The sequence below is a fragment of the Zunongwangia pacifica genome (assembly GCF_023499215.1).
Classification (GTDB): Bacteria; Bacteroidota; Bacteroidia; order Flavobacteriales; family Flavobacteriaceae; genus Zunongwangia; species Zunongwangia pacifica.
Genome location: NZ_JAKHSK010000001.1, coordinates 230,685 through 288,355 on the forward strand (window position 1 = coordinate 230,685; position 57,671 = coordinate 288,355).

The 57,671-nt window shown below is 39.6% G+C and carries 60 protein-coding genes and 2 pseudogenes (2 of these 62 cut by a window edge); 31 read left to right on the forward strand and 31 right to left on the reverse strand.

What is annotated here, in order from left to right; all coding sequences use genetic code 11:
• The 5 genes in view from mrdA to purH are tightly spaced (at most 38 nt apart) and all read right to left on the reverse strand, a layout consistent with a single transcriptional unit that may run on beyond the window.
• Nucleotides 1-1,147, reverse strand: partial view of a penicillin-binding protein 2 gene (gene mrdA, locus L1967_RS01010; RefSeq protein ID WP_249599850.1) — the 5' portion only. The gene continues 749 nt to the left of window position 1, outside the view; only the first 1,147 of its 1,896 coding nucleotides appear in the window; it begins with the start codon at nt 1,145-1,147; the stop codon falls past the left edge of the window.
• Nucleotides 1,144-1,650, reverse strand: coding sequence for a rod shape-determining protein MreD (locus L1967_RS01015; RefSeq protein ID WP_249599851.1), 507 nt, complete (start codon nt 1,648-1,650; stop codon nt 1,144-1,146). The genes mrdA and L1967_RS01015 overlap by 4 nt, the downstream gene beginning before the upstream one ends.
• Nucleotides 1,643-2,464 (reverse strand): rod shape-determining protein MreC, encoded by an 822-nt coding sequence (gene mreC, locus L1967_RS01020; RefSeq protein ID WP_249599852.1) that lies wholly within the window; start codon nt 2,462-2,464, stop codon nt 1,643-1,645. The genes L1967_RS01015 and mreC overlap by 8 nt, the downstream gene beginning before the upstream one ends.
• A gap of 15 nt (nt 2,465-2,479) precedes the next feature.
• The gene (locus tag L1967_RS01025; protein WP_013070169.1) at nt 2,480-3,508 is read right to left on the reverse strand and encodes a rod shape-determining protein; all 1,029 of its coding nucleotides are present in this window, start codon (nt 3,506-3,508) and stop codon (nt 2,480-2,482) included.
• A gap of 38 nt (nt 3,509-3,546) precedes the next feature.
• Nucleotides 3,547-5,079, reverse strand: coding sequence for a bifunctional phosphoribosylaminoimidazolecarboxamide formyltransferase/IMP cyclohydrolase (purH, locus tag L1967_RS01030; protein ID WP_249599853.1), 1,533 nt, complete (start codon nt 5,077-5,079; stop codon nt 3,547-3,549).
• Between the two features lie 147 nt (nt 5,080-5,226).
• Between purH and L1967_RS01035 the strand changes: the two genes are divergently transcribed.
• Nucleotides 5,227-6,480: an ABC transporter permease gene (locus L1967_RS01035; RefSeq protein ID WP_249599854.1), complete on the forward strand. Its 1,254-nt coding sequence runs from the start codon at nt 5,227-5,229 to the stop codon at nt 6,478-6,480.
• 265 nt (nt 6,481-6,745) lie between these two features.
• On the opposite strand, the gene L1967_RS01040 is transcribed toward L1967_RS01035, so the two are convergent.
• Nucleotides 6,746-7,204 (reverse strand): GAF domain-containing protein, encoded by a 459-nt coding sequence (locus L1967_RS01040; protein WP_249599855.1) that lies wholly within the window; start codon nt 7,202-7,204, stop codon nt 6,746-6,748.
• An 82-nt stretch (nt 7,205-7,286) separates the two neighbouring features.
• Between L1967_RS01040 and xrtF the strand changes: the two genes are divergently transcribed.
• From xrtF to L1967_RS01090, 10 genes are all read left to right on the forward strand, one after another.
• Nucleotides 7,287-7,847, forward strand: a complete 561-nt coding sequence (gene xrtF / locus L1967_RS01045; RefSeq protein WP_249599856.1) for an exosortase family protein XrtF — start codon at nt 7,287-7,289, stop codon at nt 7,845-7,847.
• Entirely contained in the window at nt 7,831-8,283 is a 453-nt protein-coding gene (locus L1967_RS01050; protein WP_249599857.1) for an exosortase F system-associated membrane protein, read from the forward strand. The genes xrtF and L1967_RS01050 overlap by 17 nt, the downstream gene beginning before the upstream one ends.
• Before the next feature lie 332 nt (nt 8,284-8,615).
• A complete protein-coding gene (locus L1967_RS01055) occupies nt 8,616-9,029 on the forward strand; it encodes an HYC_CC_PP family protein (RefSeq protein WP_249599858.1) in 414 nt (137 codons plus the stop codon).
• Nucleotides 9,030-9,143: 114 nt separating this feature from the next.
• On the forward strand, nt 9,144-12,878 hold the full coding sequence (locus L1967_RS01060; RefSeq protein WP_249599859.1) for an efflux RND transporter permease subunit: 3,735 nt from the start codon (nt 9,144-9,146) through the stop codon (nt 12,876-12,878).
• 251 nt (nt 12,879-13,129) lie between these two features.
• The gene (locus L1967_RS01065) at nt 13,130-14,395 is read left to right on the forward strand and encodes a TolC family protein (RefSeq protein WP_338063499.1); all 1,266 of its coding nucleotides are present in this window, start codon (nt 13,130-13,132) and stop codon (nt 14,393-14,395) included.
• 519 nt (nt 14,396-14,914) lie between these two features.
• The gene (locus L1967_RS01070) at nt 14,915-16,618 is read left to right on the forward strand and encodes an efflux RND transporter periplasmic adaptor subunit (RefSeq protein ID WP_249599860.1); all 1,704 of its coding nucleotides are present in this window, start codon (nt 14,915-14,917) and stop codon (nt 16,616-16,618) included.
• Between the two features lie 107 nt (nt 16,619-16,725).
• The gene (locus L1967_RS01075) at nt 16,726-17,292 is read left to right on the forward strand and encodes a DUF3347 domain-containing protein (protein WP_249599861.1); all 567 of its coding nucleotides are present in this window, start codon (nt 16,726-16,728) and stop codon (nt 17,290-17,292) included.
• Nucleotides 17,293-17,417: 125 nt separating this feature from the next.
• Nucleotides 17,418-18,032 (forward strand): AraC family transcriptional regulator, encoded by a 615-nt coding sequence (locus L1967_RS01080; RefSeq protein WP_249599862.1) that lies wholly within the window; start codon nt 17,418-17,420, stop codon nt 18,030-18,032.
• A 159-nt stretch (nt 18,033-18,191) separates the two neighbouring features.
• Nucleotides 18,192-20,933, forward strand: coding sequence for a heavy metal translocating P-type ATPase (locus L1967_RS01085; RefSeq protein ID WP_249599943.1), 2,742 nt, complete (start codon nt 18,192-18,194; stop codon nt 20,931-20,933).
• 37 nt (nt 20,934-20,970) lie between these two features.
• Entirely contained in the window at nt 20,971-22,194 is a 1,224-nt protein-coding gene (locus tag L1967_RS01090; protein WP_249599863.1) for a permease, read from the forward strand.
• A 58-nt stretch (nt 22,195-22,252) separates the two neighbouring features.
• Here L1967_RS01090 and L1967_RS01095 read toward each other — a convergent pair whose 3' ends face one another.
• From L1967_RS01095 to lysS, 3 genes are all read right to left on the reverse strand, one after another.
• Complete coding sequence (locus L1967_RS01095; protein ID WP_249599864.1) at nt 22,253-22,717, reverse strand: hypothetical protein; 465 nt, start codon at nt 22,715-22,717, stop codon at nt 22,253-22,255.
• A 163-nt stretch (nt 22,718-22,880) separates the two neighbouring features.
• Complete coding sequence (locus L1967_RS01100; RefSeq protein ID WP_420856390.1) at nt 22,881-25,319, reverse strand: zinc-dependent metalloprotease; 2,439 nt, start codon at nt 25,317-25,319, stop codon at nt 22,881-22,883.
• 372 nt (nt 25,320-25,691) lie between these two features.
• On the reverse strand, nt 25,692-27,383 hold the full coding sequence (gene lysS, locus L1967_RS01105) for a lysine--tRNA ligase (protein ID WP_249599866.1): 1,692 nt from the start codon (nt 27,381-27,383) through the stop codon (nt 25,692-25,694).
• Between the two features lie 154 nt (nt 27,384-27,537).
• On the opposite strand from lysS, the gene L1967_RS01110 reads away from it, so the two are divergent.
• Entirely contained in the window at nt 27,538-27,696 is a 159-nt protein-coding gene (locus tag L1967_RS01110) for a YqaE/Pmp3 family membrane protein (RefSeq protein ID WP_249599944.1), read from the forward strand.
• The gene (gene lipB, locus L1967_RS01115) at nt 27,693-28,412 is read left to right on the forward strand and encodes a lipoyl(octanoyl) transferase LipB (protein WP_249599867.1); all 720 of its coding nucleotides are present in this window, start codon (nt 27,693-27,695) and stop codon (nt 28,410-28,412) included. The genes L1967_RS01110 and lipB overlap by 4 nt, the downstream gene beginning before the upstream one ends.
• On the opposite strand, the pseudogene L1967_RS01120 reads toward lipB, so the two are convergent.
• Nucleotides 28,402-28,676, reverse strand: a pseudogene (locus L1967_RS01120) (ribonuclease HII); the annotation flags it as partial. The gene lipB and the pseudogene L1967_RS01120 sit on opposite strands and share 11 nt — an antisense overlap.
• Nucleotides 28,677-29,001: 325 nt before the next feature.
• Between L1967_RS01120 and L1967_RS01125 the strand changes: the two are divergent.
• The 9 genes from L1967_RS01125 (at nt 29,002) to L1967_RS01165 (ending at nt 36,225) form a co-directional block, all read left to right on the forward strand.
• Nucleotides 29,002-30,267: a site-specific integrase gene (locus tag L1967_RS01125; RefSeq protein WP_249599868.1), complete on the forward strand. Its 1,266-nt coding sequence runs from the start codon at nt 29,002-29,004 to the stop codon at nt 30,265-30,267.
• Between the two features lie 667 nt (nt 30,268-30,934).
• Nucleotides 30,935-31,324 carry a single-stranded DNA-binding protein gene (locus L1967_RS01130; RefSeq protein ID WP_249599869.1) on the forward strand — a complete coding sequence of 130 codons (390 nt, stop codon included), beginning with the start codon at nt 30,935-30,937 and terminating at the stop codon, nt 31,322-31,324.
• 45 nt (nt 31,325-31,369) lie between these two features.
• Nucleotides 31,370-32,443 (forward strand): DUF932 domain-containing protein, encoded by a 1,074-nt coding sequence (locus L1967_RS01135; RefSeq protein ID WP_249599870.1) that lies wholly within the window; start codon nt 31,370-31,372, stop codon nt 32,441-32,443.
• A gap of 52 nt (nt 32,444-32,495) precedes the next feature.
• On the forward strand, nt 32,496-32,702 hold the full coding sequence (locus L1967_RS01140) for a DNA-binding protein (protein WP_249599871.1): 207 nt from the start codon (nt 32,496-32,498) through the stop codon (nt 32,700-32,702).
• A 39-nt stretch (nt 32,703-32,741) separates the two neighbouring features.
• Nucleotides 32,742-33,278 (forward strand): PRTRC system protein E, encoded by a 537-nt coding sequence (locus L1967_RS01145; RefSeq protein WP_249599872.1) that lies wholly within the window; start codon nt 32,742-32,744, stop codon nt 33,276-33,278.
• Between the two features lie 17 nt (nt 33,279-33,295).
• Nucleotides 33,296-33,514: a PRTRC system protein C gene (locus tag L1967_RS01150; RefSeq protein WP_249599873.1), complete on the forward strand. Its 219-nt coding sequence runs from the start codon at nt 33,296-33,298 to the stop codon at nt 33,512-33,514.
• Nucleotides 33,515-33,530: 16 nt separating this feature from the next.
• Nucleotides 33,531-34,697 (forward strand): hypothetical protein, encoded by a 1,167-nt coding sequence (locus L1967_RS01155; protein ID WP_249599874.1) that lies wholly within the window; start codon nt 33,531-33,533, stop codon nt 34,695-34,697.
• Nucleotides 34,697-35,419 (forward strand): PRTRC system protein B, encoded by a 723-nt coding sequence (locus L1967_RS01160; protein WP_249599875.1) that lies wholly within the window; start codon nt 34,697-34,699, stop codon nt 35,417-35,419. The genes L1967_RS01155 and L1967_RS01160 overlap by 1 nt, the downstream gene beginning before the upstream one ends.
• Nucleotides 35,419-36,225 (forward strand): PRTRC system ThiF family protein, encoded by an 807-nt coding sequence (locus L1967_RS01165; RefSeq protein WP_249599876.1) that lies wholly within the window; start codon nt 35,419-35,421, stop codon nt 36,223-36,225. Before L1967_RS01160 ends, L1967_RS01165 begins: the two co-directional genes overlap by 1 nt.
• 325 nt (nt 36,226-36,550) lie before the next feature.
• Here the strand turns inward: L1967_RS01165 and L1967_RS01170 are convergent.
• Nucleotides 36,551-36,715 (reverse strand): annotated as a pseudogene (locus tag L1967_RS01170) (IS1595 family transposase); the annotation flags it as partial.
• Nucleotides 36,648-36,932, reverse strand: coding sequence for a hypothetical protein (locus tag L1967_RS01175; protein ID WP_249599877.1), 285 nt, complete (start codon nt 36,930-36,932; stop codon nt 36,648-36,650). The gene L1967_RS01175 and the pseudogene L1967_RS01170, both read right to left, overlap by 68 nt.
• Nucleotides 36,933-37,204: 272 nt before the next feature.
• Between L1967_RS01175 and L1967_RS01180 the strand changes: the two genes are divergently transcribed.
• Both L1967_RS01180 and L1967_RS01185 read left to right on the forward strand, forming a co-directional pair.
• Nucleotides 37,205-38,113: an NAD(P)H-binding protein gene (locus L1967_RS01180; protein ID WP_249599878.1), complete on the forward strand. Its 909-nt coding sequence runs from the start codon at nt 37,205-37,207 to the stop codon at nt 38,111-38,113.
• Nucleotides 38,114-38,127: 14 nt separating this feature from the next.
• Complete coding sequence (locus L1967_RS01185) at nt 38,128-39,033, forward strand: helix-turn-helix domain-containing protein (RefSeq protein WP_249599879.1); 906 nt, start codon at nt 38,128-38,130, stop codon at nt 39,031-39,033.
• Between the two features lie 235 nt (nt 39,034-39,268).
• On the opposite strand, the gene L1967_RS01190 is transcribed toward L1967_RS01185, so the two are convergent.
• From L1967_RS01190 to L1967_RS01280, 18 genes are all read right to left on the reverse strand, one after another.
• Nucleotides 39,269-39,697, reverse strand: coding sequence for a response regulator (locus tag L1967_RS01190; RefSeq protein ID WP_249599880.1), 429 nt, complete (start codon nt 39,695-39,697; stop codon nt 39,269-39,271).
• 257 nt (nt 39,698-39,954) lie between these two features.
• Nucleotides 39,955-40,263 (reverse strand): helix-turn-helix domain-containing protein, encoded by a 309-nt coding sequence (locus L1967_RS01195; protein ID WP_249599881.1) that lies wholly within the window; start codon nt 40,261-40,263, stop codon nt 39,955-39,957.
• A gap of 2 nt (nt 40,264-40,265) precedes the next feature.
• A complete protein-coding gene (locus L1967_RS01200) occupies nt 40,266-40,556 on the reverse strand; it encodes a helix-turn-helix domain-containing protein (protein ID WP_249599882.1) in 291 nt (96 codons plus the stop codon).
• Nucleotides 40,557-40,719: 163 nt separating this feature from the next.
• On the reverse strand, nt 40,720-41,694 hold the full coding sequence (locus tag L1967_RS01205) for a quinone oxidoreductase family protein (RefSeq protein ID WP_249599883.1): 975 nt from the start codon (nt 41,692-41,694) through the stop codon (nt 40,720-40,722).
• Nucleotides 41,691-42,062, reverse strand: a complete 372-nt coding sequence (locus L1967_RS01210) for a DoxX family protein (protein ID WP_249599884.1) — start codon at nt 42,060-42,062, stop codon at nt 41,691-41,693. The genes L1967_RS01205 and L1967_RS01210 overlap by 4 nt, the downstream gene beginning before the upstream one ends.
• A 79-nt stretch (nt 42,063-42,141) precedes the next feature.
• Entirely contained in the window at nt 42,142-42,720 is a 579-nt protein-coding gene (locus L1967_RS01215) for a Crp/Fnr family transcriptional regulator (protein ID WP_249599885.1), read from the reverse strand.
• 515 nt (nt 42,721-43,235) lie between these two features.
• Nucleotides 43,236-43,670 (reverse strand): DUF3872 domain-containing protein, encoded by a 435-nt coding sequence (locus L1967_RS01225; protein WP_249599887.1) that lies wholly within the window; start codon nt 43,668-43,670, stop codon nt 43,236-43,238.
• 11 nt (nt 43,671-43,681) lie between these two features.
• Nucleotides 43,682-44,239, reverse strand: coding sequence for a conjugal transfer protein TraO (locus tag L1967_RS01230; protein ID WP_249599888.1), 558 nt, complete (start codon nt 44,237-44,239; stop codon nt 43,682-43,684).
• Nucleotides 44,240-44,256: 17 nt separating this feature from the next.
• A complete protein-coding gene (traN, locus tag L1967_RS01235) occupies nt 44,257-45,159 on the reverse strand; it encodes a conjugative transposon protein TraN (protein ID WP_262917399.1) in 903 nt (300 codons plus the stop codon).
• A gap of 28 nt (nt 45,160-45,187) precedes the next feature.
• Nucleotides 45,188-46,504 carry a conjugative transposon protein TraM gene (traM, locus tag L1967_RS01240; RefSeq protein WP_249599889.1) on the reverse strand — a complete coding sequence of 439 codons (1,317 nt, stop codon included), beginning with the start codon at nt 46,502-46,504 and terminating at the stop codon, nt 45,188-45,190.
• Entirely contained in the window at nt 46,494-46,778 is a 285-nt protein-coding gene (locus tag L1967_RS01245; RefSeq protein WP_249599890.1) for a nitrogen regulatory IIA protein, read from the reverse strand. Before L1967_RS01245 ends, traM begins: the two co-directional genes overlap by 11 nt.
• 21 nt (nt 46,779-46,799) lie before the next feature.
• On the reverse strand, nt 46,800-47,228 hold the full coding sequence (locus L1967_RS01250) for a hypothetical protein (RefSeq protein WP_249599891.1): 429 nt from the start codon (nt 47,226-47,228) through the stop codon (nt 46,800-46,802).
• Between the two features lie 9 nt (nt 47,229-47,237).
• Entirely contained in the window at nt 47,238-47,861 is a 624-nt protein-coding gene (gene traK, locus L1967_RS01255; protein WP_249599892.1) for a conjugative transposon protein TraK, read from the reverse strand.
• Between the two features lie 12 nt (nt 47,862-47,873).
• The gene (gene traJ / locus L1967_RS01260; RefSeq protein ID WP_249599893.1) at nt 47,874-48,869 is read right to left on the reverse strand and encodes a conjugative transposon protein TraJ; all 996 of its coding nucleotides are present in this window, start codon (nt 48,867-48,869) and stop codon (nt 47,874-47,876) included.
• A gap of 5 nt (nt 48,870-48,874) precedes the next feature.
• On the reverse strand, nt 48,875-49,507 hold the full coding sequence (locus tag L1967_RS01265) for a DUF4141 domain-containing protein (RefSeq protein WP_249599894.1): 633 nt from the start codon (nt 49,505-49,507) through the stop codon (nt 48,875-48,877).
• 19 nt (nt 49,508-49,526) lie between these two features.
• Nucleotides 49,527-52,034, reverse strand: a complete 2,508-nt coding sequence (locus L1967_RS01270) for a TraG family conjugative transposon ATPase (RefSeq protein ID WP_249599895.1) — start codon at nt 52,032-52,034, stop codon at nt 49,527-49,529.
• Nucleotides 52,031-52,363 (reverse strand): DUF4133 domain-containing protein, encoded by a 333-nt coding sequence (locus tag L1967_RS01275; protein ID WP_249599896.1) that lies wholly within the window; start codon nt 52,361-52,363, stop codon nt 52,031-52,033. The genes L1967_RS01270 and L1967_RS01275 overlap by 4 nt, the downstream gene beginning before the upstream one ends.
• Before the next feature lie 11 nt (nt 52,364-52,374).
• The gene (locus L1967_RS01280; protein WP_249599897.1) at nt 52,375-52,677 is read right to left on the reverse strand and encodes a DUF4134 domain-containing protein; all 303 of its coding nucleotides are present in this window, start codon (nt 52,675-52,677) and stop codon (nt 52,375-52,377) included.
• A 201-nt stretch (nt 52,678-52,878) separates the two neighbouring features.
• Here L1967_RS01280 and L1967_RS01285 point away from each other — a divergent pair, with 201 nt between their 5' ends.
• The 7 genes from L1967_RS01285 to acpS are packed head-to-tail and all read left to right on the forward strand — an operon-like array spanning nt 52,879 to nt 57,069.
• Entirely contained in the window at nt 52,879-53,145 is a 267-nt protein-coding gene (locus L1967_RS01285; protein ID WP_249599898.1) for a hypothetical protein, read from the forward strand.
• Between the two features lie 12 nt (nt 53,146-53,157).
• On the forward strand, nt 53,158-53,478 hold the full coding sequence (locus L1967_RS01290) for a helix-turn-helix domain-containing protein (protein ID WP_249599899.1): 321 nt from the start codon (nt 53,158-53,160) through the stop codon (nt 53,476-53,478).
• Nucleotides 53,479-54,330, forward strand: coding sequence for an ImmA/IrrE family metallo-endopeptidase (locus tag L1967_RS01295; RefSeq protein ID WP_249599900.1), 852 nt, complete (start codon nt 53,479-53,481; stop codon nt 54,328-54,330).
• A gap of 4 nt (nt 54,331-54,334) precedes the next feature.
• On the forward strand, nt 54,335-55,078 hold the full coding sequence (locus tag L1967_RS01300; RefSeq protein ID WP_249599901.1) for a thymidylate synthase family protein: 744 nt from the start codon (nt 54,335-54,337) through the stop codon (nt 55,076-55,078).
• Nucleotides 55,078-56,121, forward strand: coding sequence for a nucleotide kinase domain-containing protein (locus L1967_RS01305; RefSeq protein ID WP_249599902.1), 1,044 nt, complete (start codon nt 55,078-55,080; stop codon nt 56,119-56,121). The genes L1967_RS01300 and L1967_RS01305 overlap by 1 nt, the downstream gene beginning before the upstream one ends.
• On the forward strand, nt 56,105-56,689 hold the full coding sequence (locus tag L1967_RS01310; RefSeq protein WP_249599903.1) for a nucleotide pyrophosphohydrolase: 585 nt from the start codon (nt 56,105-56,107) through the stop codon (nt 56,687-56,689). Before L1967_RS01305 ends, L1967_RS01310 begins: the two co-directional genes overlap by 17 nt.
• A gap of 2 nt (nt 56,690-56,691) precedes the next feature.
• On the forward strand, nt 56,692-57,069 hold the full coding sequence (gene acpS / locus L1967_RS01315) for a holo-ACP synthase (protein ID WP_249599904.1): 378 nt from the start codon (nt 56,692-56,694) through the stop codon (nt 57,067-57,069).
• Nucleotides 57,070-57,078: 9 nt separating this feature from the next.
• On the opposite strand, the gene L1967_RS01320 is transcribed toward acpS, so the two are convergent.
• A protein-coding gene (locus tag L1967_RS01320; protein WP_249599905.1) for a conjugal transfer protein TraD crosses the window boundary here: on the reverse strand, nt 57,079-57,671 show its 3' portion. Its footprint extends 40 nt past the window's final position; 593 of the gene's 633 nt are visible here — the last part of the coding sequence; its start codon lies beyond the right edge, outside the window — the gene reads right to left on this strand; the stop codon is at nt 57,079-57,081.

The window sequence follows — 57,671 nt, forward strand, 5'->3', positions numbered from 1 at the left end:
CCTCCTGTGGGGTTGGGTATTTCTCAATGATCTTACGATATACCTGGGCAAAATAGGAATTGCAGGATTGGGCAATTCCCTGTGTCATGGCAAGCGGACTTGCATGAGCGTGGCAACCCATTTTACGTCCACGACCATAGCTATATCCATGATGACAGGAAAAAGTATCGTCGGTATCCACAACGCCTTCTTGTAAGGCAATTAAAGCATTCATGGTTTTAAATGGCGATCCTGGCGGATATTGTGCAAGGATACTACGATCATAAAGTGGTCTTGCTGTAGAATCTAACCACATTTTGCTGAAATTTGGCGACCTTTTTCTTCCAACTAAATCGGCAGGATCATAGGTTGGTGCCGTAACCATAGATAAAATTTCCCCAGAGGAAGGTTCTATAGCGATAATACCGCCACGTTTATTGGTCATCAAATATTCGCCATAGGCCTGTAAATCTGAATCCACCGAAATGGTGATGTCTTTACCACGTTCTGGTAAAGTGTCATAAATTCCATCCTTATAAGGACCAATATCGCGATTCAGTTTATCTTTTTGGATGTATTTCACTCCTTTTATTCCGCGTAGGGTATCTTCATAAACGCTTTCTACCCCTTTTCGGCCAATAAGGTCACCACTGGTATAGTAGGGATTATTCTTAATAGTAGCTGGACTAACTTCAGCAATAAAACCTAAAACATTAGCACTGTGATCTACGTGGTAATCTCTTAAAGACCGTTTCTGAATATAAAAGCCTTCATAATTACGCATTTTCTCTTGTAAAAAGGCATATTCACTTTTGGTAAGTTGCGGAACAATTACGGAAGGTAAAAATGGAGAGTAAATTTTTGCCTTATCTAATCTGCGCTCTAATTCTTTACGCTCTAAACTTACAATTTCGCATAATTCTGTGGTGTCGAATGGCTTAAGGTTACGTGGGATAACCATAACGTCATAAGATGGTTGGTTAGAAACCATAAGTTCGCCATCGCGATCGTAAATATATCCGCGTTGCGGGTAATCATAAACTACTTTTACCGCATTATCATTAGATCTAACGGCAAAACTATCGTCTACAACCTGTAGATAAAAAAGCCTGCCCAGAAAAATGAATCCGGTAGTAAGGATAATAATGTATAACAGAATTCTTCTCATCTATATTTTTTGCTGAAAAGTGCGATACTTAATAAAATAACAATTACCGTAAATATACCTGAAAATAACGTCTTCTTAAGGACTAGTATTATATGACTAAAGCTAAACATTTCCAAAGAAAATAACACTAAATGATGAATGGCCACCATCAGCACCACATAACTGATCCTGGCGCCAAGTGGTGTAGCCGATAAGCGTAAGGTCTGATGATCGTAACTTATTCCAAATGAGAATCGCAGTAAGTTGGGGCGCACAAAAGCAGCAACTAAACAGGCTGCAGCATGAATCCCGCCACTATCTTCAAAAATATCTACCGATAAGCCTAATAAAAAAGCCAAAAATAAAAACAAGCTTTGATTGGTATTAAAGGGATAAAGCAGTAAAAATAGAATATAAAGATAAGGGTTTACATATCCTATAAAGTTGATGTTGTTGAGTACAAGCACCTGAATTAATATCAGGCCTATAAAACGTAGTATATTAGATATTAGATTGCTATTCATCTTCCTCTTTTTCTAAAGAAAGAATTTCTTTCTTATGCTTATTTTCAATAACATACACATAACCAATATTAGTCATGTCGTTGAATAGCTTTACGTTAATCGTAAAATAACTTTCTGTATGATCTAATTTAAAATCCTGGATGGTGCCAATTAATAAACCTTTTGGAAAAATTAAACTTTTACCACCAGTAATAATCGTGTCACCTTTAGCAACGGGTGCCTGTTTAGGAACATCGGTAAGTTGCATAAGATTGGGATCTTTACCATTCCAGGTTAAACTACCAAAATGATTTGACTTTTTAAGCTGCGCGTTAATTTTGGATTGGGAGTTTAAAATAGATATTGCTCGGGAGTAATTTGCATTTGTCCTGTCGATAATCCCAATAATACCTTTACTGGTAACTACGCCATTTTCAGCAGCGATACCGTCTTTCTCCCCTTTATCTAAGGTGATATAGTTATCTCTTTTGGAGAAATTATTATTAATAACATCAGCACTTCTAAATGTATAATCTGAAGTGAATGTTGTATCAGTATAATTCGGGATCGTATCCTTTCCGCTTAATTGCCTTATGATATTGCGAAGATTTTTATTCTCTTCTACCAAACGCTGGTTGTATTCATCTAAATAAAAGTAATCCTGAATATTATTATTCCAGGAATAAATCCCCCCGGTAAGCCAATTGGCCGAGCTTATAAATTTACTTTTATGAAATGAATGGGTTTGTATCGTAAGGAAAATAGAAAACGCAAGCAATGTCAAGAACAAAATATTATTCTTGTTCCGAATCAGAAAATTGAATATTTGCTGCATAAGCTAGTGCGTCTCCTACTTTATCAATATTCCTTTGTATCTGTTTAGTGTTTTTAAAGTAATCCCCGTGCCCCTTACTACCGCTCTTAAAGGATCTTCAGCAATATAAACAGGAAGGTCGGTTTTTGTAGATAATCGTTTATCTAAGCCTCTTAACATCGAGCCCCCACCGGCTAGATAAATACCGGTATTATAAATATCGGCAGCTAGTTCTGGAGGGGTTTGGGATAAGGTTTCCATTACCGCATCTTCAATTCGAAGAATAGATTTATCTAAAGCTTTTGCGATCTCGCGATACGAAATGTTTACCTGCTTTGGCTTTCCTGTTAAAAGGTCACGCCCTTGTACACTCATTTCGTCTGGCGGAACTTCTAAATCTTCAGTTGCTGCACCAATCTGGATTTTAATTTTTTCCGCAGTACGTTCTCCAACATACAGGTTGTGTTGTGTACGCATATAATACACGATGTCGTTGGTGAACACATCTCCTGCGATTTTAATCGATTTGTCACAAACAATTCCGCCAAGGGCGATTACCGCAATCTCTGTAGTACCACCACCTATATCTACGATCATGTTCCCTTTAGGCTGCATGATGTCTACACCAATACCAATAGCAGCAGCCATAGGTTCATGAATAAGGTAAACTTCTTTACCATTTACACGCTCGGCACTTTCTTTTACCGCTCGCATTTCTACTTCTGTAATTCCAGAAGGGATACAAATGACCATTCTTAAAGCCGGCGTAAACATTTTACGTTTAAGTGCCGGAATTTCTTTAATAAACATGGTAAGCATCTTCTCACTGGCATCAAAATCGGCAATTACACCGTCTTTTAACGGCCTAATGGTTTTGATATTCTCATGTGTTTTTCCCTGCATCATCGCCGCTTCTTTTCCCACCGCCGTAATCTTTCCAGATGTACGATCCCGGGCTACAATCGAAGGGCTATCTACCACCACCTTATCATTATGGATAATAAGCGTGTTAGCAGTTCCTAAATCTATCGCTATTTCTTCAATGAGAAAATCAAAAAATCCCATAGGTTATTTATGTATTGGTATATTGGTAAAGTATTCTATTAATGTTTAAAATGGCGGGTTCCTGTCATTACCATTGCAATATCATTGTCATTACAATAATCGATACTTAATTGATCTTTTATAGAACCGCCTGGCTGGATTACTGCCGTAATTCCTGCATTTCCTGCAATTTCTACGCAATCTGGAAATGGGAAAAAGGCATCACTTGCCATTACTGCTCCTTTAAGATCGAATTTAAAAGAACCTGCTTTTTCAATACTTTGTCTTAAAGCGTCTACACGAGAGGTTTGTCCCGTTCCGCTAGAACAAAGTTGTTTATTTTTTGCCAGAACAATGGTATTGGATTTTGTATGCTTACAAATTTTTGAAGCAAATAAAAGATCTTCAATTTCCTGTTCTGTAGGTTTATTAGTTGTTGCGTAAGATAAATCGTCTAAAACATCTGTTTTATTGTCTTTATCCTGAACTAAAACTCCGTTTAAGCAAGTACGAACCTGATTTTCGGGAAGTTCAGTTTCTTTTTGTATTAAAATGATTCGGTTTTTCTTTCCTTTTAATATTTCTAAAGCGTCTTCAGAAAAAGAAGGAGCGATCACTACTTCACAAAATAAAGAATGAATTTCCTCAGCAGTAGCTTTATCAATTTCGGTATTCGCAATTAAAATTCCGCCAAAAGCTGAAACAGGATCCCCGGCCAAAGCATCTACATAGGCTTGCTTTATGGTGTCGCGTTGTGCAAGACCACAGGCATTATTATGTTTTAAAATTGCAAAAGTAGGAGCTTCTCCTTTAAATTCATTCATCAGGTTTATCGCAGCATCAACATCTAAAAGGTTGTTGTAAGATAACTCTTTTCCGTGGAGCTTATCAAACATCGCGTCAAAATCTCCAAAAAATGTTCCTTTTTGATGTGGATTTTCACCATATCGTAAAGTTTTGCCTTCCTGAATACTTTGTTTGAATGCTGGAATTTCTTCTGAAGTATTAAAATAGTTGAAAATAGCAGTATCGTAATGCGAAGAGATATTAAATGATTTTGCGGCGAAATTTTTACGTTGCGCTAAGCTGGTTTCACCATTTCCTTCGTTTAAGATCGTTAAGAAATCTGCATAATCGTTTACAGAAGATACACAAAGTACATCTTTAAAGTTTTTAGCAGCAGCACGAATAAGTGAAATACCACCAATATCGATCTTTTCGATAATATCCTGTTCTGAAGCACCAGAAGCAACTGTTTTTTCAAAAGGATAAAGATCTACAATAACGATATCTATTTGTGGGATTTCGTATTGAGCAATTTCCTGAACGTCACTATCGTTATCCTGGCGATTTAAAATTCCGCCAAAAACCTTAGGGTGTAATGTTTTAACACGACCACCTAAAATAGAAGGGTAAGAAGTTACGTCCTCTACAGGAACAACATCGATTCCTAGATCTTTAATAAATTTTTCTGTTCCTCCGGTAGAATAAATTGTAATTCCCAGATCGTTAAGCTTTTTAACGATGGGCGCCAAACCATCTTTACTGAATACTGAAATTAATGCAGATTTGGCTTGTTTTAAATTGCTCATTATGTTGTGTTTGTTAAAGAAGCAAAAGTAAGTATTTAAGCGAAAAACTTAAAAGTGTTTTTGCTTATTTATAAATAAAATTTGTAACGAAATTTTAAGCTGTGCGTCATATAAATAATTCTGTGTAAAAAAGCAGCTGTTTTTATTATGCTTATATTTCTAAGAGTCCTGGGTGAGAGCTTTAATTTTGCGATTAATGCCCTAAAAAATAACCTTTTGCGTACTTTTTTATCCCTGCTTGGGGTAACCATAGGTATTTTCTCCATTATCGGAGTGCTTGCTGCCGTAGATTCTTTAAAAAATGAAATTTCGGGGTCGTTAAGTAGTTTAGATAATAGCACAACCATTGTGATGCGTTTTAATTTTGGGCCTACAGAAATTCCACGGTGGAAATGGCAACAATTTCCAGATGTTACTTACGACGAGTATCAGTTTTTAAAACGCAATCTGCCAGATGCCAAAGCAGTCACTTTTACTCAGAATGTTCCTGCTGAAACAATAAAATATCAGGATGCCAGTAGTTTGGGGGTGAATGTACAGGCTGTTGGAAGCGAATATTATGATATTGAAGCGATTAATATTGAAGAAGGACGCTTTTTTAACGAATCTGAAGCCTCAAGCGGATCCCTGGTTGTTGTAATAGGAAGCGAAATTGCTGAAAATCTTTTTGGGAGTATAAATCCTATCGGGAAACAGGTGCGTTTATACGGAAGAAAATTTACGGTAATTGGCTTACTGAAGAAAGAAGGTTCATCGATGTTTGGACCCAGTAAAGACAGTCAGGTTTTTATTCCGGTGAATGTTACCAGGCGTATTTACGGTGAAAATAATAGAAACATTTTTCCTCAAATTTTACTAAAGCCTAAAGCTGATGTCGATAATGCCGAATTTCTAGCGGTGTTAGAACAGCGGCTAAGAAGTTTCCGAGGAATAAAACCGGGCGAAGTAAGCACCTTTTTTGTCAACCAGCTTAAAGGATTCACCGATATGATTGATAATATTACAGGAACCCTGAATGTAATCGGACTGGTAATTAGTGGTTTTTCTTTGCTTGTGGGCGGATTCGGGATCGCCAATATTATGTTTGTGAGTGTAAAGGAACGTACAAATCTTATAGGAATTCAGAAATCATTGGGCGCAAAGAATAAGTTTATTCTTTTTCAGTTTCTGTTCGAAGCGATTATTCTCGCTATAATTGGGGGAGCCGCAGGCTTATTTTTTGTCTGGATAGCTACCATTATTGCCTCAAACTTTACCGGTGATTTTGATTTTGTTCTGTCCTTCGGAAATATCATTTTAGGAACAACAGTTTCAGCATTAATCGGATTAATTTCCGGGATTATTCCGGCGATTTCAGCATCAAGACTGGATCCTGTTGAAGCGATTAGAACCGGGATGTAAAATGGGTGGAAAGTTAAAAGTTTTTAAAGTATAGAAAGTGAAGTTTCGGTAGGGTGCTTTATTTTTAGAGACAAGAGACAAGAGACAAGAGACAAGAGAAATAAGACTGTTCTTGTTTGTTATTTCATTTTGTTGCAAATCATAAAAAACCTCATAATCCAGATAATGATATCGGATTATGAGGTTTACTTTTTATTCATTCATTTATTTTACTGCCTACTGCCTACTGCCTACTGCCTACCGACAACTGCAACTGCTTACTGGACTACTCCAGTATTTCAGCAACTTTTTCATTTACAAATTCAAGGAAACGCTCGTCTTCTTTAGAGAATGGATCTGCAGTGTGAGAATCGATGTCAATCTGACCAATATTTTCGCCATTTACAAATAGCGGTACCACTATTTCAGCTTTTACATGAATGCTACAGGCGATGTAATTATTCTGTGCTTTTACGTCGGGTACCACAAAGTTCGCGTTAGAAACCGCCACCTGTCCGCAAATCCCTTTTCCGAAGGGAATAATGTCATGATCGGTAGGTTCTCCGGCAAAAGATCGAAGTTTCAATTCCTCTTTATCACCATTTTTAAAATAAAATCCAACCCAATCGTAATAGGGAATTGTCTCCATCAATAATTCGCAAACCTGTGTTAATCGATGATCTACAGATAATTCTTTGGTATTTAGAATGTCTTCAACCTGTGGTCTTAATTTATCAAATGGCATAACCTATAATTTTTGGGCAAAAGTATTTAAAATCTAAGTGCTGTTACAGCCTTTTGTCTAAATTTGTTGAAACTTATTACAATTGCTTCAGCTTTTTAAAAAATATAGCGTTGTTATTCGGTTTATCGCCGTATTTCTGGGAAGTTATTTTCTGCTTTCTGTGCTCTATAATGCCTATTTGATTTATTCTGAAAATCAAACTGAATTTTATCCCGATTTTTTTACCAATATCGTGAGTAGGCAAAGTGCAGCCATAATGGAGTTTCTGGGATATTCCATAAAATTAGAACCTCACGAAACCGAGAGTGCCGTAAAAGTTTTTGTAGAAGGTACTTTTTTAGTTCGCGTGGTAGAAGGTTGTAATAGCATTAGTGTGATTATTCTTTTTGTTTCTTTTATCCTGTCTTTTTTTGCAAAAAAACGAGCCACCTTTTTTTATATTTTGGCAGGAATCGTATTCATTTACACGATAAACCTAATTCGCATCGCATTGCTAACTATCGGGATTTATGAATATCCGCAATACAGCGCTGTTATGCACGATATTGTTTTTCCGCTTATCATTTATGGGACGGTAATTATTTTATGGATCTTTTGGGTTAGGGTGTATTCAAATTTAGAAAAGAATGAAAGCCAGGTATAGAATTGTGTTCATTGGGATGCTCGTGAGCGTGTTGGCAGCCATTCGGTTTTATGAAAGCACTCTTTTTTACGATCCGCTCATCAATTTTTTTAAATCTTCAGATTATCTACGTGATCAGATTCCAGATTTTAAAGCCGGATTATTAATCCTTAATACCATTTTTAGATATACCTTAAATAGTCTAACTTCTATAGGGATCATCGCGATAGCATTTGTAGATCGAAATATTGTAAAGTTTTCAGCAGTATTATTTTTGTTGCTTTTAGGTATTGCCGGGAGTGTGTTTACCTATTTAATTTTTACTATAGAAAATGAACATTTTCTCGCCCTGTTTTATGTTCGGCGGTTTTTGATTCATCCGATATTTATTTTGGTGCTTTTGCCTGCATTTTATTATTACCGAATGAACAACCGAAGAAAAAAGAACTTAAATTGAAAGAATTTCCCTGAATTTTGAAATTCTATGATCCTGTTCTTCTTTATTTTTGCTCTATAAGTGGCTATTTCGCTTATTCTAAGCTAGTTTACTTATTGTTTTTTTAAGTTTGAAATAAATTAATAATTACGATCGTTACCCTGAACCTGCCCGTCCGGCAGGCGGGCTTGATTCAGGGTCTCATCACAATAGTTTGTTTTTCATAATATATGAGATTCCGGATCAATTCCGATAGCTATCGGAACGGAATGACGAAAAAACGAACTATGACAAAATACGGATAATCAATCATATTGTTGTTAATTATAGATTATCGACTATTTTTGTAATAAATGAAAAAGGTTTTTGGTAAAATATTCGCTTCCATTTTAGCCGTTTTAGTGCTTTTTTCTACCTTATCCTTTACGGTAGATCAGCATTTCTGCGGAAGTTTTCTTGTGGATAGTGCCGTTTTTACAAAAGCAAAGACCTGCGGAATGGAAATGAGCTCAGCAACTTCCGCTGAAGCTTCTATTACAAAAGAACCTTGCTGTACCAATAAGAAATTAGAAGTAAAAGGTCAGGATGAACTGAAACAGAACTTCAATAATCTTGATTTTCAGCAGCAAATATTTATCACTGGTTTTATCTATTCTTACCTACAGGTTTTCGAGGTTTCAGAGCCAGATTTTATTCCTTTTAAAGATTATTCCCCACCAAAGCTGGTCTGCGATATTCAGTTGCAGGATCAGGTGTTCCTTATTTGATCTAAACACATTTTCAATTTCGAAACATGCTTATGTTTCGAAGGTTTTGCGATGCCTTTTTAGGCGAAGCTTAAAACTTAAATGATGTGTTTTTAAGGTCAAATATTTCTTTTTATGCTGAACAAAAGCATTAAATTTTTAATAGAAAATAAACTGGTTGCCGTTATCTTACTTGTTGTTTTGGTAGGATGGGGATTGGTAAATGCGCCATTTAACTGGGGAAATGGCCCGATAAATATCGGCCTGCCACGCGATCCGGTTGCGGTAGATGCTATTCCCGATATTGGTGAAAATCAGCAAATTGTTTTTACAAAGTGGGAAGGTCGTTCGCCACAGGATATTGAGGATCAAATCACCTATCCTTTAACGACGTCTCTGTTGGGAATTCCCGGAGTAAAAACCATTAGAAGTTCTTCAATGTTCGGTTTTTCCAGTATCTATATCATTTTTGAAGAAGATGTAGAGTTCTATTGGAGCCGAAGCCGGATCCTGGAAAAATTAAATTCATTACCAGGCGGATTGTTGCCCGACGGAGTAAGTCCGGCTTTAGGCCCGGATGCTACTGCTTTAGGGCAAATTTACTGGTATACTTTAGAAGGTCGCGATAAAGATGGGAATGTTACCGGTGGTTGGGATCTTCAGGAATTACGAAGCATTCAGGATTTTTATGTGAAATATGCACTTTCTGGTGCTGGCGGTGTGTCTGAAGTTGCTTCGATTGGCGGTTATGTTCAGGAATATCAAATCGATATAAATCCTGAAAAAATGCGTCAATACAAGGTGAGCTTACAAGATGTCGTGAAAGCGGTAAAAGCAAGTAATCGTGAGATTGGCGCGCAGACTTTAGAAATCAATCAGGCCGAATATTTAGTGCGTGGCCTGGGCTATGTAAAATCTATAGAAGATATTGAAAATGCAGTAGTTTCCTCTAAAGATTTTACATCTTTAAAAGTCAGTGATGTGGCCTATGTTTCGCTAGGCCCGGCAGCGCGACGCGGAATTTTAGATAAAGAAGGCGCTGAGGTTGTGGGCGGAGTAGTTGTTGCTCGTAATGGTGCCAATCCAATGGAAGTGATCAATAATGTAAAAGATAAAATCGCTTCTATTAGTGGTGGGTTGCCTTCCAAAGAATTAGCCGACGGTACCACTTCGCAACTTACCATAGTTCCTTTTTATGATCGATCTGAATTGATTCACGAAACCTTAGGCACTTTAAATGAAGCGCTGAGTTTAGAGATTTTGATTACCGTTTTTGTGATCGTGATCATGGTATTTAACCTTCGGGCTTCGATTCTTATTTCAGGATTACTTCCGGTAGCGGTATTAATGGTATTCATCGCGATGAAATTTTTTAATGTTGATGCCAATATCGTGGCGCTTTCAGGAATTGCGATTGCCATTGGGACGATGGTCGATGTTGGGGTGATCCTTTCAGAAAATATTATTCGGCATTTAGAGGAAAACGAAGCAAATCTGCCAACAAACACGGTGGTTTATAATGCAACGGCTGAAGTTTCCGGAGCGATCATTACCGCGGTTTTAACCACGATTATCAGTTTTATTCCGGTATTTACGATGGTGGGGGCTGAAGGAAAATTATTCCGCCCGCTGGCTTTTACCAAAACCATGGCGCTTACCGCTTCGATTATCGTAGCACTATTCTTAATTCCACCTTTTGCAGCCAGTATTTTCAGGAAAAGAACCATCCGGAAAAACTTCAATTTAGCCATTCAGGCACTATTGATTTTAGCCGGAATTGCAATGATTTTTTATGGATTTTGGATAGGCCTAATTTTAATAGGTTTAGGAGCAGCCGGAATTCTAAAATCGAAAAACATCACTTCAGAAAAGCAGCATAACTGGTTGGTTGTAGGTGTTGTCGGCACCGCCATTGTGTTTATGCTGGCTGTTTTTTGGCGACCACTTGGCTTAGATACTTCGATCTTTTGGAATGTGATCATGGTTGCGATTATTTGCTTTGGTTTATTGTTTGTCTTCAATCTTTTTAAAAGCAATTACACCCGCATCTTACATTGGGCATTAGCCAATAAAATAGTATTCCTTGTTTTTCCATTGGCGATCATTATTGCAGGCTTCGCGATTATGCGAAATACGGGCGAAGAATTTATGCCTTCGCTTAATGAAGGTTCTTTTTTGTTGATGCCCACATCGATGCCGCATGCCGGAGTTGCTGAAAACAAACGGATCTTACAACAATTGGATATGGCGGTAGCTCGTATTCCTGAAGTTGAAACGGTGGTAGGAAAAGCAGGTAGAACCGAGTCGGCATTAGATCCCGCACCACTGAACATGTACGAAAATATTATTCAGTATAAACCTGAATACGCATTAAATGCGAATGGAGAGAAGCAGCGTTTTAAGGTTAACGAAGATGGATACTTTGTATTGAAGGACGGGAGTGTATGTGCAAATTCAAACCTAAAAACCGAGCACACCTCAAAGGTTTCCAAAACCTGTGAGGTCTCCCAGCTAATCCCAGATGAAAATGGGGAATATTATCGAAATTGGCGCCCGCATATTAAATCTCCAGATGATATTTGGAATGAAATTTCAGCAGCCACAAAACTACCAGGAATTACCTCAGCACCTAAATTGCAACCTATCGAGACGCGATTGGTGATGTTACAAACCGGGATGCGCGCACCTATGGGAATTAAAGTGCAGGGTCAGGATTTAAAGCAAATTGAAGCTTTTGGGATGAAGCTCGAAGAAATCCTAAAAGAAGCTGAAGGTGTTAAAGAAGAAGCTGTTTTTGCCGATCGTATCGTAGGGAAACCTTATTTGCTGATGGATATTAAACGAGATCGATTAGCGAGATATGGGATTTCAGTGAGTGATGTTCAGGAGGTATTGGAAGTGGCTGTAGGCGGAAAAATGTTAAGCCAGACGGTGGAAGGGCGCGAGCGTTATTCAGTGAGAGTTCGTTATCCAAGAGAACTTCGGGATTCGCCAGAAGATTTGAAAGATATTTATGTTCCGGTAGAGAACGGGCAGCCGGTTCCATTAAATGAACTCGTAGAAATTCGCTATGAAAAAGGGCCGCAGGTGATAAAAAGTGAAGACACGTTTTTAATTGGCTATGTGCTTTTTGATAAAATGGATGGTTTTGCTGAGGTTGATGTGGTTGAAAATGCGCAAAAAACCATTCAGCAGAAAATAGAATCCGGAGAATTAAAAGTTCCGCAGAGCATCAATTACGAATTTACCGGAAATTATGAAAATCAGCTTCGCGCCGCAAAGACATTATCCATTGTAGTTCCACTGGCGCTGCTAATCATTTTTATGATCCTGTATTTTCAGTTTAAATCGGTGACCACATCCTTTATTGTATTTACCGGGATTGCGGTAGCTTTTGGTGGAGGCTTTATCATGATCTGGTTGTATGGACAGGACTGGTTTTTAAATTTCAGCCTTTTTGGTGAAAATCTTAGGGATCTATTCCAAATGCATCCCATTAATTTGAGTGTTGCAGTTTGGGTTGGTTTTATTGCGCTTTTCGGGATTGCGACAGATGATGGTGTGGTAATGGCGACGTATCTAACGCAGACTTTCGGTAAAAATGAACCCGATACTGTAAAAGCCATTCGAGCGTCCGTGGTTGAGGCCGGCGAGAAAAGAATCCGGCCTTGTTTAATGACTACAGCGACGACCATTTTGGCATTACTGCCGGTGTTAACCAGTACAGGACGTGGAAGTGATATTATGATCCCGATGGCGATACCAAGTTTCGGCGGAATGGTATTCGCGTTAATCACGCTTTTTGTTGTACCAGTATTGTTTTGCTGGAAAAAGGAGTTGAAGTTGAAAAATAAAGTAGTGAGTAGTTAGAATTTAGAAAATAGAGCAGAGAAACAAGAGCCAAGAACCAGGAATTATTCTGAATGCAAAATGTTGAATTTTGAATGAAATTTTCTAGTCATTTCGACCCTGCCAGCCGGCAGGCGGGTGAAGCGGAGCGTAATGGAGAAATCTTTAGTTTCAGTTCTTATTGAAAATAGATTTCTCGACTCGTGCCTCGCTCGAAATGACGACAGGTTTTAGATAAGTGATTTTGCTTGGAACATGAAACAAAACTTTAAATGAAAAAGGAAAATAAACTGATGGCTGAAAGCTGGCAGCTAAAAGCTGAAAAAGCATATAAAACTTTCCTGATCTTGGGAATGCTGCTACTTTCTTTGGCACCCCAGGCGCAACAGCTGGAATCTTATGTTTTGGAAGCGCAGGATAATAGCCCGGCGATCGATGCCTTGCGAGCGAAATATGATATTTCCAAAGAGCAGATCAATGCGGTAAACACGTTGCCTAATACCGAATTTGCTGCAGGCTATTTTGTTAGCGAACCTGAAACCAGAACCGGCCCCCAGCAGGCTAAATTTTCGGTGAAGCAGATGTTTCCGTGGTTTGGGACAATTTCTGCGAGGCAGAATTATGCCAGTGCATTAGCCGAAGAAGACAATATTGAAGTCGATATCGCTTTACGCAAGCTAAGATTATCGGTTTCTAAGACCTATTTTCAATTATATGAACTTCAGCAGAAAATTAAAGTGATTCAGGAGAATATTGAGTTATTGAAGGTCTATGAAGAATTGGCGCTAAACGGGGTGGAAGTTGGTAAAGCCAGCGCTGTGGATGTGCTTCAGTTGCAAATGCGTCAAAATAAGCTGAAAGATCAGCAGGTAAATCTTGAAAGTCAATTAAATGCCGGAAAAGTGGCTTTTAATCGATTATTGAATAAAGAAAATAATACTTCAGTTGAACTTGTAGATACGTTGGAATTGCCTTCAGAAGAAATAAATATTTCAGAAATAAAAGTTCATCCAGAATTATCCAAATTCGATGAAAGTCTGGAAAGTGTTGATTTTGCCGAAGCTATTAATCAAAAAGAATCGGCTCCGCAATTTGGTTTAGGGATAGATTATATCAATGTTGGGAGGCGGGCCGATATGGCAATTCCTGATAATGGGAAAGATATTGTGATGCCTATGGTATCGTTTTCTATTCCGATTTTCAATAATAAATATTCATCGGTTACCGCGCAGAATGAGTTGCGAAAAAAGCAAATTTCAGCAAATAGAAATCAGCGTTTAAATGAATTGGAAAGCAGTTTGTCGAATGCTATAGAAATGCGGAATTCAGCTCGTAATTCTGTAGAGATTCAACTTCGAAATATTGCATTAACCAGAGATGCGGAGGATATTTTAATGCGGAGTTACGAAAGTGAAAGTTTAGATTTTAGGGATGTGCTGGATATTCAGGAAATGCAGTTGGATTATCAGCTGAGATTGGCCGAAGCGGTAAGTAATTATTTTCAGCAAACAGCGGTGATTCAGTATTTAGTGGAATAGTAATGAGTAGTTAGAATTGAGTATTGAGAAGAGCAAATTTGACAATGTGGTAATTTGAAAATGTGATGATTGAGAAGAGAGAAAAAAATAGAATAGAGATTATAGATTTTGAATGAATAAAGGCCTACCGAAAATTGCTTGTAAAATTGGAAGTGAGAGAAGCGTAGAATTTTAGGCTGTTTGAGCGTAGCGAGTTCCTAAAATTTAGGTTCTGAACAAACAATTTAGAGCAAAGTTCGTAAGCCTAGACTTTTTTGTTTCTTTTTTCGGCAATGGAAAAAAGAAAAAGAATACGATTGGAATTGGAGAATAGATAATTTTCAAATGTAGCTTTTGTCATGCTGAACTCGTCCGCGATAGCTATCGGGACAGCATCTCATAACGCTGATGCTGAGATCCCGGATCAAGTCCGGGATGACTGATTAAGTTAGAATAGATAAAAACTGAAAGAAACAGCATTTTGGATAAAATTTTAAATATTGAAAAAATAAGCTGATAGCTAAAGGCTAAAAGACGATTATGAAAAAAACAATTATATATACAGGTTTGGCTTTGATCATTGGCCTTTTTATTGGCTATTTGGTTTTTAGCGGAAGTGATAATACAACCGAAGAGACGCACGCTGAGCATAGTGCAGCAGAAGATACAATGTGGACCTGTTCGATGCATCCGCAGATCATGCAACCCGAACCTGGAGATTGCCCGATTTGCGGCATGGAATTAATCCCGGCAGATCAAAGTGATGCTACTATTGCAGGTTTTACGATGACCGAAAATGCAATGAAACTGGCGAATATCCAAACAACAATCGTCGGAACTTCTAATGCAGACAAATCGGTTACTCTATCTGGAACCTTAGAAACTAATGAAGAACTAAATGCAGTGCAATCCTCGTATTTTGCTGGGAGAATCGAACAGCTTTTTATCAATACGACAGGGGAACAGGTTAAGATTGGTCAAATTCTGGCAACAATTTATTCACCCGAACTGGTGGCTGCGCAGCAGGAATTATTAACGGCTTTGAAACTAAAGGAATCTCAGCCTAAATTATACCAGGCGGTACGAAACAAGCTTAAGAATTGGAAGTTGAGTGATTCGCAAATCAATTCGATCGAAGAAAGCGGAAAAGTAAAAGAGAATTTTCCTGTTTTTGCCTCAAATTCGGGTACGGTGACTGAAAAAATGGTAAACGAGGGGGATTACGTAAATCGTGGGCAGCCCTTGTATAAAGTCGCAAATCTTACGAAAGTATGGGCGGTTTTCGATGCTTATGAGCAGCAATTGTCTAATTTAAAAGAAGGTCAAAAACTTCAAATCTCGGTAAATGCTTTTGTAGACGAAAGTTTTAGTGGAACCATAGATTTTATAGATCCTATTTTAGATAACTCGGCTAGAACTACAGAAGTTCGCGTGGTTTTAGATAATCGCGACAGAAACTTAAAACCGGGAATGTTCGTAGAAGCTAAGGTTGAGTTGGGAGCTAAAGAAGATTCGCAAATAAGTATCCCAAAGTCGGCAGTAATGTGGACGGGAGAGCGATCTGTGGTGTATTTAAAAACCGATCCCAATACGCCACAATTTGAAATGAAAGAGGTGAAATTAGGTAGCGAAACTGGCGATACTTACCAAATTCTTGAAGGTTTGGAAAAAGGTGATGAAGTGGTTACCAACGGAACCTTTACCGTAGATGCCGCGGCCCAACTTCAGGGAAAAAAATCGATGATGAACCAGAATCCGACTGATAGCAATAATAAAGCTATGGTGATGGAAATGAGTTTGCCAAAAAGTTTTCAGTCGGTACTAAAACCGGTGATTCAGGATTATTTACAATTGAAAGATGATCTGGTGGCTAGCGATGCCGCTTCAGCAATGCAGGCCGCGAAAAAAGCTTCAGCAAAAATCAACAATATCGATACATCGGAATTGAATAAGATGTTGACATCTCACTTTAAAGTTCTTCAGGATAAATTTAAAGCGATAAGTGATACAGCAGCTATTGCCGCGCAACGAGAAAATTTTATTGCCCTTTCTCAAAATATGATTGCGCTGGTATCGAATTTCGATGAAATAGAGGAAATTTATATTCAACGTTGCCCAATGGCGAACAACAACAAAGGCGCGACCTGGCTAAGTAAAAATAAAGAAATTAAGAATCCATATTTTGGAGACCAAATGTTAGGCTGTGGTGAAATTTTGGAAACATTACCAAATAAATATAAATAGTATAACGTCACCCTGAACTTGTTTCAGGGTCTCATAATAATGAGATTCCGGATCAAGTCTTGAATGACCTAAAATAATGTTCAATAATTAATTAAAAACAAGCAATTATGAAGCGTATACACAGAAATCTATTTTTTATCGCCCTTTCAGCAGGGATCGTAAGTTTTACCAGCTGTAAGGAGAACAAAGAAACTTCTACTGAAACATCTGCTGAAACTTCGCACGAAGAAATGAATATGTCTCACGATGAAGAGATGGACGAAGAGTCTGCTATGGAAATGAGTGAGGCCGAATTTAATGACGAGAAAGTTGCAGCGAATTACGAAGCTTATTTAGATTTGAAGGATGCTTTAGTAGCTACTGACGCTGAAGCAGCGAAGGAAGCGGCTAAAAAACTATCTGAAAACGCAGAAGCTGAGATTATGGAAGCAGCGAGTAAAATTGCAGAAGCATCAGATATCGAAGCGCAACGTAAAGCCTTTTCAGATTTAACACATAGTATGGAGCCCGTGTTGGAAAATGCGATTGCCTCTGGAGCGATTTACAAACAATTTTGCCCAATGGCTTTTGAAGGTAAGGGCGATTACTGGTTTGCAAGTTCCAAAGACATTAATAATCCTTATTTTGGGGATAAAATGTTGCATTGCGGCAGAGTAGAAAAAACTATTCAGTAAAAAATATTAATGAGGCTGTCTAAAAACTCAATTTTAGTCAACCTGTTCCGATGGCTATCGGAATTGTTTCAGGTTCTCATAATGATTTTTAAATCAATGAGATGAGATTCTGAAACAAGTTCAGAATGACGTTTTTGGATGCTTTTAGACAGCCTCATCTTTTAAAAATTAGAGTTTTGGCAGAGAATATTATTCATATAAAAAATGTGGTTTGTGGCCGTTGTATCGCAACGGTAGAAGATATTCTGTCTAAACTTGAGATTCCATATAAAAATGTGAGTCTGGGAGAAGCCACTTTACTAAAAGATCTTTCTGCAGAAGAACATCAAGCCTTTACGTCGGAACTTGAAAAGGTAGGTTTTGAGCTTATAGAAACTAAAAATAAACGCGTCGTAAATCATATAAAATCGGTTTTAATTGAAGAGGTTTCGAATAGAACGGATCAGAAAAAGCTTTCTGAAATTTTAAGTACCAAGCTGCATTACGACTATAGCTATATCACCAATCTGTTTACTGCAGAAGAAGGACAAAGTATTCAATCCTATTTCAATAAGCTTAAAATTGAAAAAGCTAAAGAGTTGTTAGAGTACGATGAACTGAGTATAGCTGAAATTGCTTACGAGCTTGGTTTTTCAACAGCGGCCTATTTATCCACTTCCTTTAAAAAGCAAACTGGCATCACTCCATCTGAATATAAAAAAATGCAGATAAAAGGTCGAAAAGGCCTTGATGCTGTTTAAAGTCTATTGGTGACCGGTTTAAATGCTGCTTCAATGCTCTAAAATCGAAATTTCTTACCAAAATATTAAAAGTGATTGGTGATTATGAAGCCTACCTTTGTAGAGATTTAATTTTTATGCTGAAAAGATCAAATTTCAGCATGTATTGTATTTTTTATGATGAAGCATACATATAAAATTACCGGAATGAGTTGCCAGGGGTGTAAATCTCATGTGACGAAAGCACTTGAAAATATTCTTGAAGTAGAACAAGTTGAGGTAGATCTTGAAAAAGGAACCGCTGAAATTTCTATGAATAAACATATTGAAATTTCAGCATTTCAGCAGGCCTTAAAAAATGCCGGTGGAAATTATCAAATTTCGATGCCTTCGGAAACAAATTCTTCTGAAGATAGTATGATGACGCACAATTATCATGTAAGCGGAATGTCTTGCAATGGTTGTCGCGCTCATGTAGAAAAAACCTTAAATGAAGTTGATGGTGTAGCAAATGCTGAAGTGAATCTTGAAAAGGCCGAAGCAAGAATCAGTATGCATCATCATATTGAAATTGAAAAGTTTCAGCAGGTCTTAAAGAATGATGGTGGTGGATATGAAATTCATCCGGCAGGTCATAAGCATCAGCATTCAGAAAAAAGTAATAAGAAAAAAAAGCCTAAAGCCAAAGGAAATGGCAAGTGGTATTGCCCAATGCATTGCGAAGGGGATAAGATGTATGACGAGCCGGGAGATTGCCCGGTATGCGGAATGGATTTGGTGCAGGCCCCTTCCCTTGGAGGGGGCAGTGGGGGAGGATATACCTGCCCAATGCATCCAGAAATCGAAGAAGATGAGCCTGGGGATTGCCCAATTTGTGGGATGGATCTGGTTCCAAAGGATCCCGAGCCAGATGCGCAAAATTCTACCTACCTGAAATTGCGCAAAAAGTTCTGGCTTTCTGTGGCTTTTACTTTACCGGTTTTCTTAATAGCTATGTCTGATATGCTGAATAACAATCCGCTTTATCAGATGATGGACTTGCAATATTGGAACTGGGTACAATTTGGATTATCGATCCCGGTAGTTTTTTATACGGCCTGGATGTTCTTTGAGCGTGCCTGGAAATCTGTGGTAAACTGGAATTTAAATATGTTTACGCTAATTGGTATTGGGGCAGGCGTGGCATGGATTTTCAGTATTTTAGGACTGCTTTTTCCAGATCTGTTTCCAGATCAATTTAAAACCGAAGCAGGAACGGTGCATGTTTATTTTGAAGCTGCAACGGTAATTTTAACCTTAGTGCTGCTTGGGCAAATGTTAGAAGCGAGGGCGCACGATCGTACCAATTCGGCCATCAAAGAATTACTGAAGCTGGCACCTAATAAAGCCTCTCGAATTAAAGATGGAAAAGAAGAAGTCGTTGGTATCGATGAGATCGAGGAAGGCGATATTTTAAAGGTAAAACCAGGAGAAAAAATCCCGGTAGATGGCATAATCAAAGAAGGGAAATCCTCTATTGATGAAAGTATGATTACAGGAGAGCCTGTTCCCGTAGAGAAATCGGCTGAAGATAAAGTAACTTCAGGAACCATAAATGGGAACTCTTCCTTTACCATGATCGCCGAGCAGGTGGGCGATGAAACTTTGCTTTCGCAAATTATCCAGATGGTAAACGATGCCAGTAGATCGCAAGCGCCAATTCAGCGTCTGGCCGATAGAATTTCAGGATATTTTGTGCCGATTGTTGTACTTATTTCAGTGATTACTTTTGTGATCTGGGCCATTTTTGGTCCGTCGCCATCCTATGTTTATGCTTTTGTAAATGCTATTGCGGTACTGATTATTGCCTGTCCCTGTGCACTTGGTTTAGCCACGCCAATGTCGGTGATGGTTGGCGTAGGGAAAGGCGCTCAAAATGGTGTGTTGATTAAAAATGCGCAGGCTTTAGAGCAGATGAATGAGATCGATACCTTGATCATCGATAAGACCGGAACCATTACTGAAGGAAAACCTACTGTAGAAAAAATAGTGAGTGTTGGCGATTTTACTGAAGCTGAAATTGCAGGATTTATCGCAGCTTTAAATACACATAGTGAACATCCACTGGCTACCGCGACAATAAAGTACGCGAAGGAGCACGAAATAGAGATTAAAGAAGCTTCAGGTTTTGACTCGGTTACCGGAAAAGGTGTGATAGGTGAACTTCAGCAGAAAAAATTAGCGCTGGGAAATAAAGCGCTTTTGGATGAAAAAGGAATCAATTCTTCAGAAAAAATCGATGGCGAAATTGAGCAATTTCAGCAACAGGGAAAAACTGTTTCTTATTTAAGTGTAGATGGTAAAGTTGAAGGATTTGTGGTGATCTCAGATCCTGTAAAGAAAACCAGTAAAGAAGCGCTTACAAAATTAAAAGAAGACGGCGTTGAGGTAATCATGCTTACCGGAGATAACGAACGTACGGCAAAAGCGGTTGCCGATGAAATGGGAATTGCTTTTAAAGCCGGAATGCTGCCCCAGGATAAAATGAGCGAGGTTGAAAAGCTACAGCAACAAGGAAGAAAAGTGGCTGCAGCTGGAGACGGAATTAACGATGCGCCGGCACTGGCGAAAGCCGATATTGGGATCGCTATGGGAACCGGAACCGATGTGGCTATTGAAAGTGCTGAAATTACCTTGGTGAAAGGGGATCTAAAAGCAGTCCTAAAAGCACGAAAACTGAGTGACAAAGTGATGGCGAATATCAAACAAAATCTATTTTTTGCTTTGATCTATAACAGTATTGGGGTGCCCATTGCAGCGGGTGTTTTATTTCCATTCTTCGGAATTTTACTATCGCCAATGATCGCTGCTTTGGCCATGAGTTTTAGCTCGGTTTCTGTGATCGCAAATGCGCTGAGGTTACGGGCCGCAAAATTATCCTAAGATTTTTATCGAAACTAATTAACCAAAACGAGGATTTATGAACGATTTTTTAAGCAAATGGGGAGAAGCTGCAAATACCAGTCTGGGATTTTTCTGGATGGCATTGTGGGCTTTTGCTTTGGGATATGTGATTAGTAGCTGCATTCAGGTTTTTGTGACCGAAAAACGAATGCAAAAGACAATGGGCGAAAAGGAATCTAAAGGAGTGTTGTTGGGAACCTTTTTTGGTTTTATAAGTAGCTCCTGTAGTTTCGCTGCATTGGCTTCTACCAAGAGTTTGTTTAAAAAAGGAGCAAGTTTTGTTTCGAGTATCGCATTTTTACTGGCCTCTACCAATTTGGTAATCGAGCTGGGAATTATCATCTCGATATTTTTAGGCTGGCAGTTTGTGGTAGGAGAATATTTAGGCGGAATTTTATTGATTCTGATTAGCTGGTTGCTTATTCGGTTATTTCATCCTAAAGGGCTTATTCAAAAAGCCAGAGAACGCCTTCAGGATGACGAAGATGATGAGACGGACGACCAGAAATCCTGGAAGAAAAGAATAAAAACCGAAAAGAGCTGGGCAAAAGTTTCACAGCAATACGGGATGGAATGGAAAATGGTTTGGAAGGATGTTACGCTTGGTTTTACCATTGCCGGGATTGTAGCAGCTTTCGTCCCAGATTCGTTTTTTCAGACGCTGTTTATCAATAGCGGGCAGGGCAATACCGATTTCTCATTTTTGACGATTTTAGAACATATTATTGTAGGGCCGGTGGTCGCGTTTATCACCTTTATCGGGTCGATGGGAAATATTCCCTTAGCCGCTTTATTATTTGGTAAAGGGGTGAGTTTTGCCGGTGTGATCGCTTTTATTTTTAGTGACCTGGTGGTTTTTCCGGTGCTTCGGATCAACGCCAAATATTATGGTTGGAAAATGGCGTTTTTTATCCTTATGCTCTTATTTATTTCTTTGGTTGGTGCTTCGCTATTGCTGCATTACGGATTTTTAAGTTTCGATTTGATTCCCGATCCATCAAGTGTGCAGGTACAGGATCAAACCTTCTTTAAAATAGATTATACCTTTTTTCTGAATATCGCTTTTCTTTTAATTTCCGGATATTTGATGTATTTAGGTTTCTTTAAAAGGACCGATGTGATGCAGATGAAAGAAATGGCACCTAAAAGTAAACTGATGGAGAAAAGCCTGAAGTATATTGCTTTTGCTTGTTATGCCTGGTTAGCTGGCGGCATGATCGTAAACTATTTTATTTACTAATAAAAAAAGAGAAGCTGTCAGCTTCTCTTTTTGCAAATGAACAATTATAAATTGAAATTTATCTGGGGGTTTTGTGTTTGGATTTCCAATCGGTGTGATGATCTTTAAGAGCCATCATTCGATTTCTTTTTTCTGCTCTTTGCGAATCTTTCCAAAGCGCGTATTGTTCTGGGTTTAGAATCTTCTGAATAGATTGTTGAAAGGCGATTTCTTTATCCAATCTGGTATTCATTCTTTCGAAAGCTTCTTCTTTTAGTTTAGCATCTTCAGCAGCATCCTTCATTTTCTCCCGCATCTTCGTTCTATCCTCAGCACGATCTACGTATAATTTCTGAAATTCTTCCTGTTGTTCTTTCGTAAGATCTAAAGTTAGGGTTAATTGCTTAGACTTTAGTATCGCTTTTTCTTCAGCAGTCATATTCATTCCTGCACGTTCCTTCATTGGTTTTCTGCGATCTTCTCTTTGCTGAGCAAATGAAGATACTCCAATAAGCATCATTAAAATAATACATAATTTTTTCATATTGAAGAATTTTAAAGTGAATTTTATGATATGACTGTTAAAAGTACGAAAGGTTTAATTGAATTGATGAATAATTTCTGAAATCATTGAAAAATAAAAAACCTGCCTTGTGGAGTAGGCAGGTTCTAAAAAACTAATAAATCAAATATAGTCTGTGGTTAGACTAGTCGTTAGGATTAAGGATTTGATCTATTCTTTCTGATGCATCCTGTAAGTGATATCTTGTTAGGGTATCACCAGATCGATACATCGAATTTCTTATTTGTCGTTGTAAGGTTTGCAATTCGCCTCTTACGATTGGGCGAATATCACTTTGCGCTACGTTTACATTGGTTCTGCTAATCCAACGGCGGTAAGCGCTTGGGATAGCTTCCTGATCTTCTGTCATTAAATAAGCCATACGGTCGATGTAAGCTCTTTGAAGATTTCTGCGGTATCTGTCAATTTTTTGACCAGAATTCAATTCGCTCCAGATTCCTTTACGTAACTCCTCCATCATATCCAGAAGCGTATAGGCCTCTTTCCCATTAATCTCTTCGTTCTCTAGTAAACGTTGCATTCTTCCGAAGTCCAGGATATTAGAAAGTGTATTGCTTTGCATGCTTCTAATTCTTTCGATGTTTCCGTCGAATTCAATTTTATTGAAAATATCCTGATCGATTAACCAATTTGGAGTTTCGAACAATTGCTCTTGTAAGAAATCCATTGCTTTTTCCTGCTGTTCTTTAGCGACATGCGTATAAACGGCACCTTCCTGGTCGTAGGTTTTATAATTTTCGTAAACTCCTCCAATATTAGCGGCAACATGCCCCATGTAGCGATTAAGCTGAGCGAGTATCTGACCATACAGATCATCCAGATCTTCGTAGTCTTTACCATCTTCAGCGGTCCATTCAATTAATTTTGGTACAATACGCTTCAGGTTTTTAATTCCGTATTCACTAGCGAGCACGGCATCATCACCAAGATCTTCAGTTTGTGAAGAAGGGTCGATTACACCACCACTTTGCTGACTTCCGAAGCGATATAAAGGATCACCTGCATGCTCTAAAATCCATTCATCTAAAACAGGTTTTTCTTCTTTTCCTTCTTTACCAGGGATGGGTTTGTACCCCCACATAATCGCGTATTTATCGTAAGGTCCTATGTTTGGCATTAATGCTACATCGCCGTCACCGGGTTGCGCTACGTAATTAAAACGAGCATAGTCCATAATTGATGGAGCTGTACCGTATTTTGAAGTAAATTCTGGATCGCGTAAATCTTCTACTGCATAAGCCGGGCTACTACCCATATTGTGAGGAAGGCCCAAAGTGTGACCAACTTCATGAGATGAAACAAAACGAATTAAACGTCCCATGATTTCATCTTTAAATTCTACGCCACGAGCATCTTCATTAATAGCTGCAGTCTGCACAAAATACCAGTTACGTAGTAAAGTCATTACATTGTGGTACCAATTGATATCTGACTCTAAGATTTCTCCTGAACGTGGATCACTTACGTGAGGCCCATTGGCGTTAGGAATAGGAGAGGCTAAATATCGAACTACAGAATATCGAACATCTTCTGGGCTCCAATCTGGATCTTCCTCTGGTGTTGGCGCTTCTTTAGCGATAATCGCGTTTTTAAATCCTGCTTTTTCAAAAGCTACCTGCCAGTCTTCGATCCCTTGCTTAATGTAAGGTACCCATTTTGCTGGTGTGGCACGGTCGATATAATAAACGATTTGTTTAGTAGGTTCTACTAACTCACCGTTTTTAAACTTTTCCATGTCTTCATCTTTCACCTCTAATCTCCAGCGGTCAAGATATTCCACCGTTTTACTTTTTTGAGCGTCTAAACCATAATCGGTCTGGCTGGTAGTAAACCATCCTACACGCTCGTCGAAATAACGACGCTCCATCGGTTCTTTTGGAAGAAGGATCATAGAGTTGCTAAACTCTAAAGAGATTGACCCGGTAGAAGAATTTGATGGCGGATCCCCAGCATTATATGTTTTTATATGTCGAATTTCGATGTTTTCAGGGTAACTTCTAATCGTATCGATAAGCGAACGACTATCATCTAGTCTTGAAACTTTGTATTGTTTACGGTATCTTTCACCAAGTCCTAATGCCTGAACGTCTTTTTTATAAAGATCGGTAACATCGATAACATAAGATTTATTGATAGAATCTTTTCCTACGGTTTCAATTTCGAAAGAACTAAGAATAGGCTCGAAATTAGAATTCATAACAGCTTCATGGATAGGAAGCGAATCGGCAGCATAAATATCGTGAGAAACAACTCTAAGTAACACCTTGTCACCTTTCTTTTGCCAGCGGTGCACCTGAGTGTTTTGTTTTCCGCCGCCAAAACCAATGCCAGAAGCCGTTTTTGCAATTCTGGTTACGGTTAACATCTCTCTGTTAAAAAGACTGTCTGGGATTTCGTAGTAATATTTGTCTTTTACTTTGTGAACGGTAAAAAGACCTTCGTCTGATTTTGCATCTTTGGTGATGACCTTGGCATAAGGTTTTAATCCGTCTTTAGATTCTTCTTTTTGAGCATTTGCAGGTTGGTTTTTCTTGTTTTTCTGAAAAACGGCACAAGACGCCATCAAAAAAGAAAGCCCCACAGCACAAATCCTGATTGGTAGTTTGTTTGTCATAAGGTTTATTTACTCGTTAATCGAAATTAAATACTTCGGCCCCGTCCCAATAGCCATCAGCAGCGGGGCGCCCCGAAATAAAAAATAATTTTCTAATAATTATCTCGTGAGCCTGCCTCGATGTAATTGATTTTTAACTGAATTTGGGTTGAATTTTTTGTAAAAAAACATTCTATAGTACTCCAAAATCGGTTATTTGACTATAAAACCTTTAAAAGGTTTAAAAAGAAGTTAATAAAAATGAATATTTTAAGAATAGGATAATAAAAAAGGTCACATTTTTAGTGTGACCTTTTTAAACTATTACAGTTGAATGATTGGTTATGCGACGCTTATTTTCATTTCGTTGCCTTCTTTAAAAACATCAATCATCTTATGTTTTCTTAGTGATTTTAAAGCTTTATCCCATTTTTTATTGCTTAAACCAGATTTCTCTTTAATAAGGTTCATATCATGGTTTTCGTCATCCTTCAATAATTGGTAAACCGCTTTTTCTTCCTCGGTAAGTTCTACCTGTTTTTTCTCTGGCTTCATCTGCGGAAAGAACAAAACTTCCTGAATAGACTGGTTATTGGTAAGGAACATAATTAAACGATCCATCCCAATCCCTAGTCCAGATGTTGGTGGCATCCCATATTCCAAAGCACGTAAGAAATCCTGATCGATAAACTCGGTTGCTTCATCGTCACCTTTTTCAGCTAATCGTAATTGCTCTTCAAAACGCTCACGTTGGTCGATAGGATCATTAAGCTCTGAATAGGCATTAGCGATCTCCTTTCCACAAACCATAAGCTCAAAACGTTCTGTTAGTTCGGGATTCTCTCTATGTTCCTTACAAAGCGGACTCATTTCTTTTGGGTAATCGGTAATAAAGGTTGGTTGGATATAGTTGCCTTCACATTTTTCACCAAAAATCTCGTCGATAAGTTTTCCTTTACCCATGGTGTCATCAACCTCGATGCCCATACCTTTTGCAGCTTCAAATAATTCAGCTTCAGATTTGCCGGTAATATCAAATCCGGTAAATTCAATAATCGCATCAGTCATGGTTACCCGCTTATATGGCGCTTTAAAATCTACTTTATGCTTTCCGAAGGTAGCTTCTGTAGTGCCATTAACTGCTATAGCGCAATGCTCAAGAAGTTTTTCGGTAAATTCCATCATCCAGTTGTAGTCTTTATAAGCTACATAGATCTCCATCGCGGTAAACTCAGGATTATGGGTTCTATCCATTCCTTCATTTCTAAAGTTTTTAGAGAATTCATACACTCCGTCAAAACCACCTACGATAAGTCTTTTTAAGTAAAGCTCGTTTGCGATTCTTAAATATAAAGGAATATCTAATGCATTGTGATGTGTGATGAATGGGCGTGCAGCTGCACCACCTGGGATAGATTGAAGAATAGGTGTTTCTACTTCAAAATACCCTGCCTCATTAAAGAAATTACGCATCGCACTAAAGAGTTTAGTACGTTTTACGAAAATTTCTTTCACTTTTGGGTTAACGGCAAGATCGGCATAGCGTTGGCGATAGCGATGCTCAGGATCTGTAAATCCGTCATAAGTATTTCCTTCCTTGTCGGTCTTTGGTAATGGTAGCGGTCGAATAGATTTGCTTAATAGGCTAAAATCTTTCACCATAACGGTCATTTCGCCTACCTGGGTTTTAAATAATTCACCTTCTATACCTATAAAATCACCAATATCAAGCAGCTTTTTATAAATATCGTTGTATTTTGATTTATCTTCGCCAGTACAAATCTCATCGCGATTAAAGTAAACCTGAATCTTTCCTTTGGAATCCTGAAGTTCAGCAAAAGATGCTTTTCCCTGAATTCTACGAGACATTAATCTACCCGCGATTACAACTTTTTTACCCTCTTCGAAATTTGCCTTAATATCGGCAGATGTGTGATCTAATGGAAATAAATCGGCCGGATAGGGGTTAATTCCCTTCTCTCTTAATGTAGCCAGTTTTTCTCTTCTTACAATTTCCTGTTCAGATAGCTGCATGGTGTAATTTTAAAATTTAGTGGCTTCCTGTTTTAGGATAGCAGCTGCAAATATAATGACAATCAGAGTACCAACCAATGTTATACTTAAGATTAGCAGCGAATATAGATTAGAAATTCTATCTTTGTTTTTGGTTTTAGATAATATCGAAATTATGAGTATTTGGCGTGTTATTTTGTCGATTATTTTTCCGCCTTTAGCGGTGTTCGACAAAGGTTGTGGCTCCATAATAATTGTGCTTATTCTTACGTTGCTTGGCTGGATTCCCGGAGTAATAGCAGCACTTATAATTTTGAATAACCCTAATAAATGATGTTACAGGTGCAAAATAAGAGGATAGAGGTAAAGGAATTAGGATTTAAAGATTATAAAGAAACCTGGGACGAACAGGAACGGCTTTTTAAAGAGATTCTGGATTTAAAAGTAAAGAACCGGAGAGAAAATACACAAATTGAAACTCCCAATTATCTACTTTCAGTAGAACATCCACATGTGTACACTTTAGGGAAAAGTGGTGATATTTCTAACCTTTTAATCAATGAAAATCAGCTTGAAGAAAAAGGTGCCAAATTCTATAAAATTAATAGAGGCGGAGATATTACATATCATGGCCCAGGGCAGATGGTCATTTACCCTATTTTAGACTTAGATAATTTCTTTACCGATATTCATAAATATTTAAGGCTTTTAGAAGAAGCGGTAATTCTTGTTTTAAAAGATTATGGTCTTGTTGCCGAGCGCAGTAAAGGTGAAACCGGAGTTTGGCTTGATGTAGGAACACCATTTGCCAGGAAAATCTGTGCAATGGGCGTTCGCGCCAGTAGATGGGTAACCATGCACGGTTTGGCTTTAAATGTAAATGCCGATTTAGGCTATTTTGATAATATTGTTCCCTGTGGAATCAAAGAAAAGGCCGTTACTTCTTTAAATGTCGAATTGGGAAAGACTACAGTTAATATGGAAGAGGTGAAGCAACGTTTCTTCTTGCATTTTAAGGAGCTGTTTGAAGCAGATTTTTCTACAATTTAAGTTCAAGTTGTTCAGGAAGAAGTCTAAAACTTTTTCGGTGGTATTTTGTTATTCCATATTTCCTGATGGCTTCACGATGTTCTTTAGTAGGATAGCCTTTGTTTTTTTTCCAGAGTTATACATCGGGAATTCTTCATGGATTTTCTCCATATATTCATCACGATGAGTTTTTGCTAAGATCGAAGCTGCCGCTATACTCAGGTATTTATCATCTACTTTAATTATGCATTCATAATGTATATTTTTAAATGGTTTGAATGTATTACTTCTTTTATATGAATATTCGCTTCTAAATTTTATCAAGTTTGAAATTCTTTAATTTTTTTAAAAAAAAATATTAGAAAAAAGCAAAGGTAAGCAAAACGGCGAAGTCCGTTCATATACAGTGGTTTATAAAATGTAGGGCTAAAATTGGAGGTCACTGTACTTTAAGTTTTGGGCTTAAAATGACAAGGTTAGGTTACTAAATCGTTACTGGTAACCAATCTATCGCATGAAGCATAATTACTTATATTTCAGTCTTTTGCATTCCTTTTCATCTTTCCCTGTAACTCAATGTAAATTAATTTTAAACATAAAAGATTGAGTTATGGAACAGACGAAAAGGTCAACGTTTAAGCTCCTTTTCTACTTAAAGAAAAACGAGCCGAAGAAGAATGGCACAGTTGCCATTATGGGGCGTATCACTATTGATGGAAAAGCCGCATCATTCAGTACAAAGCTGGAAATTACCCCCAGTAATTGGGATTTGAAACATGGAAGGGTTCCCGGGAAAAGCAAACAGGCATTAAGCACTAATACAAAATTGGATAATATCCGGTTACGGATCGACAAGCATTATGAGGAATTGCTCAAATACGATGGTTTTGTCACCCCGCAAAAATTGAAACTTTCTTTTTTGGGTGTGGGTATTATGGAAGATGCCATTCTAAAGGTATTCCAGGCACACAATGACGATTTTGCAAAAATGGTAGCTAAAAGGGAGCGTTCCCAAAGCACCCACAACAAATATAAAATAGTGTACAACCACCTTGCAGAGTTTATCAAGCTACGATATTTAAGGGAAGACATGGCTTTCAAGGAACTTACTTCCGATTTTATCCGTGAATTTGATTTCTACCTGCGTGTGGACAAGGAATGTACCCATAACACGGTTTGGGTTTACACCATGCCCGTTTTACGCATAGTGGAGCTGGCCATTAAAAAGGGCATGATCCGCAATAATCCTTTTGAGGACTACGAAATCACCATGAAGGAGGCTGACAGGGGTTTCCTATTGAAAGGAGATGTTGAGAAAATTATGCTTTGCCAACTTCCGAAGAAAAGGTACGAACTTGTCCGAGACCTCTTTGTTTTCAGTTGTTTTACGGGCTTGTCCTATGCGGACATCAAAAAACTGAAGCGGAACAATATTCAGAATTTCTTTGACGGCCATCAGTGGGTTATCAGCCGGAGAAAGAAAACCGATGTTTCGTCCAACGTCCGTTTATTGGAAATACCCAAGAAAATCATTGAGAAGTATTTCGGTACAACAAGGAACGAATTTGTTTTTCCGGTTCCATCCAATGCAACCTGCAACAACCATATCACCAGGATTATGGCAATTGCAGAGATTACTGCCGAGCAAAAGGTAACCTTCCACACGGCACGCCATACGTTTGCTACAATGGTACTTACGGCTGGTGCCTCACTTGAAAGTGTACAAAAAATGATGGGGCATACGAACATTACCACCACTCAGATCTATGCCAAAATACTCAATGAGAAAGTTGGTATGGACATGGATATTGTTGCCAGAAATTTAAAGGCAATGGAAGTTTCCTTTAGTGCGATGGAAGAAAAAATTGCAGTTTAATCAGATTCATTCCTTTCCAACAATTATAGAGCAGGATTTTTATGATCCTGCTTTTTTATTTCCCATACTTCATATAGCCAAAGCACATTTACCTTCCGATCCGATCCCTCCGCTGTAAAAGAGCTTATGGCTATTTCCCGGACAGAAGATTGAAAAATGTTGCCCCTGCGGCTTTCCCTTGCATAACAATTTTTCAAACCTCTGTAGGTGGGTGTGGCCTTCACAGCCACACAACTAAAAAAGGATTTAAAAAATTCTGTGAATTGGAAGTGTTATTTCAATTCATCCCGGACCATTTCCCAATGCCATCTTCCCGGCTTCCACACCTTTTTTATCCAAAGAGCCAGTATGCTTTATTGTTCCATTTCAAGAGCAAAGGTATTACCGTGTCCTTAACGCATCCCCAAGGTCAGGACAAGTTTGGAAAAAAATCTCCACCCGTTGGGTAGTATTTCCCTCCAAAACCTTGGTGCTGCTACACACGGACCTTTTATGCTCGTGAAACGAAACATAGCATACTCCGGCTCTTTAAACGAATAAAAAAAATGTCAGATATGAAGATTATAAGCATTGGAAATGGTAATGAAACGAAACAGCACCTCCTCTCATTACCGAATAAATCAAACAAAAAAACAAATCAAAATCAATCTCTAAAAATTCAAAAATCATGAACATCACAGGAAGACTGACAAGGGATGCGGAAGTAAAGACCCTTGACGACAACAGACAGGTAGTAAACTTTTCGGTAGCGGTAAACGACAGCTATCAAACCAAACAGGGCGAACGGGTAGAGCAAACCGCCTTTTTCGATTGCTCTTATTGGATAACCCCGAACGTAGCCAAGATACTTACAAAAGGCTCTTTGGTAGAACTCACAGGTAGGGTAAGTGTAAGGGCGTGGACGGATATGGACGGCAAGGCACACGCAGGACTGAATTTCCATACCTCACAAATCAAATTGCACGGAGGTAGCAGGAAAGCAGCAACCGTACAGGCTACTGCACAATCTGAAAGCAACAACACCAAACAGGAAACAGAGGACGACCTCCCATTTTAACAGCAAACATTCAATCTTTTTCAAACATTCTAAAATTTCAAAATCATGGCACATAACATCAATTTCAACGAGAGAACAGGAAAGTACAGTTTCTTTTCAGTACAGCAAAAGGCATGGCATGGTCTGGGTCAAATTGTGGAACAATACCCGACAAGTGAGGAAGCTATCAAATACGCAGGATTGGATTATGAAGTAGTCAAATCCCCGCTGTTTACCAAAGGCTCAGGGATTATCGAAACTGAACAGGGTATAGAGATAGGGAGCAACGAACTGGAAGTACCCTACTATTTTGCCAATATCCGTACCGATAACAATGCCGTATTGGGCGTGGTCGGTAAGGATTACCATATCGTACAGAACCGTGAAGCATTCAATTTCTTTGACAGTATTGTAGGCGGTGGCGAGGGCATCCTATACGAAACCGCAGGGGCATTGGGCAATGGGGAACGTATTTTCATTACGGCTAAACTGCCCGGTTATATCCGTGTGGGCAATGGCGATGATGTAACGGAAAAGTACATTTTCTTGACCACAAGCCACGATGGTAGCGGAAGTATTACCGCAGCGTTTACACCTATCCGTATCGTTTGCCAAAACACCCTTAACGCCTCATTGCGGAATATGACCAACGTAGTGCGTATCAAACACACTTCGGGTGCAAAACAGCGTATCGAGAATGCCCACAAGATTATGGGATTAGCGAATACCTTGACAACTCAATTGGAAGGCATTTTCAACGAGTGGGCAAAAATAAGGGTAACAGACCGAGAGGTCAGAAAGCTCATCCAATTGGCTCTTTGCCCGAACAAGGAAACATTGGAGCATATCAAAAAAGGTGCGGAAGATGAACTGTCCACGGTGTTCAAAAACACCATTGATGATGCCTTTGCTTACGCAATGGTAAGCGATACCCAACAAATGGACACCACCAAAGGCACATTGTTCGGGGCATACAACGCTGTTACGGGCTACTTTCAGAATGTACGCAATTACAGGGATGACGAAGCCAAGTTGCAGAGTATCGTAATGGGTGGTACTGCCCAACTCAAATCTCAAAAGGCATTTGAATACTGTAATGCTTTTGCAAAGGACGGTGCGGAAATCCTAAACCTTAATTAAACAACCACAGGCTACCGCCTTCATCGGTGGTAGCCTGTTAAAAACAGGGATTATGAAAGCAAAATCAATAGAGGAAGCCAAAAGTTTGGCTAAAGCACAGAGTCTTGACAGGGAGTACAAAGACGAAAGCATACATATTATTTACTGCAATCGTACAGAGTATTTCTATGTAGATACGGACGGCTTAATACGGCTTTGGGAACAGTCATACGGCTATTATGTAAATGGGGTTTTTACCTCTGAAAAATCACATTCATAACATTCAATACAAGGAACAATACATAAAAATTTCAGAACAATGAATACAAATTTTTTCAATCAGATACAGCAGTTGGACTTTACAGGAGTATTGCAACTGAACATTTCCAAAGGAGCAGAAAATAATCTTATCGTATCGGTACTACTCCATAACGAACAATGTGGGGATAGTGCCAAAAACCTCATTCCCCCATTGACCTTTAACGCCACACCGCAGGAGTTTGACGAGGGATTTTTTGAGCAGATAATCGCACCTATCCAAACCGTTTCGGGGGTCATGGTTGATATGGAAAAATTCCTAAAACAAGTCGAGGAAGCCAAAAAACAATCGGCTATGGAGAAAGAGAAAGCCGAGAAAGCCAAAAAGGAAAAAGAAGCCAAAGACAAGAAATACAAGGACAGTATGGCAAAGGTGGACGAACTGGAGGCATCAGGCAAATTCCGTGAAGCGTGGATAAAAGTACCCGATATAGCGGAGTTTCCCGAAAAAGCGGACGAGATACGCAAACGCAAAAAGGAATTGTCCGAAAAATTTGCACCCGACCTTTTCGGGGCAGAACAGGAACAAAATGTATAACCCTAAAATAAGGAACTATGTTATTAGCAACGCAATTAGAGCGAGTGTTTATACTCAAAGATAAAGGACAGGACATCAGATTGACTGACCCTGAAGCACGTTGGAGCGTGGAAGCGGTGACGAATTATTACGCCAATATGTATCCGATTTTGACAACTGCAAAAGTATCTGCCCCACAAATCAAGGACGATGCGGTCGAGTACAGATTTGAAAGCGTAATGGGTACGAAAGGTTAAACTAAAAATCAAAAGAATGAATTATGCAACGCAACATCATATCGGGAATTATCAGCTTTCCCGAACAGCAACGGCAACTGAAACTGCACCGACAGTTGGGCGAGTTTGCACAATGGATGCAAAGGCCAAAAGACACAAACGAAATACAGAAAGACAAGCGGAAAACCGTGCCGATAGCCATGCTACCAATGGTTTTTTGAAATGTACGTTTCTGCCTAAACTGAAAATGGTACAATCTGTACAGGCTTGTAAGGAAACAGCAAAAACGGAGAGGGATTTTTATAAGTCCCTTTCCAGTCTTGCCGAACATTACCGTATTGAACCCATGCAAACCAACGAATATGGTTTCCCCTACAATATGGTACTGGCAACGTGGGATTTGGAAACAAAGTTAAAACGCAACGTAGCAAATTGGGACGATTTACGTTTGGCACAGGACAGCAGGAAAACATTTTTGATAAGTGAGCAGCGATACGACACAGGCACGACCCTTTTCTATATTCCCGTTGTGCCACTATTCAGAATGTTGCACGATAAAAAACGGAAACGGACTGCACAGCTACTCCTATCGGTTTGCAGTTATTTGTACCATATTGCGGACATTCCGTATTACAGGCAGGAAAGCACCTATTTATATTGGCAATATGAAATGTTTACCGAATGGGTGGAATACGATGACCATACGGACGAAACCGAATTTTATAAAGGTGAATTGAGGAAAGCCGAAACTATTGGCGACAGGATTGAACAGAAACTGTACAACCTTATCAATTTACAGCTATTTGAACAACGCTTAAAAGGTTTTAAAATTCGTGATGACTTTGATATGGAATGCCATAAAATGGCTTGCAATGCCTTTGTTCTTTACAATGAATATCCAACTGCGAGCGTGTTCCGAAATGCACCTGAACAAGACCCCGATACGGATGATTATGACCATGAAATTATCGGAATGGAAAAGTACATTTCATTCGTGTCGGACACCAAAGGTTGGTTGTACGAAAGCCTTGTGGACTGTATCAACAACGAGTTTAACGAGTACGGGGCAATCGAAGAACCGACCATTTTCAAACGCTTTGACGGAAACGAGATAACTGCAAACAATCTTGATTTTGAGAACCGTTTGTTTGCTCTGTTGGAGGATTTGGGCGGTTTATTATATGAATATAAAACAGAAGAATAATGAACAATATAAACGACATAACCGAGAATTTCGGCACATTGTATCATCCAAAATCCGCTTTGGTATTCTATAAGACAAAAGCAGCGGAAACCGATATGTACGTGGAACATTTCGATATGGACAAAGACGGCAACCCTATTAATGCGCACCCATTGACAGTAAAGGAAGCCAACGCATTGGCAAAGTCCTTACAGACCAATGAAGAAAGGAACAAAGCTTTTTTAAAGCCGAAGGGGATTTTACCGACCAACATCCTGCATATCAATCCGAGCAAAAAAGGAACGGTACTTTGGTACACCAAAGCACAGCAAAGGCAACTGTATTTTGTGGACGGTCTGGGCATCCCCAACGGGAAGGCACAAATACCCCCAATGCTTTGGTTGGCAAGCAAAAGCACCCTTTACGTATTTGCGCTGAAAGGCAACAGGCGACCCACCGAAAACACCCCCTTGCATTATGCCCCGTTTTTCAATGTAAATGAGAACGGCAACGTATGTATGGGGACGGTAAACATTGACATCAAAAATTCGGCTTCGGTCGAGGAATTTACCACTGCTTGGGAAGACTACTTTTTTAACAGCTATTTCAGCCATTTATTGGGAAGCCACAGTCCCATAAAAGGGAATTGTGTAAATGTATGGAAAGAACTGGTCGGTACAGATAAACCTTTTCCCAAAGAGGTATTGAAAAAGAACAACAAAACCCTTAAAAATCTATTGTGATGAATACGGCAAAAACAGCAGTCCATTTTACGGACAACTATCTCATAAGCCCTACCAACCCGATTTCGGTAAACCTTATCGGAGCGGGTGGCACAGGCTCAAAGGTGTTGACCGCCTTAATGGAAATGAACCATAGTTTAATCGAATTGGGACACGCAGGATTGCAAGTCCGCCTTTGGGATGATGATAGGATTACCAGTGCCAATTTGGGCAGACAGCGTTTTGCGGAATGTGAAACAGGATTGTACAAATCCGTGGCACTCATAAACCGAGCCAACCGTTTTTCGGGGACTAACTGGAAAGCCGAAACCCGAAAATTTGAAAAGGACAATTTCGGGCAAGTCCCCGAAGAAGCCAGGGCGACCCTTACCATTACTTGCGTGGATAATGTACAGGCAAGGTTTGGTGTTGCCGAGATACTGAAAGAAGTAAGTGACCGCAGGAATTACAGGGACAGCCCCAAATATTGGTTGGACTTTGGCAACAGCCAGTACACAGGGCAAGTCTTGTTATCTACTATTGGGGAAATACAGCAACCCCAATCCGAAAAGTACGAAACGGTGGCAAGCCTGCCATTTGTTACCGAAGAATTTGGCGAACTGCTCAGGCAATCCGAACAGCAGGACGGTACACCAAGTTGCAGTTTAGCCGAAGCCTTGGAAAAACAGGACTTATTTATCAATTCCTCATTGACACAAATGGGTTGCTCTTTACTTTGGGGATTGTTCCGCAACGGATTGACACCGTACAGGGGATTTTTCCACAACCTGAAAGATTTTACCACCCACCCCCTAAAAGTCGCCTGACCCTACACCGTTGGGGCGGGCGGCAAAAAGACACTCCCTCCCGATGGTCGGGGCAGTCTTTTTGCATTGAGTGGGTGCAACCCCTTTGCCAAAATGAACCCGACAGCAATTACCTTTCCTTACATTTCACCAAACAGGTTGCGGGATTTTTTGCATGGGATATTCGTTATCCCATTTTTGCTATGGGAGGTACTTCTTTTCTTTCCACATAGCGACCAAAGAAAAGAAGCAAAAGAACCTCGCCTAATTGACGTTGGATTTTGTTTTAATGTTTGTCATAGCAAAATTCTATTTTATTAATTTGTTGATTAATTAGATTGTATGACTATTCGCAATGTTGCACGTATGGGTAAACTGCTGCGATAATCAGTCTGTCAAATAGTTTTTCGCCAAAGTATCTTCTGTTGTGTTTATAAGTAAATTCATCCAGATAGTTCTGTAGGTATTTTTTGATGACCATATGGTAGATTCCCAACAGCTTGCGACTTGCTAATGCTTCGGGACATTAATTTCTGCGCATAAGGGACTTTTACCCTCTTGAATAATTCGGTATCTTCGATACCAGATGCCCATGCTGGGCACACACAATGTGTGTAAGCAATAGCGGGGAAAGTGTCAAACCCAAAATTATCTCTTTTAACTATCTTTGTGCTAAACTGAATAGTAAATACATAAAAACCGCTACTGCTCATGAGGACGTTAGGCACAATCCCCCATGTAACCAGCCACTGATTACCTCGGCTAACATAAAAAAGGGGTCTAATATATGGGCGAAATGACAGGGAAATATACTTTTATAAAAGATTGTAAATCAATACCTAATATTTACGTTGTTCAGAAGATAAAACCAAGCCCACCCACCACCCAAAAAGATGAACAGGTAGGAAGACCTTTCATTCTGACTACAACATCAGCCGATTTGACTACATACATTGATTAACATCTCTGCAATTTTGTAACATCAAAAAAGTAGAAAAAAATGAATATAGTATTGACAGGCTCATTGGGTTATATCGGCAGGCCTTTAACCCAAAAATTAGTGAAAAAAGGCCACTCTGTAACGGTAATCAGCAGTAACCCCGAACGAGAAAAAGAAATTGAATCTTTAGGTGCAAAACCGGCAATCGGTAATATGGATGATGTAGATTTTTTAACAACATCATTTTCAGGTTCAGATGCCGTTTATTGTATGATAGCTTTAGAAATCAATTTTACCGACCCTGAAAATAACGCGAGTAAACTAACAGAAAAAGCTAAAATATTTGCCAATAATTATCTTGAAGCCATTATTAAGTCAGGTGTTAAAAGGGTGGTTTATTTAAGCAGTATTGGTGCAGATATGAAACAAGGCAACGGACTCATTGCCATTCATCACAATGCGGAAAATATTTTGAAAAAATTGCCATCGGATATCGGCATATCATTTATCCGCCCTGCGGGATTTTACAAAGGATTGTTTAATTATATACCGGGCATAAAGCACTACGGCACAATTTCTGCCAATTACGGTGGCGACGATATCGTATTATGGGTTTCCAATCTTGATATTGCTGATACGATAGTTGAGGAATTGGAATCTGACACCACGGACAGAAAAGTACTCTATGTGGCTAGCGAAGAAATAAAATGCAATGAATTGGCAGGCATTTTAGGAACGGCTATTGGAAAACCTGATTTGAAATGGGAATTAATCAGTGACGAGCAACAGTTAAATGCTTTAATATCATTTGGAATGCAGAAAAGTTTTGCTCAAAACTTCACGGAGATGAATGCCAGCATTCACAGCGGAAAATTCTATGAGAATTATTATCAAAACAAACCGACTTTAGGACAAGCGAAAATGAAAGAATTTGCGGTAGAATTTGCCGAAGCATATAATAAACAATAGTTATCTTTAAAAATGTGACAAACGGAAAACCATATCGAATTAAATCAATTAGTGCATACCACGAATTACGTGGCTTGCCCCAACCGGAGCATCCACTGATAAGTGTTGTTAGCGTTGGAAATGCAAAGCATTCTGAAGACTCAAGTTTGGTATTAGATTGCTATTCCATTTCAATTAAACGAGGGTTAAAAGGCAAGCTCAAATACGGACAACAGGAATATGATTTTGGTTCAGGTGTAATGTTTTTCATTTCTCCAAATCAAGTATTCAACGTTGAAGCCAATGATTATTCAAATCAGTCAGGATGGGTTTTACTTATCCATCCTGATTTTTTGTGGAATACAACACTCGCAAAAACCATTAAGCAGTTTGAATTTTTTAAGTATTCAGTAAATGAAGCCCTGTTCCTTTCAGAAAAAGAAGAAAATACAATGAACGGAATAATAGAGAATATTCAAAAAGAGTATCATTCCAATATTGACAAATTCAGCAAGCAAATCATCATCTCCCAAATCGAAACATTACTTAGTTATTCAGAAAGGTTCTATAATCGGCAATTCATCACAAGAGAAAAAGCCAATCATCAAATTTTGGAACGTTTGGAAAAATTATTGACAGATTATTTCAATAACGATGATTTAATTTCAAAAGGTTTGCCGACAGTTCAGTTCATTGCTAAACAACTAAACGTTTCACCAAGTTATTTAGGAAGTTTATTGAGAGTTCTAACAGGACAAAGCACACAGCAACACATCCACCATAAATTGATAGAAAAAGCGAAAGAAAGACTATCTACATCTGATCTTTCAATTAGCGAAATCGCCTATGAATTAGGTTTTGAACATTCACAATCATTCAGCAAACTATTTAAGGCTAAAACAAATCTATCGCCATCGGCATATCGAGAGAGTTTCAATTAGAAATCAAACAGATTAACAAAATGACGGAATGAAAAAATCCTGACCTAACAAAGACATTTACCACGAATACGAACTAAAAAATCATACTTTTTGGTAGTTCTTATTCAGCTTCGTTAGCATTTAGTTTCAACGCAGACAGACAAAATAAAAGCGACTATTGCATACAATCCGGACGAATACTAAAAAGGGGGAAACCTTGCCAACGAAATTAAAATCATTGACAAACCAACTTACGTTACTTCGCCAAAAGCAGCCCCATACTAAAGTATTTTTTGCCGTTGCAAGCTCCCTCAATAGCTTTTCTGAAATCGTCCGCATCGCTGCCGACAAGGAGATAACCGTCAAAACCCATTTTTAAAAGAGATTTTGCAGTTTTTTCCGAATTATTATCGCTATGGGCAATAAGGTGGATGCTTGAATATTTTGCCTTCAATTCTTGAAGCTGATGCAACACGTCGATGTCATCAAAATCAAGGTCAACAACACAAACTTGGGGAAGTTCCGTTAATGCCGACAATCGGGATAGTCCGTCCTCTATATTCCCTGAGCGGAACAGAACATCAATTCCTGAAGCGAGGAGGGCGTTGCAGGTCAGATCCAAAAGCGGACTTTCGTCATTGATAAATGCGATGTCGATTTGTGTAGGGCCGATTACCGTTTCCATAGTACCTCATTTTATTGTTAGTGGTGGAACCCTGCACAAAAAAAGAGCGCAGGCAACCACACTTACCGATACTAAGGCACTGGTATGCCCGACAACGAATAAGCGAGCGCCCACGCCTATGGCATGAGCGTTCTTACCTATCTGTCTCGTTGTCTTAAAAATTACCAGTTTTTAGTATCGAGACTTAAAGCAAAAACACTTTAAGTTTTTCTAATATTTTCAGGTACAAAGATAGCGATGTTAATCATCTTACACAATCACTCATTTGTCCTTTGTTCTTGTGACCTGGCTACATAATTATCTTCCAATACATGCAGTATGTCCGATTGCCGGAAGATGATTTTGCCACCAATCTGCACATAGGGCAGGATGTTATCGTCCCGATATTGTTGCAGGGTGCGTTTGGAGATATGTAACAGCCTGCACACTTCTTCTCCTGATAGGTAAATCTCACCGTTCATTACGGGACGGAAATGCTCCAGTATCAATTCTATCCAGGTACGGAGTTCATCGAGCTTCTTTTTGTAGTAAGCTATTTCTTCGGCATCGTTATCAAAAAATTCCATACTCATTTGTTTTGGGGATGGGTATCCGAAGCAAGTAAATGCTGCACATCCGAAAATTTGTAATAGTTTTTTCGGTTTAGTTTGGAATAAGGCAAAAGTCCTTTGTTTTTATAAGACTGCAATGTGCGTTTGCTGATACCGAGCATCAGGCACACTTCTTGATTGTCGAGCCATCTTTCTTCGTTGAAGATGGATGTATAGGTTTCGCTTGCATCGGTGGTAAGCCTTAAGAGTTCGTCCAGTTCTGTGTTCAGTTCTTTGAGAACCGACTTGGGTATTGCTATTACTTCCATAATCCTTTCCTCTTTTTTCGTGTCAGGAACGAAAATTAGGAAAGGGTTTGGAGTGTTTTGCTATTAGGGGAGTGTTTGGCTTTGAAAGGCAAGGTTTGGTATAAAAGCCACTAATGTTACTCACTTTACCCGTTATTATCAATACTATTTAACTGGCTGCTTTTTATATTGTTACAACAATCCTTTTTCCGTCCGATACTTTTAAGTCCCAAAGCTTTTCAATGTCTTTCAGTTGTATTGTTTCAGTTTCTGCTTTTAGTTTGTTGTCGGCAGCAAGTTGAAACATTTCGGGAATAATTTCCTTGAATAGCTTTTGCATTTCTTCTTTGGTCCAACTGCCCAAACCTGAACCAGACAACTGTAAATCAACACTTCTTAAAATTTCAGATGAAAGTTGAATTGTGTCGCCCGTTACAGAGCCAATAGAAACAAAGCGTGTCTTGTGTGTAAATGCACCATTGCCTTTTAATGCCTCCAAAATAAGTTCTGCGGTATGGCCCCACAAGTAATCGATAATAATGTCAATGGGTTTGTTGTTGTGTAGATGTTGTATTTGTGAAAGGAAACTTTCATCATCCTGTTTTATGGGAATAATTTCGTCAGCACCCAATGCCAGCAATGATTGCAACCTTTGTTCATTTCTGCCTGTAACGATAATTTTTCCTGCTCCATAATGTTTGGCAATTTGAACGGCTACACTTCCTGTAAATCCTGTTGCCCCGTTTATCAATACGGTTTCACCTGCTTTCATGGCAGCCCTGAAACGGAGTGCCATTGCCGAACCTGCTACCGCATTTGGTAATGCGGCTGCGGCTGCGTCATCTATGCCTTCAGGTAGTTTTATCATTTTCCCTATTTCAATAATTGCTTTTTCTGCAATCATTCCACTTACACCTAATGCAAATACCTTTGTTCCGTCTGCTAAGAATCCTACACCGTCACCGCCAATTGCTTTTGCCTGATGTATGTCCCCTTTTGTGGAATAATGTTTACCGCTTGCCCTTGATCTGTCCAAATGCTTAATGGCTGCGGCTTTTACTGAAATTAAAATTTCATCTTCCCTATTAACGATGGGTTCGGGGAAATCTTCTGTGTATCGGGGCATTTCGCCCCTTTGGAACATTACTGCTGCTTTCATTTTGGTATGTTTTTTAAATTGTGATAACTGAAATAAGAAGTCAATAAGATGGCCAATGCTACCAAAGCCGATGCTGATGACCGAAAACTATCGCCAGAGCAAACGTGGGCAATAAACCCTGAAATCACAGTGATTGTAAATCCTGAATATGCCCATTCTTTTATTCTTCCTCTTATGAAGGGAAGCAATAAAACGATTACGCCGATAATTTTGGTAAAAGCCAGCTCCACTCTGAAATAACCGGGAAAACCAAAGTGGGCACAAAGCCGTTTTGCTTCTTCGGAAGTTAAATACGCATAAGCGTTTGTCAACATCCAAATAGAGAATAAACCTGTTGCAATCCAATAAACTGTCTTTTGAATTTTCATTTTGCCTTTTCTTTAACTAACAAGGCAAAATTATGGGGCGGTTATCTGCAAGACGATAACATTTGTTATCGAATGAGGGCTACTTTTTTTCTCTTGCCAATTTACTTTTTATTCGGCTCAAATGAACCGTAGTGATGCCCAAATAAGAAGCAATGTAATGTTGGGGAATGCGTTGAACGATCTGTGGCTTTTCTTGAATCAAATTAAGATAACGTTGTTGTGGCGTATCTTTTATGAATGAAAGACAATGTTTCATATAATGAATGTTGCGGTCAAATAAACTATCGATCAATTTTTCTCTGACTTCGGGAATTTCAAAGGCTTCACTCACCATCTTGTCCATATCCTTTTTGCCAATCACCCATAAGGTGCAGGGTTCTATGGTTTCTATCGTAACAATACTTGGAATATTTTTTTTAAAACTTTCTGTGGAAGACACTCGGTCGCCTTCCAAAAAGAATTGAAAGGTCACATCATTTCCGTTATTGTTAAACCATACACGGATACAACCTTTTTCAATGAAAAATACTTTTTTTGAAATTTTTCCTTCTTGTAAGAGCGTGGTTTTGGAAGGAACCTGAATTCGTTTGAAATAACCCACATAGTCATTCCAATGTTTTTCGTCAAATGGAAGTTTATTTTTAAACTGGTCAAACATAGATTATTTTCATTGCGAATGTTGGTCTTTAAAATCCTGCATACTTTACATTTTGTATTGGTTATTGTCTTCGCTATTTCTTTTCCTACAATTGATATGGAATAAATATATATTAGATTTCTCTATCTTGGATTTTGCACCTCCGTATTTTGGGATGCCACTTCCTTTTTCTCCCTGGAATATACCCACAACGACAATAGCCCGAAAATAATCAGGGCGTAGGCTACCCATTTGCCGATCCGTTCCAAAAACCTGGTGGCAACCGATTTTTCATAGCTTGAAAAGCCCTCGGCACCGGTGGAGCTCCTCCTGTAAAACTTCCGGCGGTTAATCCAATAACGCAGGCCCAAGCCCAAAACCAAAAATATGACACCTATGACCAACGATGACATCATGACGATAGCGTGCTACATTTCAAAGCTTTAAATTTACGAAATGTATTTTTTTGTTCTACAATGAAATACAACATTGGCTGAATTAAAAAATCCTGCCCCACAGGACAGGATTTTTAACCATCAATCCGCACTGTTAAACTGAAAACTCACTTGCCGTTCATTTCCGAAGTTATCCGAAACCCATACGTCAAACGACTGCGTTACGGTGGCCTGTGAAGTATAATACATCCTGAACTGTGTAGCCGGTAACTGATAAAGGTCATTGGGCAGGTATGGTGGTTCACTGAAATACTGTAATGTACCTTGACCGTCAAACTGGAAATAACGGATATAGTATTCCGTATCGTTGAAATTCCCGTTCCGCTCTATCGTAATCCTTATTTCAACGGTCTGACCACTGGCTACCTCTCCGGGAACGGGCATCACCCTGACCTCAAACGGGTAGTTCTGTTGTATTTCCAGTTCTTCCTTATCACAAGAGGATAATACCACCGCACTTGTAAAAGCCAGGATAACCAACCATATCAGTCTGCTTCTATTTAATAATCGTTTCATTGTTGTTCTTTTTAAAAATTAAATCTTAATCCGATCCCTGCCGATGGACGGAACTGTTTTAAATCCGTACCCCAAAACACTTTGGTACGTCCTTTCAAAAGCAGCACAACCCGGTCGGACAGGTAGGTTTCCAATGAAAGCTGACCACCTATGCCGTAAATGAAATTATCTTCGTTCAGGATGGTTGCTCCATCATACAAGATGGCCTCACTACGGTTAATGGTTTCGTAACCGGCAAGGGCGGTAACCCCTGCATTTAAAGTAGTGGTCTTTCGCGCATCGCCCAACAACTGAAGACTGTACCCCACTTCACCCGTATAAGCTTCCAATGGTATTTCCAACTCCCTGTAATCGGTAAATTGATGGGTATATTCCGCTGCCCATATCCAGTAATTACCGTTCTTCCCATTTACGGTAAGGGTCAGGTTCAGGTAATAATTGTCGCTGACTTCTCTGGACAACATACCTGCATTTATTTCCAGCCCTTTTTGTCCCGGAAGCATACGTTGCGCCTGTAGTGCCGTCATACTTAACATGGCAAGTATTACGGCAAAAATGTATTTTATCATTGTCGTTTCCTTTTAGGTTAATTAATCTTTAGGTGCATCTCCGTTATTGGTCTGGCATGAACCAGGTCCGAGTTTTCCACCTGCAATATTTGCTGTCTGCCACCATTTTTCTCAAAGATTTCGATAACGAGCATCTTGTCATCAGTCATGGTAAACTGATCGAGCAGGAACACGTTCTGGTCGGTGGTATTCCCCTCAATTCCGGTGAGCGGTTTGTACATGCGCAACAGGGTCATTGGTTTTTCCTGCACCACGGTACGTTTGGCCACTTTTTTGTCCACGACCTTGAAATTCACAAAGTCGATTTGGAAAGGGACATTTCCCTTATTCCTTACTTCGGTATGGAAATAGAATTTGCCATTGTGGACATAGATACCTTTGAGCAGGAATTGGATCCCGTAGCTTTTTGCCCCGATATGTTTGATATACCTTTTATTCCTTTTGTAGATGGTTTCCATAAGCAATCCTGCCAATGACGGTGAACTGCTCCCCAGTTCCTCAAATAACACATCGTTACCGTTTTCCCTGTCCAACGCCTTTTGCATATTGAGCAGGTCATAGTTCATCGAATTGGGATGGGCACTGTAATACACATTGAAGTTGTAAAACCTGCCGTCATCGGTAATCACCGAAAAATTGGTTTCTCCCTCAAAGTCCTTCACGGTAGCTTTGATGCGCAGTACATTTTCTGCGTCTTCTGCCTTACCCGCAATCAGGTACTCACTGCCCAGATCCACGTAGCGGATGGCGGACGGAAATATCAGGTGCGAGGTTTTGTTATACGTTACCTGCATTTCATAAGGCACTATTTTGCCCATATTCAGTTTGGTAGTATGGGACGCAAGCTGTTGCGCATAGGTGTTGGCGTGGAGGGCCATTAAACCAACCATTGCCAATAGGATTTTAAATATTGTTTTCATTTTTGATTCTTTTTTCAGTATTGAACAATTAATTTTTCGAAACAAGGAGCAGCCTGTGACCGGCTTTGACGGTAACTTTCGGTGTCCTTACTTTCTTGGAGAAGTAGCCCGAAATACCCTGTACCACTCCACGGCTAAGGTCTGCGGCAACCTGTTGTCCTGCTGATTGCGTGAGCATTACGCTTGTTCCGGAAGTCTGGCTCATATTGCCGGCCATTTCAGTAAGGGCGTTCATTTCAGGCGAGTATGGCACGTACAGCCCTTGCTGTCCGTCCAGATCGTACACCGATATATCCACAGGGATAATATTGCCTTCCAGTTCGATGGATGTTACCCTTAGTTGCAGCCTGCCGCTTGCAAACTTGGCATTTGCCATTACTACCGTTCCTGCCGGAATGGTATGGTTGGGTGTTTGTGCCGTTTCCTGTAAACGCAAACGCACCCCGCTTTCACCCGTTACGGTCTGTGTTTCCTGTACCACCGCACGAATGCTGTTTTTGGGCTGTATTACCTGCTGCGAAACACCGGCCGTATAAAATCCCCTGTTGCGGGTTTCGCTCCAGTTTGCAAGGAAAGCACTGTCCGATGGCTCCCGATAGAGGGAAGACACGGCATTTTTCCTTGCAGGTGTGAATGCCACAAAGTATTCCCTTTGGTTGCCCTTTGCCGAAACCTGCATGTCCGCTTCACCCGTCTGCGTTTGGCTGGATGGAATATAACGTGATGCCATTTCATAGGATTTCTCCATCAATGCCAACTGATCCTCAACGGTCGTATTTGGCGGGACATCCTTTTCTGCCAGTTGCTCTTTGAGTTCCTCGACTTGTTTGCGGAGTTCCTGGGTTTCATAGTCGCTGTTATCGTAGAATGAAGTCAGGGTACTTTGCGCATTGCGATAACTGTTCAATGCCGGATTGCCCCCTTTGCGTGAACCGCCTTCGTAATCATCCCCATTGTCTTCTTCCGTTTGTCCTATTTCTTTATTGGCAGTATCTTCCGTATTCCAGTAGTCCGACAAGGACATTAGGGAGCTGCGTTTTTCTTCTATTTTCTGCTTCATCATCTCTTGCTCGTATGCCTTTTGCTTGTCGGACTGAAGCCCTGCATCGGTTGCCTGTGGTACGACATCGTTCAGACCAAAATCTTCGACTTCGTTTTCATCGGATGAGGGTTTGAAGATTAAATACATACAGCCGAGAAATACCACGCCCATAAGGACAAAAATGATAGGCTTTTTCAGCCTTTCTGCCTTATGCTGCGCACCGTCATTCGGTGCCTCCGTTCCGGTTTTCTGCCCGTCACTTTCGACCAGAAAACTCGCTCTCTTGTTTTTGTTATCTTTCATATAATTTGTTTTTAATGATTTCTGAAATGCTGTCCTGCGGTATAACCGGGGACTTTCTTTGTTGGATAACCGGATTTTCGATATGTTCTATCGTCATTCCATTATTGGGTTTGCCCACCTCATAACAGACTTCGGTTATCACGATAATGGACAATAGCGCATAGCCCGCAAAGAACAGTAGTGCATAGCGGTTCTGCCTTTTAACAGGCATCGCCTGCCACTGCCCATCCAGCTTGTCCAACCAATCACTTATCCTTTTTCTTGGATTTTTCATGCTTCAATGTTTTATCCGTTATTACAACTTGAAACGCCTGCTGCTTTGAACAGCTTTTTGTTTTTGGGCATCGCTGACCATAGCGATTGCCTCCATTGCACTGGGTATCGTCATGGCAGAGAGATCGGTCAGCTTGGATTGCTTCAGCAATTGCCCAAAGCGGTCTTTCCTTGCTATTTCCATTTTGTCCAAGAAGAATTTTCCGTTCAGGTGTTTTACCCAAAGGGTACATTCCACACGTGGTTTGTCTTCACCTGCCCATTGCAGATAGCCCGTGAGCAACAACTCTGGCTTTGGTTCCCCCTCCTTACCATTTCGGCAGTTTTCGAGGTATTCACTGATGCTTTCCTTCAGCTTTCCTGCATACGCACCCTGGGTATGGAAATAGCCGTTATACCCCTTTGCGGTTAGGGTTTGTGTAAATGTGCTCAAATCTGATAGTGCTTCCATGATATTGATTTAGCGCTCTATAACTTCCTCGTCTTTGTTTTCCAGTACGCTGAACTTCTCGATATTAAAGCCCTGTGGATTGTTGTCCGAGCGGACGGAATTCACGAGATAGCAGGATGTGACCAGGCTCCGTCTTGTCAAATTGCTCGAACGGATGATATATTGCTTGGCATACGTCCTGACGGCATAGGGATAGGTGTTGAAGTTGCAGACCACACTGTCCACTTCGATGCGTTGCTGTACATTGCCTGATATTATGCGGTTGTAGTATCCCTTTTCCGAAAGGTCTTTGTAATAGTCAAAGACACTTTTGTCGGCAAGGTTGAATGCCCGTTTCATATTGCTTTCTATGGCACGTTTATCCGGGGCCAGTGTAAAGAACAGTTCGTGGAAACGCCTTATGTGTTCACGGGCTTCCACGGGACGGTTAATGCTCGCATCCTGTGAAAGTGCCAACATCAACGACTTGCCATTGTCCAGTACATAAATCTTTTGCCGTTGCAATTCTGCAAAGCGGTAGGATTGCCATACGGCATATCCTACCACGCTGGTGCAGAGTACGGCAAATACGATGGCATACAGCCGTATTTGCCTGAAACTGTTTTCAATATTTCTTAAAGTCTTAAATTCCATTTCTACCAATGTTTATTTGTTCATTAATTTTCCTCCGATGTTGCCCACAGTAGCTCCCGTTCCGGCTCCTGCGATGTTCCCGGTTTTAGAGGCTGTCTGGTTCACATTGCGCATGAAGTTTCCTCCACCTCCGGCCTGGATAACCCAGCCTGCTACAGTGGGAATGGTGAAGTAGCCCACGATGCCGATAATCATAAAAATGATGTACACGGTATTGGAAGTATCGGGAATGAAAGTCGGGTCTGACAGCATCTCAATATCCCTTTCGATAATCAGGGATTGTATCTTGGCGAGCATAGAACTGAACATATCAGCAATGGGCAGCCACAGGTACACACTGATGTACCTGGTGAGCCATTGTGTAAGCGTGGACTGGAAACCATCCCAAACACTTATTGCAAATGCTATCGGCCCCAAAATGGACAGTACAATAAGAAAGAAGGTCCGTATCGTGTCTATGACGAGTGCCGCAGCCTGAAAAAGGATTTCCAACAGATTGCGGAACCATTCCTTTATCGCTTTCTCTATCTTATAGCTTTGCCTGTCAAGGTACATCGCTGACATTGTGGCCAGATCAGAGGGTGACCATCCCAATTCGTCCAGTTTCTTATCAAATTCCTCATCACTTACCAAGTAGGCCGTTTCGGGATTGCGGAGCATGGCTTCCCTTTCCAACTGGTCTTTCTGTGCCTGTAACTGGTTCAGGTCAAGTACCTCATTTTCGAGCATCCCGTGCGTGCCCTGTACCACCGGCCTTAATACCGCATTGACGGTTCCCAATAAGATGGTCGGGAAAAACATAATGCAAAGCCCGATGGCAAAAGGCCGTAAGAGCGGGAATACATCAATCGGTTCTGCCCGGCTGAGTGCCTGCCATACCTTTAGGGCAACATAGAACAGAGCTCCCAATCCGGCAATACCTTTGGCCACTGCTGCCATATCAGCAGACATAAGGATCATTTCATCGTACAGCGAACGCAGGAGTTCATGAAGATTATCCCATTCCATAGCTCCTACCAGTATTTTTGTTCAGCAGTGCCATACAGCTCCAATACCCTTTGGGTGTTGTTCTGCTTTTTTGCCCTTAAAATGCTGACTGAAATGTTTTTATTGGTATAATAGCGCACAAGACTGTGGTAATCCTTGACCTCGTTGTACACCTTGTCAATGATATCCATACGCTCTTTATCGTTCAGTGAAAGAGAGGTCGAGGTAATAATCTGTTTCAACTCTTTCAGCAGTTCGGTACTTTCATTGAGCAGTGCAGAATACCCGTTGGCGATTGCCGATAATTCCTGTGGCGAAAAATTGGGATCGTTCATCATCTTGCCGAAATTATTGACGTACATTTCGGATACATCGCCCACGAGCAAAACGGTCTGCTGAACCTTGCGGGCATCTTTCACCAAGTTGTTTACGGCTTGAAGTTTATCGTAATATTCCTTGCCTTGTTTATATACCTTTTCCACTTCCTTGAAATTCTTGATCACGTTGGATACGGTGGACGAGGTTTGTACAATCTCATTTGCGGAATTGATAATACCCGAGGCAAGGTTTGAAGGGTCAACCACGACCCATTGTGCCTTAGCGGATGGTGCAACGGCAAGCATAAGCACCGTACACACCAGTAACATTGTTTTTTTCATAATTTCTAATTTTTTGTGATTAATAATTATTTGCTTTTTCCCGTCTTTGGAGGGCGATGCGCTTTATGGCCTGTTCCACGTTGCCGTCCAGTTCGGATGCCAGTTGCATGACCTCCATCTTTTCGGTTTCTTCAGTAGTATAGGCGAGGTATTCCTCAACCGAAACTTCTGTGGCATAGACTGCTGAATGCGTACCACCTAAGCCAATCCAAACTTCCTTGTAAAGCCTTGACGGGTCATTGTTCATGTTGATGGAAAGGATTTGGGATTTTTCCTTTTCGGTCAATCCGAGCATTGCCTGGATGTCATCGAACTTGTTCATGTACTTGCGCTGGTCCAAAAGGATCTTGCAATCGGAATTGTTGATGATACTTTCCTTGACGATTGGCGACTGGATAATGTCGTCCACCTCCTGGGTTACGACTATGGCCTCTCCGAAAAATTTCCTGACCGTTTTAAAAAGATACTTGATGTATTCCGCCATCCCTTCTTTGGCTATGGCTTTCCACGCTTCTTCTATCAGTATGAGCTTGCGGACTCCTTTCAACCTGCGCATCTTATTGATAAAGACCTCCATAATGATGATGGTCACAATAGGGAAAAGTATCTTGTGGTCTTTTATGGCATCAATTTCAAAGACGATAAAGCGTTTGGAAAGCAGGTCGAGCTGCTTGTCGGAATTTAACAGGTAATCGTACTCTCCACCTTTATAGTAGGGTTCCAGCACGTTCAGGAAATTGGAAAGGTCAAAATCCTTTTCCCGTACCTGTTTTTCTTCCAGCACTTTTTTGTAGTCGCCTTTTACATACTCATAAAAACCATTGAAACAGGGGTATTCATCATTTTGCCTGATGCGTTCGATATATCCGCTTACGGCATTGGACAGCCCTACTTCTTCCGAACGGGTCGGTGGTTCATCATCCCGTTTCCAAAGCGTTAGTATCAAGGTCTTGATACTTTCCCGCTTCTCGATATCGAATACACCATCGTCCGTATAGAAAGGGTTAAAGGCAATCGGGTTGTCCTCGGTATAGGTAAAATATACCCCGTCTTCACCTTTGGTCTTTCCTTTAACCAATTCACACAGACCCTGATACGAGTTCCCTGTATCCACAAGCAGCACGTGTGCGCCCTGCTCGTAGTATTGACGTACCATGTGGTTGGTGAAAAAAGATTTGCCCGACCCCGACGGCCCCAGAATGAACTTGTTCCGGTTCGTGATGATGCCCCTTTTCATGGGCAGGTCGGAAATATCCAAATGGATGGGCTTTCCCGTTAATCGGTCAGCCATCTTAATACCGAACGGTGAGGGCGAACTTTGGTAGTTGGTCTCCTCCGTGAAAAAGCATAAGGCCGGCTCTATGAAGGTGTAAAAACTTTCTTCCGATGGAAAGTCGCCAGCATTGCCGGGCATAGCCGCCCAATACAGGGTGGCAACATCAAACGTGTTATGCCTCGGTTTGCATTCCATTAAAGCAAGGGCACTGCCCGTATCATTCTTCAATTGCTTCAGTTCATGGGGGTCATCCGACCATGCCATGACGTTGAAGTGTGCCCGTATAGATGAAAGCCCGAAGCTGTGCGCTTCGTTGAGATACTTTTCAATCCACTCTTTGTTGATCTGATTTGCCCGGCTGTACCTTGCCAGCGAATGCATGTTCCGTGCGGATTTCTCAAACTTGCGGAGGTTTTCATCGCTGTTGTCCAAAAACAGATACTGGTTGTAAATGTGGTTGCAGCTCAACAGCAATCCTACCGGGGCAGCAAAAGACAAGAGGCAATCACTCCGGTCGGTGGACAGCTTTTCATAACGGGTATTTGCCGATACCGTTCCGGGCAGGTCGTCCGTATCGGACAGGGTATGCAGGCACAGCCTTTTGTTACCGATACGCACATCTTCCGCACCGAGGGCGATATCCTGCATAGGCATGTTGGCATCCCGCGATAAAGTCAGGTATTGTCCCAATAGTCCCTGTTGGTCTCCAGTTCCGATGATGTCATCTTCCGTGAGGCGTTCCAGTTTAACAAAACCGCTGTCATTGATGATGCGCTCAAACTGCGCCACCGATTCCATAAAGTTGTGCACCGTTTCCCTGTCCCTGATTTCCTTTGGGATTAACACACCTTTGCAAAGCGATGAGAAATTGCTCTGCATTCGCAACCGTTCTTTGGTCGTCTTGGTCAGGAACAGGTAGCAATAGTGATTTAGAAAAGGACGTTCATTGAAATGGCGTTGGTAGGATTTCGATAAAAAACTCTGGTCATCCTGTGCCATATCCGGGGTATAACTTTCCCTGATGTACCAATCCTGTTTGTGGACAATACAATAGTCCGGCAGGGTCTTGATCGCCTTGTGCCATGCCGAATGAATAGCATCGTACTCCGCCGATGCCACCGTAAACAGTTCCGGCAGATGTACCCGGAAGCAGGCCGTAATGTCCGCATCCTTTGAAAGGATGCAGTGGTGTTCCACCGCCAGTAATGGAAACTTGCTTTCAAGCGTTGTGGCTCTTCCTGTGTTTCTCATAAGCGACGGGATTTTGAGGTGGACTTTAAGTAGCGGTGTACGGCTTTGCGACAGATGATGTACTTCGGATGCTTTTTCCTTGCACCAAGCTTCATAAGTCCATGTTCACCATACTTGCCATTAAGTGCGAATGTTTGCCATACGATGAGCGATGCGCCACCGATTCCTATAAACAGGCACACATAAGAGCTTACGCCCGCCATGTACATTATCATGACGAGGATAAGCACGCTAAGCAAGCCCCCGGCGAAGATGAACAGGTATTGGGATTTAAGCCCTTTAAACTCTGCCGTTCTCCCAACACCTTTATTGATATTGTAATTACTCATAGGGCAAGGGATTATAGGAAGAAAGCCTGTAGGATGGTCGCGGCCACAATCAGGAAAATACAGGCACCAAACCAGCTTGCTGCTGTTTTACTGGTGTCGGGATCTCCGCTACTGAATTTGTTGTACACTTTTACACCCCCGATTAATCCGACCACCGCACCAATGGCATAGATGAGCTGAGTCGCGGGCTCGAAATAGGATGTTACCATTTGGGTCGCCTCGTTGATACCTGCGGCACCATCCTGGGCAAATACGCTTAACGCTGTGAGCAAGGCCATCCCCGTCAGCAGTACTTTTTTTGTTCGTTTTTCCATGATTTAACTGAATTATTTTGTTGCTACTTTCCCGCTCCCTGCGGGTTTCGGAACAAAGGTGTCATGGAAAATGAGGTGCTGTAACGATGTGTCTTTCAGTGGAATTACTTGGCAGCGGGTGGCTAACTTTTTTATAGAAATTTGATATAAGATTTGGTTGGTACGATAATCGTACATATATTTGTATGAAATTTATACGGTATGGAAGCGTTAAAATTAGAAAAAGATATTATTGGGATTATACAAGAGGTATGTAACCATAATGAAGTGAATGAGGTAGTAAATGAAAATTTCTATCCTGGAAATTTTATTATGAGTCAAGTTTTAATTTCCATTTTTTCTCAAATAGAAATTAAAACTGGCATAACAATTCCTAATGATTGTTATATTTTTTACGATGGTAAAACAAAAAAGCAGTTGAGTATAAAAGAGGCTGCAATTAAACTTTTAGAATTATCAAAAAATTAACAATAATATATTATGTCTGACAGAGAACAAATAGCAGAAAGATTAAAAGAGGCAAGAATTATGTCTGGCTTATCACAGGAAAATGCAGCAAAAATTTTGCAAATGCATAGACCTGCAATTTCGGAAATTGAGAGTGGAAAACGAAAAGTCAGTGCTGAGGAAATAATACAATTTGCTAAGCTGTATAAGGTAAGTACATCATGGTTATTGTTAAAAGAAGAAGATGAAACTGCTTTTGATGAACAAATAAAAATTGCTGCAAGGGAATTGAGTAGTATGGATGAATCTGATAGAAAAAAACTTTTAGAAATATTAAGAATACTTCCCAAATAAATGAAAGAGTTATTTACCAGTGCTATCCGAAAGGCAAGTGAAATTAGATTAAAGTTGGGATACAGCTTATATGAGCCAGTTAACGTTTATGATATTTGTTCTAAACTAGAAATAGATGTTCAGTTTGTAGATATTAATATGGAAGGACTTTATGTGAACAATAAAAACTTAAATAACATCTCTCCAAAAATTCTTATTTCACGATTACGACCATTTCCAAGAAGAGTTTTTACCTGTGGACATGAGCTTGGGCATCATGTTTTTAACCATGGATTAAAATTAGACATACTAACCGAAGAAAACGATAGTTCAAAATATAAAAGCAATGATGAGATACTTGTTGATACCTTTTCAGCACATCTATTAATGCCAATAACTAGTATTCAATCAGAATTCAAAAAAAGAAAATTGGGTTTTTCAACAGCAACTGAAATTGACTATTATGTAATCAGCTCTGTTCTTGGGGTGGGTTACCAAACATTGATTATTCATTGTAAAATTAATAGGCTCATTGATGATTATAAATATTGTGAATTAGCCAAACATACTCCAGCAAAAATATTCAAAAAGTATTTTGGTAGTGTTGATGAAAAGACATATTTCAAGATAATTGATTTTAAGACGAATAATTCACCCATTGATTTAGAAGTCTCAAATTATTTGGTTATACCCTCAGATTTTGAAGTTGATGGCCAATATTTAGAGAAGGTAAAGAGTACAGAAATCGGTACATTATATATAGCAAAAAAATCGGGAATATCTTCCATTTACTCAAATACAAATTGTTGCTTTACAAGAATCCAACCGCAAAACTATATAGGTTTTGCGGAATACAGACATTTAGAAAATTAACAAAATGAACATACCAGTACTTATAGAGGAAGAAAACTTATCTAAGGCGTGGTGCAAAGTTTTTCAGTACATAATAGATAATGCGGGTAATGAGATTACTCCTCTAATTTTGACTTTAACAGGTTTTGAAGAAGATAAACTAATAAACAATGAGCTTAATAAGGATTTAGCGAAAAATAGGCTTGATTCGATAGAAATCGTATCAGAAACTATATTTCCGCAGTCATTGTATTTATTCCATAATAACAGCAGACAAAAACTATTTGAAGTTTATATTGGAAACGTTCTACCAAGAATAAAAAAAATCGATAAACGAAATAGGTCTGGAACTTATTTTGAAAGATTAATAGCTTTCGGAGATACTAAAAAGAACCAATTAGATATAATAATTGACTCTCTTAAACAAGATTCCAAAATCAAACGCAGGTCAAAATCTCAAGCTGCAATTTTTGACCCTTTAAAGGACCATAAAAATGGTGTTTTTCAGAGTTTTCCTTGTTTGCAACATGTTTCATTTTATAAATCAGAAAATGGTGGGTTGATAATCAATAGCTTTTACGCTATGCAATATTTATATCAAAGAGCTTATGGGAATTGGTTGGGATTAATCAATCTAGGGAAATTTGTTGCACAAGAAGCAGGTTTAGAATTAGAAAGATTTAACTGTTTTGTTGGAGTAGAAAAATTAGACCATTTAACAAAATCACAGGGAAAAGTATTAATTGGTAAAATGAAGTTTGACAACTAATGAGCATAACAATCGAAAAAAATAAAACATTTACAATATACAAACCTTTGTTACCTGCAGAAACTACGGAGGTGTTTGATAGTTATTGGAAATTTGCAGCTTTAAGACAAGAAGTTTTTTTTAACAGAATTGAAGGAGTCAAATACCCTTGGACTAATGACACAATTTTAGCCAAACATAGATTTACAAATGCTTACAGAGCTTCCGACAGAGTCAGCCAATACTTAATCAGAGAGGTTATTTATAACACTGATTATTCAGATACTCCGAATGAAGTTCTTTTCAGAATACTTTTATTTAAACTCTTTAATAAGATTGAAACTTGGGAATTGTTAAAAAGCAAAATTGGAAATCTAGAATATGCTGAATTTGATTTTAACAAATATGACAACGTTTTAAGCAAAGCATTTTCTGAAAAGAAAACAATTTATTCAGCTGCATATATAATGCCATCCGTAAAACAATTTGGCCATAAACGGAAACACTCTAATCATTTAGAGTTGATTGATTATATTTTGAAAAAAGACACTTCTATTCAATTGATGAATTGTAACAAAATGCAACAGGCATTTGATATAGTTAAAAGTTTTCCGGGATTAGGTGATTTCTTAGCCTATCAAATTTTGATTGACATTAATTACTCTAATATAATTGATTTTTCAGAATCGGAATTCGTAGTTCCAGGACCTGGGGCTTTAGGAGGAATAAGTAAATGCTTCAAAAGTACTGGAGGGTTAACTAATGTTGAGATTATTAGACTAATGGTTGACAGGCAAGAAATGGAATTTGAGCGATTAGGTTTGGACTTCAAAACACTATGGGGACGACGTTTACAGCTAATAGATTGTCAGAATTTGTTTTGTGAAGTTGATAAATATGCAAGAGTAAAGCATCCGGAAATAAAAGGAAATAGTGATAGAACCCGAATTAAACAAGTGTACAAACTAAATACTAAACCAATTGATTATTGGTTTCCTCCAAAATGGGGAATTAATGTGAATATTAACTCTCAAAAGCTTAAACAAAATGAATCAAGTAAATAATACATTCTTCTTTGATGAAGATAATATTCCAAGCGAACAACTCCCAAGAACTTTTCAGATGTCATTCAAGGAGGTCGGAGTTGGACAAAAAAATGAAGTAATAGTAGTATTGAATAATACAAAGCGAATAGGAGATATTATTAATGACAATTCTTACGAAAATGATTTTTATCGTTACCACGATATTTTTCATTATTCTTTTGCTGCTTTACTTGGATGGTCTCCTTGCACAAGGGCAATGATGCGACGAAAACGAAAAAGCAACCCACAAGTTGATGAAATTGAGGATGGGGCAAGAGCAAAAATAACTGAAGAAGCTATTTCTATGATAGTCTATAATGAAGCTAAAGGGAAAAATTTCTTTAAGAATAAAAACAAAGTTTCAAAAACTACTTTGAAAATTATCAAGGGAATGACAGAAAATTTTGAAGTCAGAGTCAGAACAGCCAAAGAATGGGAAAATGCTATACTTAAAGCATATAAGGCATTTAGATTTTTGATAGCAAATAAGGGTGGTATTATAGAATTTGATTCAATTCATAAAGAATTAAAGTATTATCCATTTTAGCAATGATTATTTCTATTGGTTGTGATTTAGTTGAGCATAAAGTATCTCAAAAATTGGATTGGGAAAAAGATACAAATGTTCAAAACCGAATTTTTTCATTGAAAGAATTACAACTGTATTCAGAAACTAAACAGTTGCGGTTTCTTTCTGGTAGGTTTGCTGCTAAAGAAGCTATTTTGAAATGTTTGTCAATAGGTATGGAAGATGGCATTTCTTTAACAGATATTGAGATTCTACAAACAGCAAATGGCTCGCCATACATCAACCTAAACAGAAAGCCTTTACAGCTTTCTAATGAATTGGGAATAATTAGATGGCATATAAGTATTACACATTCTTCAAGTTTTTCTCAAGCTTTTGTAATTGGAGAAGGACTATAATTCCCTTGCTCACACAAACTCCCCAATGTCAAAATCACCCAAATCACTTTTCCGCAAATCGGAAGAACCGGAATCTGTCCCGGTGGGAAGGCTCTTGTCCAACAGCTTCGCAATCTTTCGTGAAGCCCCTTCCATTGAGTTTTCCAAAAGGCCGAACAAATCGGTTCCTTGTAATCGCTGAACGATATCCACCGCTTTTTTCTGCGAGGCAGGTTCCAGCACGTCTTGCCGGAGCAATGCCCCCACGGTAGTCAGTTCATCATAGGTAACCCCTGTGGCAAACCCATTGTCGCCGTTTGGTAATCCCTGTTCCCTCCATTCTTCTTCCTCGCCCTCGAAATCGGGCGTACTCCCGAAAACTTCATCCAGCTCTTCCTGCGGAATTTCCCTTGCGAAACCTGTTTCGTAGGTTTCTGTTTCAAAATTATCATGTATCTCGTCGGATTCTTTCCATTGGCTTTTGGCGGCATCCATTGGCAGCGGGTGGCGTTCCAAGGGCTTTGGCAATCCCATGATGTCAGGTAGATCAGGGCGTTCATTTTTCGTCTTTCCCTTTCTGCCAGCCACTTTTTGGATGACGACCTTATCTTTCAGCAATAGGA

Coding starts and splice junctions, on each gene's coding strand:
- L1967_RS01310 (WP_249599903.1), top strand. CDS start 56,105: ATGAATCAAGTAAATAATACATTCTTCTTTGATGAAGATAATATTCCA.
- L1967_RS01050 (WP_249599857.1), top strand. CDS start 7,831: ATGAAAGCCAGGTATAGAATTGTGTTCATTGGGATGCTCGTGAGCGTG.
- L1967_RS01165 (WP_249599876.1), top strand. CDS start 35,419: ATGAATACGGCAAAAACAGCAGTCCATTTTACGGACAACTATCTCATA.
- traK (WP_249599892.1), bottom strand. CDS start 47,861: ATGGAATTTAAGACTTTAAGAAATATTGAAAACAGTTTCAGGCAAATA.
- L1967_RS01140 (WP_249599871.1), top strand. CDS start 32,496: ATGAAAGCAAAATCAATAGAGGAAGCCAAAAGTTTGGCTAAAGCACAG.
- L1967_RS01150 (WP_249599873.1), top strand. CDS start 33,296: ATGTTATTAGCAACGCAATTAGAGCGAGTGTTTATACTCAAAGATAAA.
- L1967_RS01200 (WP_249599882.1), bottom strand. CDS start 40,556: ATGGAAGTAATAGCAATACCCAAGTCGGTTCTCAAAGAACTGAACACA.
- L1967_RS01015 (WP_249599851.1), bottom strand. CDS start 1,650: ATGAATAGCAATCTAATATCTAATATACTACGTTTTATAGGCCTGATA.
- L1967_RS01085 (WP_249599943.1), top strand. CDS start 18,192: ATGAAGCATACATATAAAATTACCGGAATGAGTTGCCAGGGGTGTAAA.
- L1967_RS01275 (WP_249599896.1), bottom strand. CDS start 52,363: ATGAGTAATTACAATATCAATAAAGGTGTTGGGAGAACGGCAGAGTTT.
- traN (WP_262917399.1), bottom strand. CDS start 45,159: ATGAAAACAATATTTAAAATCCTATTGGCAATGGTTGGTTTAATGGCC.
- L1967_RS01195 (WP_249599881.1), bottom strand. CDS start 40,263: ATGGAATTTTTTGATAACGATGCCGAAGAAATAGCTTACTACAAAAAG.
- L1967_RS01155 (WP_249599874.1), top strand. CDS start 33,531: ATGAATTATGCAACGCAACATCATATCGGGAATTATCAGCTTTCCCGA.
- L1967_RS01035 (WP_249599854.1), top strand. CDS start 5,227: ATGCTTATATTTCTAAGAGTCCTGGGTGAGAGCTTTAATTTTGCGATT.
- L1967_RS01070 (WP_249599860.1), top strand. CDS start 14,915: ATGAAAAAAACAATTATATATACAGGTTTGGCTTTGATCATTGGCCTT.
- L1967_RS01225 (WP_249599887.1), bottom strand. CDS start 43,670: ATGAAACGATTATTAAATAGAAGCAGACTGATATGGTTGGTTATCCTG.
- acpS (WP_249599904.1), top strand. CDS start 56,692: ATGATTATTTCTATTGGTTGTGATTTAGTTGAGCATAAAGTATCTCAA.
- L1967_RS01090 (WP_249599863.1), top strand. CDS start 20,971: ATGAACGATTTTTTAAGCAAATGGGGAGAAGCTGCAAATACCAGTCTG.
- L1967_RS01130 (WP_249599869.1), top strand. CDS start 30,935: ATGAACATCACAGGAAGACTGACAAGGGATGCGGAAGTAAAGACCCTT.
- L1967_RS01270 (WP_249599895.1), bottom strand. CDS start 52,034: ATGAGAAACACAGGAAGAGCCACAACGCTTGAAAGCAAGTTTCCATTA.
- L1967_RS01215 (WP_249599885.1), bottom strand. CDS start 42,720: ATGTTTGACCAGTTTAAAAATAAACTTCCATTTGACGAAAAACATTGG.
- L1967_RS01160 (WP_249599875.1), top strand. CDS start 34,697: ATGAACAATATAAACGACATAACCGAGAATTTCGGCACATTGTATCAT.
- L1967_RS01100 (WP_420856390.1), bottom strand. CDS start 25,319: ATGGCGTCTTGTGCCGTTTTTCAGAAAAACAAGAAAAACCAACCTGCA.
- purH (WP_249599853.1), bottom strand. CDS start 5,079: ATGAGCAATTTAAAACAAGCCAAATCTGCATTAATTTCAGTATTCAGT.
- lysS (WP_249599866.1), bottom strand. CDS start 27,383: ATGCAGCTATCTGAACAGGAAATTGTAAGAAGAGAAAAACTGGCTACA.
- L1967_RS01060 (WP_249599859.1), top strand. CDS start 9,144: ATGCTGAACAAAAGCATTAAATTTTTAATAGAAAATAAACTGGTTGCC.
- L1967_RS01305 (WP_249599902.1), top strand. CDS start 55,078: ATGAGCATAACAATCGAAAAAAATAAAACATTTACAATATACAAACCT.
- lipB (WP_249599867.1), top strand. CDS start 27,693: ATGATGTTACAGGTGCAAAATAAGAGGATAGAGGTAAAGGAATTAGGA.
- L1967_RS01095 (WP_249599864.1), bottom strand. CDS start 22,717: ATGAAAAAATTATGTATTATTTTAATGATGCTTATTGGAGTATCTTCA.
- L1967_RS01205 (WP_249599883.1), bottom strand. CDS start 41,694: ATGAAAGCAGCAGTAATGTTCCAAAGGGGCGAAATGCCCCGATACACA.
- L1967_RS01040 (WP_249599855.1), bottom strand. CDS start 7,204: ATGCCATTTGATAAATTAAGACCACAGGTTGAAGACATTCTAAATACC.
- L1967_RS01190 (WP_249599880.1), bottom strand. CDS start 39,697: ATGGAAACGGTAATCGGCCCTACACAAATCGACATCGCATTTATCAAT.
- traJ (WP_249599893.1), bottom strand. CDS start 48,869: ATGGAATGGGATAATCTTCATGAACTCCTGCGTTCGCTGTACGATGAA.
- traM (WP_249599889.1), bottom strand. CDS start 46,504: ATGAAAGATAACAAAAACAAGAGAGCGAGTTTTCTGGTCGAAAGTGAC.
- L1967_RS01300 (WP_249599901.1), top strand. CDS start 54,335: ATGAACATACCAGTACTTATAGAGGAAGAAAACTTATCTAAGGCGTGG.
- L1967_RS01075 (WP_249599861.1), top strand. CDS start 16,726: ATGAAGCGTATACACAGAAATCTATTTTTTATCGCCCTTTCAGCAGGG.
- L1967_RS01135 (WP_249599870.1), top strand. CDS start 31,370: ATGGCACATAACATCAATTTCAACGAGAGAACAGGAAAGTACAGTTTC.
- L1967_RS01180 (WP_249599878.1), top strand. CDS start 37,205: ATGAATATAGTATTGACAGGCTCATTGGGTTATATCGGCAGGCCTTTA.
- L1967_RS01025 (WP_013070169.1), bottom strand. CDS start 3,508: ATGGGATTTTTTGATTTTCTCATTGAAGAAATAGCGATAGATTTAGGA.
- L1967_RS01065 (WP_338063499.1), top strand. CDS start 13,130: ATGAAAAAGGAAAATAAACTGATGGCTGAAAGCTGGCAGCTAAAAGCT.
- L1967_RS01265 (WP_249599894.1), bottom strand. CDS start 49,507: ATGAAAAAAACAATGTTACTGGTGTGTACGGTGCTTATGCTTGCCGTT.
- L1967_RS01295 (WP_249599900.1), top strand. CDS start 53,479: ATGAAAGAGTTATTTACCAGTGCTATCCGAAAGGCAAGTGAAATTAGA.
- L1967_RS01250 (WP_249599891.1), bottom strand. CDS start 47,228: ATGGAAGCACTATCAGATTTGAGCACATTTACACAAACCCTAACCGCA.
- L1967_RS01245 (WP_249599890.1), bottom strand. CDS start 46,778: ATGAAAAATCCAAGAAAAAGGATAAGTGATTGGTTGGACAAGCTGGAT.
- mreC (WP_249599852.1), bottom strand. CDS start 2,464: ATGCAGCAAATATTCAATTTTCTGATTCGGAACAAGAATAATATTTTG.
- L1967_RS01145 (WP_249599872.1), top strand. CDS start 32,742: ATGAATACAAATTTTTTCAATCAGATACAGCAGTTGGACTTTACAGGA.
- L1967_RS01055 (WP_249599858.1), top strand. CDS start 8,616: ATGAAAAAGGTTTTTGGTAAAATATTCGCTTCCATTTTAGCCGTTTTA.
- L1967_RS01125 (WP_249599868.1), top strand. CDS start 29,002: ATGGAACAGACGAAAAGGTCAACGTTTAAGCTCCTTTTCTACTTAAAG.
- L1967_RS01280 (WP_249599897.1), bottom strand. CDS start 52,677: ATGGAAAAACGAACAAAAAAAGTACTGCTGACGGGGATGGCCTTGCTC.
- L1967_RS01230 (WP_249599888.1), bottom strand. CDS start 44,239: ATGATAAAATACATTTTTGCCGTAATACTTGCCATGTTAAGTATGACG.
- L1967_RS01110 (WP_249599944.1), top strand. CDS start 27,538: ATGAGTATTTGGCGTGTTATTTTGTCGATTATTTTTCCGCCTTTAGCG.
- L1967_RS01080 (WP_249599862.1), top strand. CDS start 17,418: ATGACGTTTTTGGATGCTTTTAGACAGCCTCATCTTTTAAAAATTAGA.
- L1967_RS01285 (WP_249599898.1), top strand. CDS start 52,879: ATGGAAGCGTTAAAATTAGAAAAAGATATTATTGGGATTATACAAGAG.
- L1967_RS01210 (WP_249599884.1), bottom strand. CDS start 42,062: ATGAAAATTCAAAAGACAGTTTATTGGATTGCAACAGGTTTATTCTCT.
- L1967_RS01290 (WP_249599899.1), top strand. CDS start 53,158: ATGTCTGACAGAGAACAAATAGCAGAAAGATTAAAAGAGGCAAGAATT.